General features: G+C 39.7%; 54 protein-coding genes (1 of these 54 running past the window's edge). 39 read left to right on the forward strand and 15 right to left on the reverse strand.

Translation table 11 applies throughout. The features are described from left to right. The 3 genes from AACV33_RS03860 to aceA all read left to right on the forward strand — a co-directional run. The coding region (locus AACV33_RS03860; protein WP_255458537.1) for a LysR substrate-binding domain-containing protein at positions 1-204 on the forward strand (204 nt) is incomplete at its 5' end. 585 nt (positions 205-789) lie between these two features. Continuing rightward, positions 790-2394, forward strand: coding sequence for a malate synthase A (gene aceB / locus AACV33_RS03865; protein WP_182699903.1), 1605 nt, complete (start codon positions 790-792; stop codon positions 2392-2394). A gap of 14 nt (positions 2395-2408) precedes the next feature. Beyond that, complete coding sequence (gene aceA / locus AACV33_RS03870) at positions 2409-3737, forward strand: isocitrate lyase (protein ID WP_017021237.1); 1329 nt, start codon at positions 2409-2411, stop codon at positions 3735-3737. A 96-nt stretch (positions 3738-3833) separates the two neighbouring features. Here the strand turns inward: aceA and AACV33_RS03875 are convergent, their stop codons facing one another. Next, positions 3834-4277: a CBS domain-containing protein gene (locus tag AACV33_RS03875; RefSeq protein WP_182699904.1), complete on the reverse strand. Its 444-nt coding sequence runs from the start codon at positions 4275-4277 to the stop codon at positions 3834-3836. Positions 4278-4519: 242 nt separating this feature from the next. Between AACV33_RS03875 and queA the strand changes: the two genes are divergently transcribed. The 5 genes from queA (at position 4520) to secF (ending at position 10192) form a co-directional block, all read left to right on the forward strand. Further along, on the forward strand, positions 4520-5572 hold the full coding sequence (queA, locus tag AACV33_RS03880) for a tRNA preQ1(34) S-adenosylmethionine ribosyltransferase-isomerase QueA (RefSeq protein WP_012550923.1): 1053 nt from the start codon (positions 4520-4522) through the stop codon (positions 5570-5572). A 192-nt stretch (positions 5573-5764) separates the two neighbouring features. Then, positions 5765-6892 (forward strand): tRNA guanosine(34) transglycosylase Tgt, encoded by a 1128-nt coding sequence (gene tgt, locus AACV33_RS03885; RefSeq protein ID WP_026025367.1) that lies wholly within the window; start codon positions 5765-5767, stop codon positions 6890-6892. 93 nt (positions 6893-6985) lie between these two features. Further along, positions 6986-7318, forward strand: a complete 333-nt coding sequence (gene yajC / locus AACV33_RS03890) for a preprotein translocase subunit YajC (protein ID WP_012550921.1) — start codon at positions 6986-6988, stop codon at positions 7316-7318. A gap of 53 nt (positions 7319-7371) precedes the next feature. Then, on the forward strand, positions 7372-9228 hold the full coding sequence (secD, locus tag AACV33_RS03895) for a protein translocase subunit SecD (protein ID WP_083199013.1): 1857 nt from the start codon (positions 7372-7374) through the stop codon (positions 9226-9228). A gap of 13 nt (positions 9229-9241) precedes the next feature. Beyond that, on the forward strand, positions 9242-10192 hold the full coding sequence (secF, locus tag AACV33_RS03900) for a protein translocase subunit SecF (protein WP_012550919.1): 951 nt from the start codon (positions 9242-9244) through the stop codon (positions 10190-10192). A 73-nt stretch (positions 10193-10265) separates the two neighbouring features. Here secF and AACV33_RS03905 read toward each other — a convergent pair whose 3' ends face one another. The 3 genes from AACV33_RS03905 to map form a co-directional block, all read right to left on the reverse strand. Next, positions 10266-10646, reverse strand: coding sequence for a DUF3461 family protein (locus AACV33_RS03905; RefSeq protein ID WP_012550918.1), 381 nt, complete (start codon positions 10644-10646; stop codon positions 10266-10268). Positions 10647-10769: 123 nt separating this feature from the next. Beyond that, positions 10770-13391 (reverse strand): bifunctional uridylyltransferase/uridylyl-removing protein GlnD, encoded by a 2622-nt coding sequence (glnD, locus tag AACV33_RS03910; RefSeq protein ID WP_026025365.1) that lies wholly within the window; start codon positions 13389-13391, stop codon positions 10770-10772. Between the two features lie 223 nt (positions 13392-13614). Next, complete coding sequence (gene map, locus AACV33_RS03915; RefSeq protein ID WP_182699905.1) at positions 13615-14442, reverse strand: type I methionyl aminopeptidase; 828 nt, start codon at positions 14440-14442, stop codon at positions 13615-13617. 365 nt (positions 14443-14807) lie between these two features. On the opposite strand from map, the gene rpsB reads away from it, so the two are divergent. From rpsB to AACV33_RS04020, 21 genes are all read left to right on the forward strand, one after another. Next, positions 14808-15539 carry a 30S ribosomal protein S2 gene (gene rpsB, locus AACV33_RS03920; protein ID WP_012550915.1) on the forward strand — a complete coding sequence of 244 codons (732 nt, stop codon included), beginning with the start codon at positions 14808-14810 and terminating at the stop codon, positions 15537-15539. Positions 15540-15671: 132 nt separating this feature from the next. Beyond that, positions 15672-16520 (forward strand): translation elongation factor Ts, encoded by an 849-nt coding sequence (gene tsf / locus AACV33_RS03925; protein ID WP_017021230.1) that lies wholly within the window; start codon positions 15672-15674, stop codon positions 16518-16520. Positions 16521-16690: 170 nt separating this feature from the next. Further along, entirely contained in the window at positions 16691-17422 is a 732-nt protein-coding gene (pyrH, locus tag AACV33_RS03930) for a UMP kinase (RefSeq protein ID WP_012550913.1), read from the forward strand. A 34-nt stretch (positions 17423-17456) separates the two neighbouring features. Beyond that, positions 17457-18014, forward strand: coding sequence for a ribosome recycling factor (frr, locus tag AACV33_RS03935; RefSeq protein ID WP_012550912.1), 558 nt, complete (start codon positions 17457-17459; stop codon positions 18012-18014). A gap of 135 nt (positions 18015-18149) precedes the next feature. Beyond that, positions 18150-18911 carry an isoprenyl transferase gene (locus AACV33_RS03940; protein WP_026025364.1) on the forward strand — a complete coding sequence of 254 codons (762 nt, stop codon included), beginning with the start codon at positions 18150-18152 and terminating at the stop codon, positions 18909-18911. A 3-nt stretch (positions 18912-18914) separates the two neighbouring features. Beyond that, complete coding sequence (locus AACV33_RS03945) at positions 18915-19754, forward strand: phosphatidate cytidylyltransferase (protein WP_182699906.1); 840 nt, start codon at positions 18915-18917, stop codon at positions 19752-19754. 108 nt (positions 19755-19862) lie between these two features. Then, a complete protein-coding gene (ispC, locus tag AACV33_RS03950) occupies positions 19863-21065 on the forward strand; it encodes a 1-deoxy-D-xylulose-5-phosphate reductoisomerase (RefSeq protein ID WP_012550909.1) in 1203 nt (400 codons plus the stop codon). 2 nt (positions 21066-21067) lie between these two features. Continuing rightward, positions 21068-22426, forward strand: a complete 1359-nt coding sequence (rseP, locus tag AACV33_RS03955; RefSeq protein WP_182699907.1) for a sigma E protease regulator RseP — start codon at positions 21068-21070, stop codon at positions 22424-22426. A gap of 28 nt (positions 22427-22454) precedes the next feature. Then, a complete protein-coding gene (gene bamA / locus AACV33_RS03960) occupies positions 22455-24875 on the forward strand; it encodes an outer membrane protein assembly factor BamA (RefSeq protein WP_182699908.1) in 2421 nt (806 codons plus the stop codon). A 75-nt stretch (positions 24876-24950) separates the two neighbouring features. After that, a complete protein-coding gene (locus AACV33_RS03965) occupies positions 24951-25466 on the forward strand; it encodes an OmpH family outer membrane protein (protein WP_017021225.1) in 516 nt (171 codons plus the stop codon). 8 nt (positions 25467-25474) lie between these two features. Beyond that, entirely contained in the window at positions 25475-26494 is a 1020-nt protein-coding gene (gene lpxD, locus AACV33_RS03970; protein WP_012550905.1) for a UDP-3-O-(3-hydroxymyristoyl)glucosamine N-acyltransferase, read from the forward strand. 127 nt (positions 26495-26621) lie between these two features. Beyond that, positions 26622-27074 (forward strand): 3-hydroxyacyl-ACP dehydratase FabZ, encoded by a 453-nt coding sequence (fabZ, locus tag AACV33_RS03975; protein ID WP_026025362.1) that lies wholly within the window; start codon positions 26622-26624, stop codon positions 27072-27074. Positions 27075-27076: 2 nt separating this feature from the next. Continuing rightward, positions 27077-27865, forward strand: a complete 789-nt coding sequence (gene lpxA / locus AACV33_RS03980) for an acyl-ACP--UDP-N-acetylglucosamine O-acyltransferase (RefSeq protein ID WP_012550903.1) — start codon at positions 27077-27079, stop codon at positions 27863-27865. Positions 27866-27941: 76 nt separating this feature from the next. Further along, a complete protein-coding gene (gene lpxB / locus AACV33_RS03985) occupies positions 27942-29093 on the forward strand; it encodes a lipid-A-disaccharide synthase (RefSeq protein ID WP_182699909.1) in 1152 nt (383 codons plus the stop codon). Between the two features lie 4 nt (positions 29094-29097). After that, complete coding sequence (rnhB, locus tag AACV33_RS03990; protein WP_012550901.1) at positions 29098-29721, forward strand: ribonuclease HII; 624 nt, start codon at positions 29098-29100, stop codon at positions 29719-29721. Further along, positions 29721-33200 carry a DNA polymerase III subunit alpha gene (gene dnaE, locus AACV33_RS03995; RefSeq protein ID WP_017021222.1) on the forward strand — a complete coding sequence of 1160 codons (3480 nt, stop codon included), beginning with the start codon at positions 29721-29723 and terminating at the stop codon, positions 33198-33200. Before rnhB ends, dnaE begins: the two co-directional genes overlap by 1 nt. 51 nt (positions 33201-33251) lie before the next feature. Next, positions 33252-34211 (forward strand): acetyl-CoA carboxylase carboxyl transferase subunit alpha, encoded by a 960-nt coding sequence (accA, locus tag AACV33_RS04000; RefSeq protein WP_012550899.1) that lies wholly within the window; start codon positions 33252-33254, stop codon positions 34209-34211. Positions 34212-34318: 107 nt separating this feature from the next. Continuing rightward, a complete protein-coding gene (tilS, locus tag AACV33_RS04005; RefSeq protein WP_182699910.1) occupies positions 34319-35650 on the forward strand; it encodes a tRNA lysidine(34) synthetase TilS in 1332 nt (443 codons plus the stop codon). Positions 35651-35702: 52 nt separating this feature from the next. Next, positions 35703-36014, forward strand: a complete 312-nt coding sequence (locus tag AACV33_RS04010; RefSeq protein ID WP_012550897.1) for a c-type cytochrome — start codon at positions 35703-35705, stop codon at positions 36012-36014. A 92-nt stretch (positions 36015-36106) separates the two neighbouring features. Further along, on the forward strand, positions 36107-36445 hold the full coding sequence (gene glnB / locus AACV33_RS04015) for a nitrogen regulatory protein P-II (RefSeq protein WP_012550896.1): 339 nt from the start codon (positions 36107-36109) through the stop codon (positions 36443-36445). 65 nt (positions 36446-36510) lie between these two features. Continuing rightward, positions 36511-37365, forward strand: a complete 855-nt coding sequence (locus AACV33_RS04020; RefSeq protein WP_017021220.1) for an endonuclease/exonuclease/phosphatase family protein — start codon at positions 36511-36513, stop codon at positions 37363-37365. On the opposite strand, the gene AACV33_RS04025 is transcribed toward AACV33_RS04020, so the two are convergent. The 3 genes from AACV33_RS04025 to gloB all read right to left on the reverse strand — a co-directional run bounded on the left by AACV33_RS04025 (position 37346) and on the right by gloB (position 40433). Continuing rightward, a complete protein-coding gene (locus tag AACV33_RS04025) occupies positions 37346-38038 on the reverse strand; it encodes a YIP1 family protein (RefSeq protein ID WP_017021219.1) in 693 nt (230 codons plus the stop codon). The genes AACV33_RS04020 and AACV33_RS04025 overlap by 20 nt on opposite strands. Beyond that, positions 38035-39588, reverse strand: coding sequence for a lytic transglycosylase (locus AACV33_RS04030; protein ID WP_182699911.1), 1554 nt, complete (start codon positions 39586-39588; stop codon positions 38035-38037). The genes AACV33_RS04025 and AACV33_RS04030 overlap by 4 nt, the downstream gene beginning before the upstream one ends. Positions 39589-39674: 86 nt before the next feature. Continuing rightward, a complete protein-coding gene (gloB, locus tag AACV33_RS04035) occupies positions 39675-40433 on the reverse strand; it encodes a hydroxyacylglutathione hydrolase (RefSeq protein WP_065611593.1) in 759 nt (252 codons plus the stop codon). 54 nt (positions 40434-40487) lie between these two features. Between gloB and AACV33_RS04040 the strand changes: the two genes are divergently transcribed. Beyond that, positions 40488-41228, forward strand: coding sequence for a methyltransferase domain-containing protein (locus AACV33_RS04040; RefSeq protein WP_182699920.1), 741 nt, complete (start codon positions 40488-40490; stop codon positions 41226-41228). On the opposite strand, the gene rnhA is transcribed toward AACV33_RS04040, so the two are convergent. Further along, positions 41225-41698 (reverse strand): ribonuclease HI, encoded by a 474-nt coding sequence (rnhA, locus tag AACV33_RS04045; protein WP_017021215.1) that lies wholly within the window; start codon positions 41696-41698, stop codon positions 41225-41227. The genes AACV33_RS04040 and rnhA overlap by 4 nt on opposite strands. A 37-nt stretch (positions 41699-41735) precedes the next feature. On the opposite strand from rnhA, the gene dnaQ reads away from it, so the two are divergent. The 3 genes from dnaQ to AACV33_RS04060 all read left to right on the forward strand — a co-directional run bounded on the left by dnaQ (position 41736) and on the right by AACV33_RS04060 (position 44076). Next, complete coding sequence (gene dnaQ / locus AACV33_RS04050; protein ID WP_017021214.1) at positions 41736-42467, forward strand: DNA polymerase III subunit epsilon; 732 nt, start codon at positions 41736-41738, stop codon at positions 42465-42467. Positions 42468-42477: 10 nt separating this feature from the next. Beyond that, positions 42478-43740: a TIGR03503 family protein gene (locus AACV33_RS04055; RefSeq protein ID WP_017021213.1), complete on the forward strand. Its 1263-nt coding sequence runs from the start codon at positions 42478-42480 to the stop codon at positions 43738-43740. A 171-nt stretch (positions 43741-43911) separates the two neighbouring features. Further along, on the forward strand, positions 43912-44076 hold the full coding sequence (locus AACV33_RS04060; RefSeq protein WP_017021212.1) for a hypothetical protein: 165 nt from the start codon (positions 43912-43914) through the stop codon (positions 44074-44076). Between the two features lie 77 nt (positions 44077-44153). Here the strand turns inward: AACV33_RS04060 and fadE are convergent, their stop codons facing one another. Next, positions 44154-46601, reverse strand: coding sequence for an acyl-CoA dehydrogenase FadE (fadE, locus tag AACV33_RS04065; RefSeq protein ID WP_182699912.1), 2448 nt, complete (start codon positions 46599-46601; stop codon positions 44154-44156). A 355-nt stretch (positions 46602-46956) separates the two neighbouring features. Between fadE and lpcA the strand changes: the two genes are divergently transcribed. Next, positions 46957-47538 (forward strand): D-sedoheptulose 7-phosphate isomerase, encoded by a 582-nt coding sequence (gene lpcA, locus AACV33_RS04070; RefSeq protein ID WP_012550886.1) that lies wholly within the window; start codon positions 46957-46959, stop codon positions 47536-47538. Positions 47539-47572: 34 nt separating this feature from the next. Then, a complete protein-coding gene (locus AACV33_RS04075; RefSeq protein ID WP_012550885.1) occupies positions 47573-48400 on the forward strand; it encodes a class II glutamine amidotransferase in 828 nt (275 codons plus the stop codon). 57 nt (positions 48401-48457) lie between these two features. Here AACV33_RS04075 and purN read toward each other — a convergent pair whose 3' ends face one another. Both purN and purM read right to left on the reverse strand, forming a co-directional pair. Beyond that, positions 48458-49099: a phosphoribosylglycinamide formyltransferase gene (gene purN, locus AACV33_RS04080; RefSeq protein WP_175365434.1), complete on the reverse strand. Its 642-nt coding sequence runs from the start codon at positions 49097-49099 to the stop codon at positions 48458-48460. Between the two features lie 130 nt (positions 49100-49229). After that, positions 49230-50270, reverse strand: a complete 1041-nt coding sequence (gene purM / locus AACV33_RS04085; RefSeq protein WP_017021209.1) for a phosphoribosylformylglycinamidine cyclo-ligase — start codon at positions 50268-50270, stop codon at positions 49230-49232. A 225-nt stretch (positions 50271-50495) separates the two neighbouring features. Here purM and upp point away from each other — a divergent pair, with 225 nt between their 5' ends. After that, positions 50496-51122, forward strand: a complete 627-nt coding sequence (gene upp / locus AACV33_RS04090) for a uracil phosphoribosyltransferase (protein WP_012550882.1) — start codon at positions 50496-50498, stop codon at positions 51120-51122. A gap of 105 nt (positions 51123-51227) precedes the next feature. Here the strand turns inward: upp and AACV33_RS04095 are convergent, their stop codons facing one another. Next, positions 51228-52478, reverse strand: a complete 1251-nt coding sequence (locus tag AACV33_RS04095) for a uracil-xanthine permease family protein (RefSeq protein WP_017021207.1) — start codon at positions 52476-52478, stop codon at positions 51228-51230. 206 nt (positions 52479-52684) lie between these two features. On the opposite strand from AACV33_RS04095, the gene AACV33_RS04100 reads away from it, so the two are divergent. Beyond that, positions 52685-53881 carry a DUF2066 domain-containing protein gene (locus AACV33_RS04100; RefSeq protein ID WP_182699913.1) on the forward strand — a complete coding sequence of 399 codons (1197 nt, stop codon included), beginning with the start codon at positions 52685-52687 and terminating at the stop codon, positions 53879-53881. Between the two features lie 86 nt (positions 53882-53967). On the opposite strand, the gene AACV33_RS04105 is transcribed toward AACV33_RS04100, so the two are convergent. Genes AACV33_RS04105 through AACV33_RS04115 form a run of 3 tightly spaced genes read right to left on the reverse strand, consistent with a single transcriptional unit; the run spans position 53968 to position 56260 of the window. Beyond that, positions 53968-54408, reverse strand: a complete 441-nt coding sequence (locus tag AACV33_RS04105; RefSeq protein WP_182699914.1) for a DUF2069 domain-containing protein — start codon at positions 54406-54408, stop codon at positions 53968-53970. A 20-nt stretch (positions 54409-54428) separates the two neighbouring features. Then, positions 54429-54779, reverse strand: coding sequence for an arsenate reductase (glutaredoxin) (gene arsC, locus AACV33_RS04110; RefSeq protein ID WP_017021205.1), 351 nt, complete (start codon positions 54777-54779; stop codon positions 54429-54431). 26 nt (positions 54780-54805) lie between these two features. Then, the gene (locus AACV33_RS04115; RefSeq protein ID WP_017021204.1) at positions 54806-56260 is read right to left on the reverse strand and encodes a beta-barrel assembly-enhancing protease; all 1455 of its coding nucleotides are present in this window, start codon (positions 56258-56260) and stop codon (positions 54806-54808) included. A 187-nt stretch (positions 56261-56447) separates the two neighbouring features. Here AACV33_RS04115 and AACV33_RS04120 point away from each other — a divergent pair, with 187 nt between their 5' ends. Together AACV33_RS04120 and AACV33_RS04125 are read left to right on the forward strand one after the other, a co-directional pair. Beyond that, on the forward strand, positions 56448-56675 hold the full coding sequence (locus AACV33_RS04120) for a sulfurtransferase TusA family protein (RefSeq protein ID WP_017021203.1): 228 nt from the start codon (positions 56448-56450) through the stop codon (positions 56673-56675). 1 nt (position 56676) lies between these two features. Next, positions 56677-57671, forward strand: the 5' portion of a protein-coding gene (locus AACV33_RS04125; protein WP_012550875.1) for an AI-2E family transporter. It continues 73 nt past the right edge of the window; 995 of the gene's 1068 nt are visible here — the first part of the coding sequence; its start codon is at positions 56677-56679; the stop codon falls past the right edge of the window.

Raw genomic sequence — 57671 nt, forward strand, 5'->3', positions numbered from 1 at the left:
GTGCAAATGGTGGCGAATGGATTAGGGACAACCTTTATTCCTCAAATGGCGATCAAACACGGATTACTTGATAATCAAAACTTGGTTGTTGTTGAACCACCCGGTCAAGAAGCCTCTAGAGACATTGGATTAGTATGGCGTCCAAGCTCTTCTCGCTTACAAACCTTCCATCAACTAGCAGAGGTTGTTAAAGGTATTTTATAATCTTTAATTCAAAACTTTGATATCAAGAGGCGTTTATTTATTCATTTAAATAAGCGCCTTTCTACTTTTGAATACTGTGAGGTTTTAGTGATCGAATTCTCATTTCTGTATATTTAACCGTAAACAGATCCGACCTGTCTATCTTTCCCTTTCTTGTTGTATATCGTCAGATTCTTTTTACCTACCCTTAAATAAGAGTCGCTCTTTTGTTTTTTTATGTCTATCCCTCTGTTTTATTTGTGTAATTAAAAGTGTGAATTTTACATGTTCAATTTTACAGGTTTAATTTGTGTAATTTTATTACGTTTTTACTGGATCTTTAATGTCTTTCAATGTTGATTGATTGTTAAAATTAATTTTTGACAATTGCCTCTATAGAGCATTTACTCATAACTCAACTTACTGAGGTTTAGCGACATATTGCTGATTTTTTAAGTGTTTATTAGCCTTTGGTAGGGGTTGTAATTGAATCTATCTTTAAGGAATGTAATAGGAGTTCGCGGAAAAACAGTTTAATAGGATGAGACATAAAAACTAAAAGGTAGTTTTTTAGTTACAAATGTAATTTTGCCGGAGGCGCAAGCTATGACAGATACCATGACAACCACTGAACAATCACTCTCAATAATTGATCCTGATAGCTTACAAAGAGAAGAAATATTAACGTCTGGCGCAATACGTTTCCTTACTCATGTTGTCGATAAGTTTGCTCACCGCATTCCAGAATTACTTAATACTCGTCAGGATCGTCAGAGACAAATTGATGCAGGCCAATTGCCCGATTTTTTACAAGAAACGCGCTCTATTCGAGAATCTGAATGGACGATTCAAGGGATACCCACTGACCTTCAAGACCGAAGAGTTGAAATTACTGGGCCGACAGATAGAAAAATGGTGATCAATGCATTGAATGCGAATGTAAAAGTATTCATGGCCGATTTTGAAGATTCATTAGCTCCTTCTTGGGAGGCCGTGCTGGATGGACAGATAAACCTGAGAGATGCAATGAACGGCACGATTCAGTACACCAACCCAGAAACGGGGAAGGTGTACCAACTAAAACAAGATCCTGCGGTATTGATTTGTCGCGTTCGTGGTCTACATCTTCCTGAAAAACATGTGCTGTTTAATGGTGTACCTATTCCCGGTGCTTTATTTGATTTTGCTCTCTATTTTTATCACAACTATCAAACGTCATTAAAGAAAGGCAGTGGTCCTTACTTTTATTTGCCTAAATTACAAGCTTACCAAGAAGCTGCGTGGTGGAGTGATGTGTTTAGTTTTGCGGAGCGAGAATTCGGATTAAAACAAGGCACAATAAAAGCAACAGTATTGATTGAAACATTGCCTGCTGTGTTTGAGATGGATGAAATCTTATATAGCCTTAAAGAGCATATTGTTGGATTGAACTGTGGTCGATGGGATTACATTTTTAGCTACATTAAAACACTTAAAAATCATCCCGACCGTGTATTGCCCGATCGCCAAGCGGTGACAATGGAAAAACCGTTTTTAAATGCTTATTCACGATTACTGATCAGAACCTGTCACCGAAGAGCCGCATTTGCGATGGGAGGAATGGCCGCCTTTATTCCATCAAAAGATCCGGTAAAAAATGATTGGGTTTTAAATAAAATTCAAACGGATAAATCATTAGAAGCAAATAATGGACACGACGGAAGTTGGGTTGCTCATCCGGGACTGGCTGATACCGCAAGAGCTGAATTTGACAAGGTATTGGGTGAACGCTCTAACCAATTAGACATTAGCCGAGATACTGATACGCCAATTACGGCAGAAGAACTATTAGCACCGTGTGAAGGCGAAAGAACAGAAGAGGGAATGCGTCATAATATTCGAGTCGCAGTTCAATACATTGAAGCGTGGATAACAGGTAATGGATGCGTCCCTATTTATGGATTAATGGAAGATGCCGCAACGGCAGAAATATCACGAACGTCTATTTGGCAATGGATACAACATGGAAAGACACTAGATAACGGTGACACAGTGACCGCGGATCTGTTTAGAACCATGTTATTAGAAGAAATGAAAATAATAGAAGAGGAGTTGGGAACTGAACGTTTTGATTCAGGACAATTTACTCAAGCAGCAAAACTGATGGAGCAATTAACCACCAGCGATCAACTAACGGACTTTTTAACACTCACTGGCTATGACTATTTATAAAAGAGGGAACTATTATGACTACATTTAAACCGCAAACTCGCCAACAGCAAATTGATGCGTTAAAAAAAGATTGGGCTGAAAATCCTCGTTGGAATGGGGTAACTCGTCCATACACAGCGGAAGAAGTAATTAACCTTCGTGGATCTTTTGCACCAGAGAATACGATTGCTCAAAAAGGAGCAGATAAGCTGTGGGAACTCGTTAATGGGTCGTCTAAAAAAGGGTATGTGAATTGTCTCGGTGCGTTAACTGGTGGACAAGCGGTCCAACAAGCGAAAGCTGGGATTGAAGCGATTTATCTTTCTGGTTGGCAGGTGGCAGCAGATAATAATACGGCATCAACGATGTACCCTGATCAATCGTTGTATCCAGTAGATTCAGTACCTTCGGTAGTTAAGCGTATTAATAATTCTTTTCGTCGAGCGGACCAAATTCAGTGGTCAACAGGCACAACACCAGAAGAAGGCATTGATTATTTCCTTCCCATTGTTGCCGATGCAGAAGCCGGTTTTGGTGGCATTCTAAATGGCTATGAATTGATGCGTAATATGATTGAATCTGGTGCGGCAGGCGTTCACTTTGAAGATCAGTTAGCGTCGGTGAAAAAATGTGGTCATATGGGGGGCAAAGTATTGGTTCCGACTCAAGAGGCGGTTCAAAAATTAGTGGCGGCTCGATTGGCGGCTGATGTTGCAGGTACAACAACGTTAGTTATCGCAAGAACCGATGCCAATGCTGCGGATTTGTTAACCTCAGATTGCGATGCTTATGATCAAGAGTTTATTGAAGGTGAACGTACTGCTGAAGGGTTCTATAAAGTAACGGCAGGGATTGACCAGGCAATTTCTCGTGGTCTTGCTTATTCTCCTTATGCTGATTTAGTGTGGTGTGAAACCGCAACGCCATGCTTAGAAGAAGCGCGTAAATTTGCTGAAGCGATTCATGCCGAATATCCAGACCAATTATTAGCGTATAACTGTTCGCCATCGTTTAACTGGGAGAAAAATCTCGATTCAGAAACGATTGCGAAGTTCCAACAAGAACTGGCTGATATGGGGTACAAATACCAATTTATTACACTAGCTGGCATTCATAGCATGTGGTTTAACATGTTTGAATTAGCGCATTCTTATGCTCAGGGTGAAGGCATGCGTCATTATGTTGAAATGGTTCAGCGTAAAGAATTTGAATCTGCGTCTAAGGGCTATACGTTTGTCGCGCATCAGCAAGAAGTAGGTACAGGGTACTTTGATAAGATGACAAACACGATTCAAGGCGGTAATTCATCAGTGACCGCATTAACGGGCTCAACGGAAGAAGAGCAGTTTAAAACGAATGCCTAAAGCTAGATAGAACCCCATAACATTTTTTGCGGTATACATAATAAGAGATAAGCGTATTACCACGTTTGAGGGAGAATGGAGTCTCCCTTATCTTTTTTATTCATCAATTTCCATCGGATCCACTTCTTCTTGTAATTCCAATAAATTAATCGCAATCGTAACAAAATCAGAATCTGTGATTATGCCCACCAATTTGCCATGTTCAACCACTGGCAGGCAACCTACTTTGTGTTTTTGCATGAATACTGCGGCTGCTTTTAATCCCCCATGTGGAGAAATACTCATGACATTTTTATGCATGATTGAGTTTAATGGGATATCTAATGTTGATATTTCTTCAAATGTTGGTTTTTCTAGGCAAGACTCTTGAGCTGCCAATAAGTCTCGTTGTGTGACTAATCCAATTAATGTGTTATCCGTTTCTATAATCGGTATGTGCCTAATACAATGTTCATCCATTAGTGTTTTAGCATCTTCTAATGAATTTGAACGAAGCAGGGTATGAGGATGTGTTGTCATCATATCGTTAACGGTAAACATAGCGTGCTCCTGTTATTTACGTGCCTATAGTAAATATAGAAGCAGGAGAAATAAAAAAGTGAGAGCTAGCCTAGGATTTGAAGAGTTTTATATTGTGATTAAACTTTCTCTGTTTAAGGTCAACTTCCTTCTCTAAAGTGCATATTTTAGGAAAAAATGAGAGGTATATACCTTCACCTCTTGCTATTGCTCTTCGCGTGAATATACTACTCTGTCTGCCATTTTTGATGAAGAAGTAAACCATGCAAGTATCCGATTTCCATTTTGAATTACCTGATGAACTTATTGCGCGTTATCCTCAACCAGAGCGTACCGCAAGTCGCCTATTACATTTAAACGGTAATAGTGGTGAATTGCATGATGGTCAGTTTACTGATGTGCTTGATTTAGTACAGCATGGTGATCTTGTTGTATTTAATAATACTCGCGTTATTCCTGCTCGTATGTTTGGTGTTAAAGCCTCTGGCGGTAAACTGGAAGTGTTAGTTGAGCGCGTTCTTGATGATCATTCTGTGTTGGCTCATGTTCGTTGTTCAAAATCACCAAAACCAGGAAATCAACTGTGGTTAGGTGAGAACCAAGAATACGAAGCAGAGATGGTTGCACGTCACGATACATTATTTGAAATTCGTTTTACTTCAGAAAAGAAAGTATTGGATATTTTGGATGAAATTGGCCATATGCCATTACCCCCTTATATTGATCGTCCTGATGAAGATGCGGATAAAGAACGTTATCAAACGGTTTACAATGAAAAACCGGGAGCGGTCGCTGCTCCAACGGCTGGTTTACACTTTGATACAGACATTTTAGAAAAGATGAAAGCAAAAGGGGTAGAATTTGCTTACGTCACCCTTCATGTTGGCGCTGGAACCTTTCAACCAGTACGGGTTGATAATATTTTAGACCACCATATGCATTCTGAATATGCCGAAGTATCTCAAGAAGTCGTTGATGCAATTAAAGCCACGAAGGCTCGTGGAGGTCGCGTTATTTCTGTTGGGACGACATCGGTTCGTTCTTTAGAAAGTGCTGCACAACACGCCTTAAAGCAAGGGACGGAGTTAGCGCCATTTTTTGATGATACTGAAATATTTATCTATCCAGGGTATGAATTTCAAGTCGTTGACGCATTGGTGACAAACTTTCACCTGCCAGAATCTACATTAATTATGTTGGTCAGTGCTTTTGCTGGATATGACAATACAATGAAAGCGTACGATCAAGCCGTAAATCATCAATATCGTTTCTTTAGTTACGGTGATGCGATGTTTATTACGAAGAAGACGTCGTAGTAAAAAGTGAGTTAGTGCTCATTCTTAATTCAAACTTCACTCACGGAGCCAGTGAAATAAGGAAAACAGGACGTTTTCAGCTAGACTACTCCTTTCAGTGAAAAGAGTAGCTAGAGGTGCATTTATTAAATGTCTTAATAAATGCAAAATAAACAAGTCGTCAGATTGTTTCTCTGGCTTATTGGAGGTTTCGTGAAATACGAACTGATCAAAAAACAAGGCCGCGCACGTCGTGGCCAACTGCAATTCGACCGTGGTACGGTTGAAACTCCTGCGTTTATGCCTGTTGGTACTTACGGTACTGTTAAAGGTATGACTCCTGAAGAAGTAAAAGACACAGGTGCAGAAATCTTACTAGGTAACACATTCCATTTATGGTTGCGTCCTGGTCAAGAAATCATGAAATTGCATGGTGACTTGCATGATTTCATGAATTGGAAAGGTCCTATTTTAACCGATTCAGGTGGTTTTCAAGTATTTAGCCTTGGTAAAACACGTAAAATCACTGAAGAGGGCGTGCATTTCCGTAGCCCTGTAAACGGTGATAAGATCTTCATGGATGCAGAGAAATCAATGCAAATCCAATATGATCTTGGTTCTGACGTTGTCATGATTTTTGATGAATGTACGCCATACCCAGCAACGCACGATGAAGCTCGTATTTCAATGGAACGTTCAATTCGTTGGGCTGATCGCAGCCGTAATGAGTTTGATCGCCAAGAAAACCCGAATGCATTATTTGGTATCGTTCAAGGTGGTGTATACGAAGATTTACGTGATGTTTCTGTTGAAGCACTAACGAAAATTGGTTTTGATGGTTATGCTGTTGGTGGTCTAGCAGTAGGCGAGCCAAAAGAAGACATGCACCGCATTTTAGAGCATACGTGCCCACAACTACCTGAAGATAAGCCACGATACCTAATGGGTGTTGGTAAACCAGAAGATTTGGTTGAAGGCGTCCGTCGCGGTATTGATATGTTTGACTGTGTTATGCCAACGCGTAATGCTCGTAATGGTCACTTATTTGTGACTGGCGGTATCGTTAAGATTCGTAATGCGAAACATAAAGTAGATACAACACCACTGGATCCTGAATGTGATTGTTATACTTGTCAGAACTACAGTAAATCTTATTTACATCATTTAGATCGCTGTAATGAAATTTTAGGTGCACGTTTAAATACGATTCATAACTTACGTTATTACCAACGTATTATGGCGAGCATCCGTAAGGCCTTGGAAGAAGATCGTTTCGAGCAGTTTGTAGAAGAGTTCTATGCACGCCGTGACCGTGAAGTTCCACCATTAAAAGACCTTTAAAAGCAGAGTAATCACCCATATATCCATAGGGATATGTGTATGGTCACATTTTAGAAACCGGAAATTAGAAACTAGATACGAGGACGTTATTAAATGAATTTTTTCTCTCAAGCTCATGCAGCTGGTGAAGCAGGAGCGCAAGGCGGTGGCATGCAAATGTTTATCATGCTTGGTATGTTTGCTGTTATCTTCTACTTTATGATTTATCGCCCACAAGCGAAACGTCAAAAAGAACACAAAAACCTAATGTCTTCTATGGGCAAAGGTGATGAAGTCCTTACCGCAGGTGGCCTAGTAGGTAAAATTACGAAAGCATCTGACGAAAATGATTACATTGTTATTGAGCTTAACGCAAATAATGAAGTAACCATTAAGAAAGATTTTGTTTCAGCGGTTCTGCCAAAGGGCACTCTGAAATCACTATAAAAACTGTACCCTCTAACTTCGGTTAGAGGGTATTTTTCGTTAAGGACATCGCTGTGTTAAACCGTTTCCCTTTATGGAAGTATTTGATGGTAGTTTCTGTACTACTTATCGCCGCTCTGTATGCGCTTCCAAACCTTTATGGTGAAGATCCAGCCGTTCAAATCACGGGTAGTCGTGGTGCTGAGGTTCAAACCTCTACGCTGGATGTCGTTGCTGAAAATTTAAAAAACAATAACATCGCTTATAAGTCTATTGCATTCGAAAATGGCAGTGTTCTTGTTCGCTTCAAAGACACTGACTCTCAGATCAGTGCCAGAGATATTATTAGCCAGTCATTAGGTAAAGATTACGTAGTGGCGTTAAATCTTGCTGCACTAACGCCTAATTGGTTAACGTCCATTGGTGCTGCACCAATGAAGCTAGGCTTAGACTTACGTGGTGGTGTTCACTTCTTAATGGAAGTGGATATGGATGCCGCAATGAGCAAACTTGTTGGTCAGCAAGAAGAATCTTTCCGAACCGATTTACGCGAAGCTAAGATCCGTTATCGTGCTATTCGCAGTTCAGGTAAAGAAAGTGTTGAAGTTGTTCTTCGTGACGCGGATCAACTAGAAGAAGCCAAAAAAGTATTATCCGATGCGCATCGTGATATGACGTTTGTTGATTCTGAATCAAATGGCCAATTTAAATTAATAGCAAGCTTTACTGATCAGCGTTTACAAGAGATCCGTAATTATGCGGTTGAGCAAAACATCACGATTATCCGTAATCGTGTGAATGAACTTGGTGTTGCTGAACCATTAGTTCAACGTCAAGGTGCAAGCCGAATTGTTGTTGAGTTACCGGGTGTTCAAGACACCGCTCGTGCAAAAGAAATTTTAGGTGCAACGGCGACACTTGAGTTCCGTGAAGTGGATGACAAAGCGGATTTGTCGGCTGCAGCTAATGGCCGAGCACCGGCGGGAAGCGAAATAAAAGAAGATCGAAATGGTCGTCCTGTTGTTCTTAAGAAACGTATTATTCTTGGTGGAGCGAGCATTACAGATGCAAGTTCAAGTGCTGATGAATATGGTCGTCCTCAAGTTAACATCTCACTAGACAGTGAAGGTGGCAGTAAGATGACGGCGTTCTCTCGTAAAAATATCGGTAAGCTAATGGCAACCGTGTTTACAGAGTATAAAGACAGCGGTCGTCGTACGCCTGAAGGTCGCGTTATTCTTGCTAAGACAGAAGAAGTGATTAACCAAGCAACGATTCAATCAGCTCTTGGTCGCAGCTTCCGTATTACGGGTATTGATTCTCAAGCAGAAGCTCATAACTTAGCACTTCTCCTTCGTGCTGGTGCACTAATTGCGCCAATCTCGATTGTTGAAGAGCGCACGATTGGTCCATCAATGGGTCAACAGAATATTGATATGGGTGTTCAAGCGTGTATCTGGGGTATGGTAGCCGTAATGCTATTTACTTTAATTTATTATCGTGGCTTTGGTTTGGTTGCTAACTTAGCGCTTGCCGCTAACTTGGTACTTATCATTGGTGTTATGTCGATGATCCCTGGAGCGACAATGACGCTTCCTGGTATTGCCGGCATTGTATTAACTGTTGGTATGGCCGTGGATGCAAACGTACTTATCTTTGAACGTATTCGTGAAGAGTTAAGGGATGGGCGTAATCCGCAGCAAGCGATTCATCAAGGTTATGCAAACGCATTCAGTACCATTGCTGATGCAAACATCACGACATTAATTACAGCGATTATCTTATTTGCTGTAGGTACTGGTGCGATCAAAGGTTTTGCAGTAACGCTATCAATTGGTATTTTGACTTCAATGTTTACAGCTATCGTCGGTACTCGTTGTATTATTAACTTAGTTTACGGCGGTAAGCGCGTAGACAAACTGTCGATCTAAGGGAATATTTGTCATGTTTCAAATAATGAAAGCAGAGAAAACGATCGATTTTATGCGTTGGTCCAAGCCTGCCTTTTTCTTCTCTATGTTGATGATTGTAGCGTCAATTGCTACGTTATCAACAAAGTGGTTGAATTGGGGACTAGATTTTACGGGCGGAACGTTAATTGAAGTCGGCTTTGAACAACCAGCTCAATTAGAAGATATTCGTGGCGCACTACAAGCAAAAGGCTTTGGTGATGCGACGGTACAAAACTTTGGTACAGCACGTGATGTAATTGTTCGTCTTCAACCTCGAGAAGGCATGAAAGGAGAGCAATTAGGTAATCAAATCATTAGTGCGATTAAAGAAGGTACGGGCGATCAAGTTGAGATGCGTCGTATTGAGTTTGTAGGCCCAAATGTAGGCGGAGAATTAGCAGAGTCGGGTGGTTTAGCTATCCTTGTGTCTTTGTTATGCATCTTGGCTTATGTGTCGATTCGTTTCCAGTGGCGTTTAGCTGCGGGTGCGGTATTAGCATTGGCCCACGATATAATTATCACATTAGGTATTTTTTCGTTCTTACAAATTGAAGTCGATTTAACGATTATCGCAGCATTACTAACGGTAGTGGGGTATTCCTTGAATGATACCATTGTTGTATTTGATCGGATCCGTGAAAACTTCTTAAAAATGCGTAAAGGTGCTCCTGAAGAGATAATGAATGACTCCATTACTCAAACTTTAAGCCGTACGTTGATTACATCAGCAACGACTTTGTTTGTGGTTATCGCATTGTTTGTTCAAGGCGGAGCAATGATCCATGGTTTTGCTCTGGCATTGCTATTAGGTATTACGGTTGGTACGTATTCTTCTATCTACGTAGCTTCTGCATTGGCTCTTAAATTAGGTATTACACGTGAACATCTAATGCCAACACCTATCGATAAAGAAGGTGAGGAAGAATTTGAAGAAATGCCTTAATCGGTAATTTTAATATTCTGCTCATAAAAAATGGACCGTAATTGGTCCATTTTTTTATTTGTATAAATGAGTTTTACAGTTTATCGAGATCTCTTTCTATTTCTTCAATCTTACTCGCAACGACTTTTTCTAAATGACGAAGATCATTAAGGATTTTTTTCTTCACATCCGCCGGTGTTGTTTTTTCTGGACGTGTAATTTTATTTAACTCATCAATAATGAGGATAAGATTACGATTAATTTCAGTCGTTTCTTTATAACGGTGACTACCGCCATCGACTAAGACATTTTTCACTTGGCGAGGGTATTTAAACTTTACGCTTTTTGCGAATAATTCCCCTTTTTGCTTTGAAAAATAAATCTTTAAGACGTCCTTGTGCGCTTCTTGGCGTAAAGAATAGCGTTCAATTTTTTCAGGTTCTGAAATTCCAAGACTAACTAAATGTGGATACATGGTTTACTCCATTATTATTATGTTGTCGCTTCAATCTTTATCTAAGATAGAAGAGATGACAAACAGTGTTCAGTAAACTTGTGGGATAGATCCGTTTAGTTGAAGGTATCCCACAGAAAAATATTAATTAATCAATTCATCTACATTTTTGATTAGCGCTATTTTTAGTTCCGCTTGTTTTTCATCGTCAAGTCGTCCACCCGTTTCAGAGGTGAGAATAAATAAATCTTCTGCTCTTTCGCCAATGGTCGTTATTTTTGCTGCATGGAGGTTAACACCTAAGCGTGCAAAAGTGGCTCCGACAGTGGCGAGTAACCCCGGAGTATCTAAGGCGACAAACTCCATTAACGTTCGTTTCCCTGTTTTTGTTGGAAGGAACTCCATGCGAGTTTTTACGGTAAAATGTTGCAATTGACGTGGTGGACGGCGAGTTCTTATATGCGTATCTTGAGTTTCGAGCTCTACGGCATAAAGTTGATCAATTAATAGCTGTTGTCGCTCTTCATCAATCGGGTCATCATTTTGGTCAAGTACAATAAAAGTATCAAGCGCGTACCCATCTTTACTCGACATGATTTGAGCATCATAAATCGTAATACTTCGTCGATCGAGCTCAGCGGCGACGGTAGCAAAAAGGTGAGCTTGATCTTTACTGTACACGAAAATTTCAGTCCCGCCTCTTGTCGCATTTTTACTAATCAGAATGAGTGATTTTTCTATGTCGTTATGCTGCAAAAGATTACTAGTATGCCAAGCAATTTGTTGTTGAGTATGTCTTAAAAAATAATCGGCTTTAAAGCGACGCCATAGGCGATCTATCTCGCCCTGATTAAATCCATCACTTCGTAATTGTGCTGAGGCAAGGTGTTGATTATGACGTATACGATCTCGAAGGTCGGGTGGGTTCTCTAAACCACGACGTAATGCTCGTTGGGTGGCATTGTATAAATCGGCAATGAGAGATCGTTTCCAGCCATTCCATAAGTCAGGGTTTGTTGCACAAATGTCAGCAACGGTTAAGCAGACTAAATAATCGAGTCGTTCTTCATCACGAACTTGTTGTGCGAACTCAGTAATGACATCAGGATCATAAATATCTCTTCGTTGTGCCGTTACTGACATGAGTAAGTGGCTTTTTACTAACCAAGAGACAAGATTGGCTTCTGGCTTTGATAAACCATGTTCAATACAAAAATCATAAGCATCAACGGCTCCTAATTTAGAGTGATCACCACCGCGGCCTTTCGCTATATCATGGAAAATTGCAGCAATAAGTAATAACTCTTTTTTATTGATCTTAGGGTAAACCTCACAACAAATAGGGTGCTTTTCTCTATTTTCAGGATCTGAAAATTTATTGATGTGTTTTAATAATCGAATGCTGTGTTCGTCAACAGTATAAGCATGAAAAAGGTCAAACTGCATTTGACCTACAATCTGGCTCCATTGCGGCAAGTAAGCAGAAAGTACGCCTAATCGATGCATGACACTAAAGGCATTATGAAGCGCGTTAGGGTGTTGAGTTAGTGTCATAAACTTATTTCTTGCTTCGGGGATTTCACATAAAAAACGATTTAGTCGACGGCGAGCAGTGCGCAATTGACGCATTGTTGGTGGTGAAACCCCTTCAATCGTAGAGTCATTTGCTATGAGCAAAAACATATCTAAGATGGTATCGGGTCTTGCTTGAAATAAGGCGGGTTTTCTTGCTTCGATTAAACGACCACGGCGCTGAAAATCATCATTAATAATAATGGCTTTCTCTTGCTCGCCTTGATTGATAATTGCTTGATCAAAAATCTTCAACAGCATGCTATTGAGTTCAGCGACACGGCGTAGTGTTCGATAAAATTCTTTCATCATTCGTTCTACACCGCGATTTCCCTCACCTAGAAATCCTAAATGCTCAGCAACTTGAGGCTGATGTCCAAATGTGAGGCGATTGTCGTAGCGTTTTAACTCGATATGAAGCGCAAATCGAATTCGCCATAAGAACTCTTGGCATTCAACTAATTCTCTATACTCAGCATCCGTTAGAAAGCCAGCTTGGCTCATTTCTAGTAGTGAGGTGGCTCCAAAATGACGTCGAGCGATCCAACTTAAAGTATGAATATCACGCAGTCCACCAGGGCTTGATTTGATATCGGGTTCTAGGTTGTAGGTTGTATCGTGATAGCGAGAGTGACGTCTTTTTTGTTCATTTATTTTTGCTTGATAAAAAGATTCACTCGGCCAAAAGCTATCAGAATGAATATTTAATTTAAGTTTATGTGCGTATTCTTCATCCCCACAAATATAGCGGGCTTCTTGTAAATTTGTTGCGACAGTTAAATCGTCTTTTCCGATGGCAATGCATTCCGCTAAATTACGAACGCTGTGTCCTACTTCAAGTTTTAAATCCCAAAGTAAGGTGACGAAATTACTGACTTTACGCTGAAACGTCTCATCAATATGAGTGTTTGTTAAAATTAAAATATCAATATCAGAAAGAGGGTGGAGTTCATTACGCCCATAACCGCCAACAGCAATGAGTGATATTTCTGGCTGGGAATCGAATTCAAAAAATAGCCAGAGACGAGTAAGTAATTGATCAAAATATTGAGCTCGTTGGAGTACTAACTCTGATACTGGAGTATGTTGATGAAATTTATGAATTTGATAATCGGAGAAAAAACGTAATTGTTGTTTTAACTCAATGAGGGAGATGTCTTCGTTATTAAATAAAAGAGGAGAGATGTGATTCATAGCAATCCCTGCTGATATTGACAATCGCATTAATTACTGACTTATTTATACTTAGATGTAGAGTCTTAATTATTATGTTGGTTTTTCTATTACGAGAGTCGATGTAAATTAGAAAAAACGCTATCACAATTTCTGACGTACTCTTAAGTATAATAAATAAAATATCATTATTAATGAGTTTGATATGAAAACAGAAGACCGAGGCCTTCTGTTTATTTAATGATTATTTGTTGTTCATATGACGAGGAATCGTTTCTTCCGCACGAAGAGTAAGCACCTCACAACCCGTTTCGGTTACTAATATTGTGTGTTCCCATTGTGCTGTGTTTTTACCGTCACCAGTATACACCGTCCAACCATCGTTATCGTCTTGAAGACAACCAAATTTACCAGCATTAATCATTGGTTCAATCGTAAACGTCATGCCAGCTTTTAGCATAGTACGGTCATTGTTTTTGTAATGAACCACTTGTGGTTCTTCGTGGAATTGAGAACCAATGCCATGGCCGCAATAATCACGAACAATTGAACATTTAGGTGTTGCGCCCTTAATGTATTTTTGAATCGCAGTACCAATCTCACCTAATTTAATACCAGGTTTTACTTTTTTCATTGCGATATACAAGCTTTCTTGTGCGATTAAACATAAACGCTTGTCCATTGGGCTTACATCGCCAACTAGGAACATTTTTGAAGTATCGCCATGGTAGCCATCTTTGATCACGGTAATATCAAGGTTAATAATATCGCCATTTTTTAAAATCGCTGGTTTTACGAAACCGTTATAGATTTCGTCTTTCGTCGCTGGAATACCGTGACAAACAATGTGATTAATTGAAGTACAGATAGACTTAGGAAAACCATGATAGTTTAAAGGTGCCGGTATTGCGCCTTGGACTTCAGTAATGTGCTTATGGCAAATTTGATCAAGTTCTTCTGTTGTAACCCCAACCTTTATAAAGGGTTCAATCATTTCAAGTACTTCGGCGGCTAATCGGCCGGCAACGCGCATTTTTTCAATTTCTTCTGCGTTTTTAATATTTACTGACATGAGCTTTTCTCTATCTAGAATAAATCGTTCTAGTTTAAACGATAATTGTTCTTAGTTTACCTAGGCTGTGTTTATCTTTCAACATGAGTGGGATGAAAAGTAATACCTAATTTTTGTCTGGTTATGAATGAATTTATTGAAAGTAGTAGATTTTAACAACGTTTTTATGATATAAAGCGCGCCGGATTGGTTAACTATTGTTTGATGCAATGGCTTACCAAATCCACATACTTTTATCTTAAATCACACACATATCGTCACGCAGTCTGGGGTGCTCAATTTTTTGATTATTTAATCAATTAGTTAGGGTCGGATTATTAGCGGGATATGTGGAGGCTTAACCCCACTAACAGAGGAATTCTCAAATGGCAACTGTATCAATGCGCGATATGCTTAAAGCTGGTGTTCACTTCGGTCACCAAACTCGTTACTGGAACCCAAAAATGAAGCCATTCATCTTTGGTGCTCGTAATAAAGTTCATATCATCAACTTAGAAAAAACTGTACCAATGTTCAACGAAGCTTTAGCAGAACTTGCTAAAATCGGTAACAAAAAAGGTAAAGTTCTTTTTGTTGGTACTAAGCGCGCTGCATCTGAAGCTGTTAAAGAAGCTGCAATCAACAGTGACCAGTACTACGTGAACAACCGTTGGTTAGGCGGCATGCTTACTAACTTTAAAACTGTTCGCCAATCTATCAAGCGTTTAAAAGAATACGAAGTGCAAGCTCAAGATGGTACTTTCGAGCAAATCACTAAGAAAGAAGCGCTAATGCGTACGCGTAGCATGGAAAAACTAGAGAAATCTCTAGGTGGTATCAAAAACATGAACGGTCTTCCAGACGCGTTATTTGTTATCGATGCTGATCACGAGCACATTGCAGTTAAAGAAGCAAACAACCTAGGTATCCCAGTATTTGCTGTTGTTGATACTAACTCAAACCCAGATGGCGTTGACTACATTATCCCAGGTAACGATGACGCAATCCGCGCTATCCAACTTTACCTGAACGCTGCTGCTGATTCTGTAAAGTCTGGTCGTAACCAAGACGTTGCAGCTGCTGTAGCTGAAAAAGACGGTTTCGTAGAAGCTGAGTAATTTTCGACTCGTCGAATTATTATTTGCTCCTAGTGAGTCTTTTAGTTTCGTAGTAAACTAAAAATAGTTAGCAGGGGCCCAATTTGGCCCCTGATTTTTAACTTTAAATCTATTTATATTGAGGAATTGAGAATGGCAACTGTAACTGCTGCTCTAGTTAAAGAACTTCGTGAACGTACTGCTGCTGGCATGATGGAGTGTAAAAAAGCACTTGTTGAAGCTGAAGGCGACATCGAATTAGCAATTGAAAATATGCGTAAATCTGGCGCAGCAAAAGCGGCTAAAAAAGCAGGCAACATTGCTGCTGAAGGCACAATCATCATTAAAGAAGAAGCTGGCGTAGCCGTTCTTCTTGAAGTTAACTGTCAAACTGATTTCGTAGCTAAAGATTCTGGTTTCCTAGCATTTGCTAACGAAGTTGCAGAAGTTGCTCTAGCAGAACGTCTAAACGACATCGTTGCTCTTCAAGCTAAATTTGAAGATGCTCGTATCGCTCTAGTTACTAAAATTGGCGAAAACATCAGCATCCGTCGCGTTCAACTAGTTGAAGGCGTTGCACTAGCTTCTTACCGTCACGGCGAGAAAATCGGTGTTGTTATTGCTGGTGAAGGCGATGCTGAAACACTTAAGCACATCGCTATGCACGTTGCTGCTTCTAAGCCTGAATACGTTAACCCATCTGACGTACCAGCTGAAGTTGTAGAAAAAGAAAAAGCAGTTCAAGTAGAAATCGCTATGAACGAAGGCAAGCCTCAAGAAATCGCAGAGAAAATGGTTATCGGCCGTATGAAGAAATTCACAGGCGAAGTTTCTCTAACAGGTCAAGCTTTCATCATGGAACCTAAGAAAACTGTTGCTGACATTCTTAAAGAAAAAGGCGCATCAGTATCTAACTTCGTACGTTTAGAAGTTGGTGAAGGTATCGAGAAAGCGGCTGAAATGAGCTTTGCTGACGAAGTAGCAGCAGTACAAAAAGGTTAATCCTTACGTATTGTTGAAAAAAGAGACCGTGGCTTTGCTGCGGTCTTTTTGTGAATGCGACATAAAGATTTAATCAATAGGTAAATGATAGTTGTAACTTTTTGTTGTTTTTTATTTAATATCAAAAGGTTACAGTTATTTCGACAACTCTTAGTGAAAAGGTAAGAACCATGACGACGAACCCGAAACCAGTATATCAGCGTATTCTATTAAAACTTAGTGGTGAAGCACTTCAAGGCGAAGAGGGTTTTGGTATTGACCCTGCAACTCTTGAGCGTATGGCTCAGGAAGTAAAAGAACTGATTGAACTTGGTGTTCAAGTTGGTGTTGTTATTGGTGGCGGTAATCTTTTCCGCGGAGCCGGTCTGGCTGAAGCAGGCATGAATCGTGTTGTTGGTGACCACATGGGTATGCTAGCAACGGTAATGAATGGCCTTGCTATGCGTGATGCGCTTCATCGTGCTTATGTTAATGCTCGTGTTATGTCTGCGATTCCTCTAAAAGGTGTGTGTGACGATTACAACTGGGCTGACGCTATCGCTCAACTTCGTCAAGGCCGTGTAGTGATTTTCTCTGCTGGCACAGGCAACCCATTCTTTACGACAGATTCAGCTGCGTGTTTACGTGGTATTGAAATCGAAGCTGATGTTGTATTAAAAGCAACCAAAGTTGATGGCGTATACACTGCTGACCCAGTATCTAACCCTGATGCAGAATTATATGATAAACTTGATTACAACACAGTTCTTGAAAAAGAATTAAAAGTTATGGACTTAGCAGCGTTTACTCTTGCTCGTGACCACAAAATGCCAATTCGTGTGTTCAATATGAACAAACCTGGTGCATTACGTCGTGTAGTAATGGGTGAGGCAGAAGGTACTTTAATCAGCAGTGCTGAATAATTGTCTGTAATAAAATAACATTTAAGGTGAAGTTGTGATTAACGAAATTAAAAAAGACGCTCAAGAGCGTATGGAAAAAAGCGTAGAAGCACTGAAAAATAACCTGTTAAAAATTCGTACAGGTCGTGCTCACCCAAGCCTTCTATCTGGTCTTAGTGTTGAGTATTATGGTGCAAGAACACCAATCAACCAAGTAGCTAACATCATTGCTGAAGATTCTCGTACTCTTGCAATTACTGTTTTTGACAAAGAGCTTGCTGGTCTTGTTGAAAAAGCGATCATGATGTCTGATCTGGGTTTAAACCCTATGTCTGCGGGTACGGTAATTCGTGTACCACTTCCACCATTAACTGAAGAACGTCGTAAAAGTCTTGTTAAGATTGTACGTGGTGAAGCTGAGAATGGTCGTGTTGCCGTTCGTAATATTCGTCGTGATGCAAACGGTGATATTAAAGCGCTTCTTAAAGATAAAGAAATCTCGGAAGATGATGATCGTAGAACACAAGACGAGATTCAAAAACTAACAGACATCGCAGTTAAAAATATTGATGATGTACTTGCTGTTAAAGAAAAAGAGTTAATGGAAGTATAATTTACTTTTATTACTCATAGTTCAGGCTGATTTTTATCTATTTTTAGTGGTATGATGACGGCGATGAACACTGTAAGAAGCGCTATGTGCAGACATCAGCGCTTTTATTTTTAAGGGAGTTATATGACCAATCACATTCACACAGAAGCCTTATCATTAGATATATTGCCAAAACACATTGCGGTAATTATGGATGGTAATGGGCGCTGGGCAAAAGCTCAGGGTAAACCTCGTGTATTTGGTCATAAGGCTGGGGTTGATGCGGTAAGAAAAACCATATCAGCGGCCAGTAAGTTAGGGATTAATGCCATTACTCTGTTTGCTTTTAGCAGTGAGAATTGGCGTCGTCCAGAAGAAGAAGTAAGTGTTCTCATGGAGTTGTTTATCACGGTACTTTCCCGTGAAGTAAAACGTCTTCATAAAAATAATATTCAGTTGCGTGTTATAGGTAATACCTCTCAATTTAGCTCTCGTCTTCAAAAGAAGATTTTAGAAGCAGAAGCATTAACACTTGAAAATTCAGGTTTAGTGTTAAATATTGCGGCTAATTATGGTGGGAAATGGGATATTACCCAAGCAGTGCAGCGTCTTGCTTATCAAGTTGAGCAAGGTAATTTACAGGCAGATAATATTAACGAAGCATTGATCGCTTCGAAACTGACGATGTCAGATTTGCCTGATGTGGATTTGATGATAAGAACCAGTGGTGAATGCCGGATCAGTAACTTTATGTTATGGCAGATGGCTTATGCTGAGTTTTACTTCACTGACCAATATTGGCCTGATTTTAATGAACAAAGCTTAGCGAATGCAGTTGCTTGGTTTGTTAGTCGAGAAAGACGATTTGGTTGTACCGGTGAGCAAATCCAAGCTCTTATGAACGAAAAGGATCGATAAAGTTTGAAACAGCGTATAATTACAGCCCTTATTTTAGCTCCTCTAGTTATTGCCGGTATTTTCATGCTGCCAATGCAAGGTTTTTTAATCGCGATTACGGTCATTACACTGATTGGTTTTTGGGAGTGGACTCAATTTACTGAGTCAAAATCTCGTTATATAGCTATTATTCCTTCAATTGCTGCATTAGCGGCTTCATTGGTATTTCTCCCTACTTCAACGCTTGAGTTAGCAATCCCATCGGATAGTCATTATATGATGCTCTTAGTTGGTTCGATTTGGTGGTTGATCGCTTCAGGCTTAGTGCTTACCTTTCCTAGCAGCAAAAAAATGTGGCAAAACAATCTACTTTTAAAACATCTTTTTGGTTGGCTAACGATGATCCCATTCTTATGGAGTATTTTATTACTTCGTGCTGATAACTATGCGTTTGATAGTTATTATGGGGCAAAACTCGTGCTGTTAGTTTGCCTGCTTGTATGGGCAGCCGATAGTGGCGCTTATTTTGCTGGAAAAACATTTGGTAAACGAAAAATGTCGCCTGCAGTTAGTCCAAATAAAACGATCGAAGGTTTAATTGGCGGGATCATCACAGCAATTATTATTGGTTGGGGAGCGGCAAGCGCTTTTGAGATCAAATTTGATAGTACCGCTGCGATGTTAGGTATTTTTATTGCTACCATCATTATTTCAGTACTTGGTGATCTCGTTGAAAGTATGTTTAAACGAGCATCTGGTATTAAAGATAGTGGAACTATCATTCCTGGGCACGGTGGTATTTTAGACCGTATTGATAGTTTAACGGCTGCCTTTCCTGTATTCGCATTTTTATATCTCTTTTAGTCATTCTTCAGCTCTTTACGTAGAGCGACATAAAAAATGATAGGTTTAATGCGGCAGATAGTATGATCTGCCGCTTTTCTTTCTTACTTTCATCATGGTCACTTCATTATGCGCAAGTTAACCGTTCTTGGGGCTACAGGCTCTATTGGTAGTAGTACACTTTCAGTCGCAAAACAAAATTCACATCAATTTGAAATCGTTGCTCTCGGGGCGGGTTCAAATGTACAAAAGATGTTTGAACTATGTTGTGAGTGGCAACCTAAATATGCGGCGATGGCCGATCCAATCTCTGCTTTAGCTCTTCAACGCCAACTAAAATCAAACTCGATAAGAACTGACGTTTTTTCTGGAGAAGAAGGTCTATGCCATATTGCTCAACTTGATGAAGTTGATACTGTTATGGCTGCTATTGTCGGTGCTGCTGGCTTACTACCGACCATGTCTGCTGTTAAAGCGGGCAAACGTATTCTATTAGCGAATAAAGAAGCGTTGGTGATGTCGGGTCAATTATTTATTGATGCTGTTGAAAAATATGGGGCCGAATTACTCCCTGTTGATAGTGAACACAATGCTATATTTCAATGTTTACCAGAATCAATTCAAAGGAAATTAGGGCGTTGTGATTTAGATGCTCATGGTGTGAGTTCTATTTTATTAACCGGTTCTGGTGGTCCATTTCGATATACTGATATTTCAGAATTAGTGTCAGTGACGCCAGAAATGGCAATTGCTCATCCTAATTGGTCTATGGGGCCTAAAATATCCGTTGATTCAGCAACGATGATGAATAAAGGATTAGAGTACATTGAAGCTCGTTGGTTATTCAACACAACAAAAGAGCAACTAAAAGTAATTATTCATCCTCAATCTGTTATTCATTCTATGGTCCAATATAAAGACGGTTCTGTATTAGCTCAAATGGGACTGCCAGACATGAGAACACCAATAGCGTGTACAATGTCTTACCCTGAGCGTATTAGTTCAGGTGTTGAACCTCTTGATTTCACTAAAATTGGAGAGCTTTCCTTTTTAGAGCCAGATTACTCTCGTTACCCTTGCTTGAAATTAGCTATTGATGCGTGTTACTCAGGTCAGCATGCGACAACGGGATTAAATGCGGCAAATGAACAGTCGGTTGCTGCATTTTTAAACAATGAAATTGGTTTTACGGATATCACTCGAATTAATGAGCAGGTTTTGAACAAAGTATGTGCAAACTTCCAAAACCTTGAGCTAGATAGCTTGGAAAGCCTGATCGACCTAGATAGAATGGCGCGTAATTATGCCGATGAGGCTCTTAAAAAGGTTTAACTATGTCAGAACTACTTTGGAATTTAGCATCGTTTATCATTGCTCTCGGTATTTTGGTTGCCGTGCATGAGTATGGCCATTTCTGGGTAGCTCGCCGCTGTGGCGTTATTGTTGAAAAATTCTCTATTGGATTTGGTAAATCTATTTGGAGTAGAAAAGGCAAAGACGGTACAGAATACAGCATTTCAATGATCCCTTTAGGTGGATATGTGAAGATGCTGGATGAGCGAGTCGATGACGTCCCTGAAGAATTAAAAAAACACGCATTTAATAATCGTCCGTTATGGCAACGAAGTGCAATTGTTGCTGCGGGTCCTATTGCTAACTTTATTTTTGCCGTTTTTGCTTGTTGGTTAGCTTTCATGATCGGGGTGACTGCATTAAAGCCAGTAGTTGGTTCTGTTGAAAACGACTCTATATTTTCTCAAGCAGGAATTGAATCTGGAGTGGAACTAAAAGCCATTTCAGGAATCAAAACCTCGGATTGGGAATCGGTTAATATGGCGATTGTTTCTCATATTGGTGATGAATCAATGACGGTAACTTATAGTGACAGCGATAATATTGATGTTGATGTAACTAAGCGTTTGGATCTATCGTCATGGAAATTCGATCCTGAAAAAGATTCACCAATGCTAACGTTGGGTTTTAGACCTTACCGACCAGAAGTAACATTAACGATAGCTAATATTAGTGATAATAGTGCCGCGAGTCGTTCTGGAATGTTAATTGGGGATATTCTTTCTTCAGTGAACGGTAAAGAATTATCCAAATGGCAGCAAATGGTGGATGAAATTCAAGGCAATCCTAGTGCGCCAATGTCAATTGTTGTTATTCGTGATGGCATTGATACGACATTGACGTTAACACCAGATAGCCGCGAGGATTCGGAAGGTAAATTAATCGGTTTTGCCGGTGTTTCACCTGAGTTTAAAGGGTGGCCTGAAGGATATCGTTATGAAAAACAATATGGTCCAATTGTTGCGTTAGAAAAAGCAATGATAAAAACTGGCAATATTATAGATTTAACATTAACCATGACTAAGAAGTTATTCACGGGTGATGTCGCTTTAAACAACCTAAGTGGTCCTATTTCTATAGCAAAAGGAGCAGGGGCCACCGCGGATTATGGTATTGTTTCATTTTTAGGATTTTTAGCCTTAATTAGCGTAAATTTAGGTATTATCAATTTATTACCTCTTCCGGTATTGGATGGCGGTCATTTACTGTTTTTTGCTATCGAGGGAATTACACGTAAACCCGTACCAGAAAGAGTTCAAGAAATCGGTTATAAAGTAGGAACAGCACTTATTATGTCTTTAATGGCTGTTGCATTATTTAACGACTTTATGCGCCTTTAAGCAGTAGCAAGGAATAATTAGACGTATTATGGCGATGAAAAAATTGTTGATTGCTACATTGCTTTTTAGCAGTGTAGCAGCACAAAGCGCAGAAACATTTGTAATTGATGATATACGCTTTGAGGGATTGCAGCGTGTAGCATTAGGTGCTGCGCTTTTAAAAACACCAGTCCGTGTTGGCGATAGTATGAGCCAACAAGATGTATCTCAGGTAATTAAAGCTCTATTTGCCTCGGGTAACTTTGAAGATGTAAAAGTATTTCGTGATGGGAGCACGTTACTCATTCGAGTAACTGAGCGTCCGACGATTGCTAATATTTCCTTTTCTGGAAATAAAGCAATTAAAGAAGAGCAATTACAACAAAATTTAGAAGCGTCTTCTGTTCGAGTAGGTGAGGCTTTAGATAGAACAACATTAAGTAACATAGAGAAAGGCTTAGAAGACTTCTACTATAGTGTTGGTAAATACAATGCAACAGTGCACGCCATTGTTACTCCATTACCTCGAAATCGTGCTGATTTAAAATTTGTGTTTACTGAAGGTGTTTCCGCTAAAATTCAACAAATTAATTTTATTGGAAATGAAGTATTTACTGATGAGCAGCTATTAAGCCGTTTTAATCTAAATGTTGATGTTGCTTGGTGGAACTTTTTAGCGGATGAAAAGTATCAGAAGCAGGTTTTAGCGGGTGATATTGAAGCATTACGTTCATATTACCTTGATCGTGGTTACTTAAAATTCCAAGTAGACTCAACACAAGTCTCAATCTCTCCTGATAAAAAAGGTGTGTATATCGCTTTAACCGTAAAAGAAGGTGAAGCTTATACTGTCAATGGCGTTAAATTCCAAGGCGACCTTATTGGTAAAAAAGAAGAGTTTGAAAAACTGGTTACTTTTGAGGATGGTGATGTTTATAACGGCTCAGCAGTTACGCGCTTAGAAGAAAGTGTAAAGCGTATTCTAGGTGAAGCGGGTTATGCATACCCTAAAGTTCGAACTATACCTGAATTTGATGATGAGAATCAGACCGTATCTTTGGCTATAAATGTTGAAGCTGGTAATCGCATATATGTGCGTGATATTAAATTTGTTGGTAACACATCAACAAAAGATGAAGTATTACGACGTGAAATGCGCCAGATGGAAAGCAGTTGGTTAAACTCTAAATCTATTGAAACGGGTAAAGCACGTTTGAACCGTCTAGGTTTCTTTGAAACTGTCGATGTTCAAACCGTACGTGTTCCTGGCTCTGATGATCAAGTTGATTTAATTTATTCAGTTAAAGAAGCGAACTCAGGAAGTGTTAACTTTGGTGTTGGTTATGGTACTGAATCAGGCGTAAGCTTCCAAGTTGGTCTGCAGCAAGATAACTTCATTGGTTCTGGTAACCGTGTTGGTATCAATGCCATGATGAACGATTATCAAAAGAACATCAGTTTAGATTATCGTGACCCTTACTGGAACTTAGATGGTGTCAGTCTTGGTGGTAAGATTTTCTATAATGAATTTGAAGCCTCTGATGCTGGTATCGTCGATTATACCAACCAAAGTTACGGTGGTAATTTAACGTGGGGTTTCCCATTTGATGAATTAAACTACTTTGAAATTGGTGTTGGTTATACGCATAACAAGATCTCTAATCTTGAAATGTATATGCAGATTGAACAATACTTGAATTCGGTTGGTGAAGCTTATGATGAAGCCGATCAAACACTGATTGTTAGTGATTTTGATGTAACGTTATCGTGGACGCGTAATAACTTGAACAAAGGGTATTTCCCTACAGCAGGTAACTACCAACGTGCTTCTTATAAAATAACAACACCAAACTCAGATTCTCAGTTCTTTAAAGCACAATATGAAGCTCGTCAATATTTCCCATTAACTAAGAAGCACGAGTTCGCTTTATTAATGCGTGGTAAAGTTGGCTATGGTAATGGTTATGGACAGACCGACGGTAACGATAACCTGTATCCATTCTATGAGAACTTTTACGCAGGTGGTTTTACAACGTTGCGTGGTTTTGGTTCAAACTCAGCAGGACCAAAAGCGGTTTATAATGAAAACTCAGTAGGGAATAACCCTAATTATAAAGCAACAGATGATTCTGTTGGTGGTAATGCAACCGCATTAGCAAGTATTGAGCTAATTGTACCAACCCCATTTGCAAGTGAAGAAGCTCAAGGTCAAATACGTACCAGTGTTTTCTTTGATATGGCAAGTGTGTGGGATACGGAATTTGATTATAAAGATCCAAAACCGGGTATGGACGGCGCTCAGTATTATTATGATTACTCTGACCCAACGAATTTCCGTTCATCTTATGGTGCAGCACTACAATGGATGTCACCAATGGGGCCGTTAGTATTCTCAGTTGCGAAACCAGTGAAGATTTATGAAGGTGATGATGAAGAATTCTTCAGTTTTACCATCGGGCGAACTTTCTAAGCATTGAATGCTCTAATAGAAAAGTGTTAATGTAAATGTTATCTATAGTAGATACTACAATAATTAAATAAGGGTATGATTTTGAATAAGTTGGTAAAAGCAGCCGCTTTAGGCACCGTTTTGTTAAGTGGTTCTTTTTTCGCTAATGCAGCAGAAGCAGCAACGAAAATTGGTTATGTAAACATGGCTCAAATTGTTCAGCAAATGCCACAACGTGAAGCTATTTCAGAAAAGCTTCGTGCCGAATTTAAAGATCGTATCGATGAGCTTCGTGGCTTAGAGTCAAAAATCAAAGATAAAGTAGAAACGATTAAACGTGATGGTGAGCTACTTGGTAATTCAGGTAAAACAAAACTTGAGCGTGAAATTGCGTCTTTGCAATCAGATTATAAACTGAAGGCTCAAGCATTAGATGAAGATAATCGTCGTCGTCAAGGCGAAGAGCGTCAGAAACTAATCATGCAAGTTCAACAAACTGTTGAAAAAGTAGCAAACAAAGAAGGCTACGATATGGTTGTTGATGCAGCAACTCTACTTTGGGCACAACCTGAAGACAACCTATCAGAAAAAGTAATCAAAGCAATTAAATAAGGTTGAATATGACTCGTATTACGCTTGCTAAATTGGCAGAAAAATTAGGTGCAACCGTTCATGGTAACGGTGATGTTATTGTACATTCGATTGCTTCGATGAATAAAGCAAGAGAAGGAGACATTACGTTTCTTTCGAATGCAAAATATCGTAAGCAGTTAGCTGAGTGCCAAGCATCTGCAGTAATAGTAAAAGAAGCAGATGTTGAATTTTGCCAATCGAATGCATTAATAATGCGAGACCCATATTTAGGCTTTGCTCTAGCTGCACAGGCATTGGATACAACGCCTGCGCCAGCTACGGATATCGCCCCTTCAGCTTATATTGCAGCTGATGCAATTATTGGTAAAGGGGTCGCTATTGGTCACAATGCGGTCATTGAGTCAAAAGCGGTGATTGCAGATGGAGCGATTATTGGTTCTGGTTGTTTTATTGGACAAGAAGCAAAGATAGGTGAAAATACCAAGCTTTGGGCTAATGTTTCAATCTATCATCGAGTTGAAATCGGAAAATCCTGTTTAGTACAAGCTGGCACTGTTATTGGTTCTGATGGTTTTGGTTATGCAAACGATCGTGGCACTTGGGTTAAGATCCCACAATTAGGCACTGTTATTATTGGTGATAATGTGGAAATTGGTGCAAATGCAGCAATTGACCGTGGTGCGATTGATAATACGATTATTGAAAGTAATGTAATTATTGATAATCACATTCAAATCGCTCATAACGTACAAATCGGATCTGGTTCAGCGATGGCTGGTGGTACTATTGTTGCCGGCAGCACGAAAATTGGTAAACATTGCATCATCGGTGGCGGTTCGGTTATTAACGGTCACATTGAAATCACAGATGGCGTAACGATTACTGGCATGGGAATGGTAATGAGAGGCATCTCTGAGAAGGGAATGTACTCATCTGGTATTCCACTTCAGCCGAATAAAGAATGGCGTAAAACCGCGACACGAGTTCATAAAATTGATGATATGAATAAGCGTTTGAAAGCGGTAGAAAAAAAACTGGTTGATTAAGCTCAGTTTTTCAACATTCTAATTAATAAGTATTGGTCTGCATTTTGCAGGCCTTTGTCTATCTATTATTACTCTATTTGAGCTACACTATTACTCAGATATGATATTGTTTTACAGGAATACTATTTTGACTCGTGAAAATAAAACACTAACGATTACAGAGATTCAGGCACTATTGCCTCACCGTTACCCATTTTTATTAATTGACCGCGTAATCGACTTTGAAGAAGAAAAGTACTTGCATGCGATTAAAAACGTGTCAGTTAATGAGCCTCAGTTTACGGGTCACTTCCCTCAAATGCCTATATTTCCCGGTGTTCTTATTCTTGAAGCTATGGCTCAAGCAACGGGTTTGTTAGCGTTTAAATCGTTTGGTGCTCCTGCTGAAAATGAATTGTATTATTTTGCTAGTATTGATAAAGCAAAATTCCGTAAGCCAGTAGTGCCAGGTGATCAGCTTGTTCTTGAAGTTGAATTCATTAAAGATCGTCGTGGTATTGCTCTATTTAATGGTGTCGCAAAAGTTGATGGCGCTGTCGTATGTTCTGCTGAACTTAAATGTGCGAGACGAGAGTTTTAATTATGATTCATGAAACGGCTCAAATTCACCCATCCGCAGTTATTGAAGGTGACGTGACTATTGAAGCTAATGTATCTGTTGGCCCATTTAGTTATATTTCAGGTAATGTAACTATTGGAGAAGGTACAGAAGTAATGTCGCATGTTGTCATCAAAGGTGACACGATAATCGGCAAAGATAACCGTATTTTTTCATTCGCGATTATTGGTGAAGAAAGCCAAGATAAAAAATATGGCGGTGAAGCAACAAAAGTCGTTGTTGGTGACCGTAACTTTATCCGTGAAAGTGTTCAGATCCATCGCGGTACGGTTCAAGATCGCGGTGTAACAACCGTAGGTAATGACAATTTACTTTGTGTGAATGTACATATCGCGCACGATTGTATTGTTGGCAGTAACATTATCATGGGTAACAATGCAACGTTAGCTGGCCATGTCACTATTGAAGATTATGCGATTGTTTCTGCATTATCTCCAGTGCATCAGTTCTGTACGGTTGGAGCTCATAGCTTTATTGGCGGTGCATCGGTTGTTGTTCAAGACGTTCCTCCTTTTGTTATGGCACAAGGAAATCACTGTAAACCTTTTGGTATTAATATCGAAGGGCTAAAGCGCCGTGGTTTTGAAAAGCCTGAAATTCATGCTATTCGCCGTGCTTATAAAGCGCTTTACCGTAACGGTAATACGTTAGAAGAAGCAAAAGAAGAGATAAAGACAGAAATTGAAGCATTCCCAGTTCTTCAAGGTTTCTTAGATTTGTTTGAAAAATCTACGCGCGGTATTATTCGTTAATTATGGCGTTTAGATAATTATATAAGCATATTATAAAGGCCTATTTCGTGTAGGCCTTTTTTATTTTGGAGTAAATATGACCAAACCATTACGAATCGGTATCGTTGCAGGAGAACTCTCTGGTGACACGCTAGGTGAAGGCTTTATTAAGTCGGTTAAAGCACAATATCCTAATGCTGAGTTTGTAGGGATCGGTGGACCTAAAATGATAGCTCAAGGTTGTGAGTCATTATTTGATATGGAAGAGCTGGCGGTAATGGGCTTGGTTGAGGTTCTTGGGCGTTTACCTCGTTTATTAAAAGTTAAAGCTGAACTTGTCCGTTATTTTTCTCAAAATCCACCGGATGTTTTTATTGGTATTGATGCGCCTGATTTTAACTTACGTTTAGAGAAAACGTTGAAAGATTCGGGTATCAAAACCGTTCATTATGTGAGTCCTTCTGTTTGGGCTTGGCGTCCAAAGCGTATTTTTAAAATCGATGCCGCAACCGATTTAGTTCTCGCCTTTTTACCGTTTGAAAAAGCATTTTATGATAAATACAATGTGGCTTGTGAATTTATTGGTCATACATTGGCAGATGCGATCCCAATGCAGAGTGATAAAATAGCGGCTCGTAAATTGTTGGGTCTAGAATTAGATCGCCAATGGTTAGCGGTATTACCTGGGAGCCGTGGTGGTGAAGTGGCATTAATCGCAAAACCGTTTATAGAGACGTGTCAGAGAATACATCAAAAACACCCTAATATGGGGTTTGTTGTGGCGGCCGTGAATGAAAAACGTCGTGAGCAATTTGAAGTAATTTGGAAAGAAACGGCTCCTGAACTTGAATTTATTATCATTCAAGATACCGCTCGTAATGTAATGACTGCCGCAGATTCTGTTTTATTGGCTTCTGGTACAGTAGCACTTGAATGTATGCTAATTAAAAGACCAATGGTTGTTGGTTACCAAGTGAATAAATTAACCGGATGGATTGCGCAAAAACTCTCTATCACCGAATTTGTTTCATTGCCTAATGTGTTAGCAGGAAAGGAATTGGTTCAAGAGTTTATTCAAGAAGAGTGTCATCCTGATTTTCTATACCCTGCGATGGAAAAAGTATTAAGCCAAGATAACAGCGAATTGATCGATACATTTACAGAGATGCACCAGTGGATTAAAAAAGATGCAGATAAACAAGCTGCTAATGCCGTCTTACGTCTAATTAATAAAGAAACAGCAGAATAATCTAATGACAAAGAAAATAGATTCTAAAGAATTACCTCCATTTGAGTACCCACAAGGCTATCAGTTATTTGCGGGCGTTGATGAAGTTGGACGCGGCCCGTTAGTGGGTGCGGTTGTGACTGCTGCTGTTATTTTAGATCCTAATAATCCAATTGAAGGATTAACGGATTCAAAAAAGTTGACAGAAAAAAAACGTGATTTGTTATTTCCTGAAATTCAAGAAAAAGCGTTAGCTTGGTCTTTAGGGCGATGTGAAGCACATGAGATCGATGAGTTGAATATTTTACAAGCCACAATGGTTGCGATGCAAAGAGCTATTGCTGGGTTGAAGGTTACTCCTGATTTCGCTCTAATTGATGGGAATAAAGTGCCTGAATTGCCAATGGCTGGTTTAGCGGTTGTAAAAGGTGATTTACGCGTTCAAGAGATCAGCGCGGCTTCAATTCTTGCTAAGGTTACTCGTGACAGAGAAATGGAAGTATTGGATAAAGAGTTCCCTCAATATGGCTTTGCTAAACACAAAGGCTATCCAACCAAGGCGCATTTTGCTGCGATTGAAGAGCACGGTGTTATTTCAGAGCATCGTCGTAGTTTTAAACCTGTAAAACGTGTTTTAGGGATCGAGTAATGTCTGAAACCAAATTCGTACACCTTAGGGTACACAGTGATTTCTCCTTAATTGATGGGCTTTCAAAGGTTCCACCATTAGTTAAAAAGATGGCTGAGTTAAATATGCCAGCGATGGGGTTGACTGACTTTACCAACTTGTGTGGTTTGGTTAAATACTATTTTGCAGCACATGGTGCAGGTATTAAACCGATTATTGGTGCTGACTTTAAAGTTCAATCAACAGAGTTTGGTAATGAACTGTTTAATCTGACCGTTTTGGCAAAAAATAATGAAGGTTATAAAAACCTGACTTTATTGATATCAAAAGCTTATTTGCGTGGCCATGTTCAACATACCCCTGTTATGGATAAAGAGTGGTTAATCGAACATAAAGAAGGATTAATTATCCTTTCTGGTGCGAAAAATGGGGATGTAGGTAAAGCCTTATTAAAAGGTAATCAAGAATTAGTTAATGAATGTGTCGATTTTTACAAAACGTATTTTCCTGATCATTATTATTTAGAATTGATCCGGACAGGGCGTGTTGACGAAGACAGCTATCTTCATTTTGCTGTTGATCTTGCTGAAAAAGAAGGGTTGCCAGTTGTAGCAACAAATGATGTTTGTTTTATCAAAGCCGATGATTTTGATGCTCATGAGATCCGTGTCGCGATTCATGATGGCTTTACTTTAGAAGATCCTCGTCGACCTAAAAACTACAGTTCACAACAGTATTTGAGAACGGAAGAGGAGATGTGTGAGCTTTTTGCTGACATCCCAGAAGCGTTAGAAAACAGTGTTGAGATAGCCAAGCGTTGTAATGTTACCGTTCGTTTAGGTGAATACTTTCTGCCTAACTTCCCAACGGAAGGAATGAAAATTGAAGATTTCCTCGTTAAGAAATCTCAAGAAGGGTTAGAAAGACGTTTAGCCTTCTTGTTCCCAGATGAAAAAGTACGTTTAGAGCGTCGACCAGAATACGATGAACGTCTGCAAATAGAACTCGATGTAATTAACCAAATGGGATTCCCAGGTTATTTCTTGATCGTAATGGAGTTTATCCAGTGGTCAAAAGATAACTTAATTCCAGTTGGACCTGGGCGAGGGTCAGGTGCTGGTTCACTTGTTGCTTATGCGTTAGATATTACCGATCTCGATCCACTTGAATATGACCTGTTATTCGAACGATTCTTGAACCCTGAGCGTGTCTCGATGCCCGATTTCGATATCGATTTCTGTATGGATAAGCGTGATAAGGTTATTGAGCACGTTGCTGAAATATATGGTCGTGATGCGGTATCCCAAATTATTACCTTTGGTACGATGGCGGCTAAAGCGGTAATTCGAGATGTTGGTCGAGTACTTGGTCATCCTTATGGTTTTGTTGATCGTCTTTCAAAGTTAATACCGACAGATCCAGGTATGACGTTAGCGAAAGCTTTTGAAGCAGAACCACAACTGCCTGAACTGTATAATGCAGATGAAGAAGTTCGTGCTCTTATCGATATGTGTAGAATCTTAGAAGGTTGTACACGAAATGCTGGTAAGCATGCGGGTGGTGTTGTTATTTCACCAACGACGATTACGGATTTCTCACCGTTGTATTGTGATGCGGATGGCAATTTCCCTGTTACACAGTTTGATAAGAATGATGTTGAAACCGCAGGTTTAGTTAAATTCGATTTCTTAGGCCTACGAACCTTAACGATCATTGATTGGGCGTTGGGTTTAATTAACCCTCGACGAGAAAAAGAAGGAAAAGAAGCGGTTCGAATCGAATCGATCCCTCTTGACGATCAAGCGTCCTTTAAGTTGTTACAAAATTCAGAAACGACCGCGGTATTCCAGTTAGAATCTCGTGGAATGAAAGATCTGATCAAGCGATTACAGCCCGATAGCTTTGAAGATATCATCGCCTTGGTGGCGCTTTTCCGTCCTGGTCCTTTGCAATCAGGGATGGTAGATAACTTTATTGACCGTAAACATGGTCGTGAAGAGGTGTCTTATCCTGATGTAAATTGGCAGCATGAGTCATTAAAAGAAACGCTAGAACCAACGTACGGCATTATTTTATATCAAGAACAAGTAATGCAAATTGCACAGATCTTAGCGGGTTATACGCTAGGTGGCGCCGATATGCTTCGTCGTGCAATGGGTAAGAAAAAACCCGAAGAAATGGCAAAACAGCGTGGTACGTTTAAAGACGGCGCGATTGCGAATGGCGTAGATGGCGAGTTGTCGATGAAAATCTTCGACTTGGTAGAAAAGTTTGCTGGTTATGGTTTTAACAAATCGCACTCAGCGGCCTATGCTCTGGTTTCTTATCAAACATTATGGTTAAAAACGCACTATCCAGCCGAATTCATGGCGGCGGTAATGACGGCCGATATGGATAATACGGACAAAATCATTGGTCTTGTTGATGAATGTTTCCGTATGAAACTGAAAGTATTACCGCCAGATGTGAATGCGGGCCTTTATCGTTTTAATGTTGATGAAGATGGCGCCATTGTTTACGGTATTGGTGCGATCAAAGGGGTTGGTGAAGGCCCCATTGAAAATATTATTGAAGCACGAAATAAAGGTGGTTATTTCCGTGATTTATTCGATTTTTGTTCTCGAATTGACACGAAAAAAACCAATAAACGTATTGTAGAAAAATTAATTCGTTCTGGTGCTTTGGATCGCCTTGGTCCTCATAGAGCCGCATTAATGGCATCGTTAGAAGATGCAATGAAGGCGGCAGGTCAACACCATCAAGCAGAATCGTTTGGGCAATCAGACATGTTTGGGGTATTAACTCAAGCACCAGAAGAAGTCGAACAAGCTTATACGCATGTTCCGCGATGGCCAGAGAAAGTATGGCTTGAAGGGGAGCGGGAAACCTTAGGTCTTTATCTAACGGGGCATCCCGTTAATGCGTACATTAAAGAATTGTCTCGATATACGACGTGGCGTTTGAATGATGCTCACGTTACGAGACGCGATCAAACTGTAACGGTTGCAGGTTTAGTTATTGCTGCTAGAGTAATGACCACTAAACGAGGCAGCCGTATTGGTTTAATGACATTAGATGACCGATCTGGCCGAATGGAAGTGATGTTGTTCTCTGATGCCCTTGATCGATACGCTGATTTGCTAGAAACTGACAAAATAGTGCTTGTTTCTGGACAGGTCAGCTTTGATGATTTCAATGGGGGGCTTAAAATGTCTGCCCGTGAAGTGATGTCATTGGGAGATGCACGAGAAAAATACGCTCGTGGATTGTCCGTTTCTGTTACCGATGCGCAAATTAACAACCAATTTTTTGAACGCTTTAGTCAAATACTAGAGCCTAATCGGGCAGGGACTGTCCCGGTAAACGTATATTATCAGCGAGCCGACGCTCGTGTTAAGTTGGTCCTAGGGACGGAGTGGCGAGTTACGCCAACAGACCAACTAATAGATGATTTGAAGTCGTTGCTTGGCGAACAGCAAGTCGAGCTTGAATTTAACTAGAATAAGTAAGGCTGCTAATTTGAGCGGCCTTGAACTAACAAGGATTCTTTAATGAGCCTAAATTTTCTTGAATTTGAAAAACCAATTGCAGAACTAGAAGCTAAAATTGAAGCGCTGCGTGATATTTCTCGTCGTGGTGGTGATAATGCACTTGATCTAGATAAAGAAATTAAGCAATTAGAAGATAAATGTTTAGATCTTAAAAAGAAAACATTTAGTGATTTAGGTGCGTGGGAAGTTGCTCAACTTGCTCGTCACCCAGAACGTCCATATGTATTAGATTACATTGAACTTATGTTTACTGAGTTTGATGAATTAGCCGGTGATCGTGCTTTTGCTGATGATAAAGCATTAGTGGGTGGTATGGCTCGTTTAGATGGTCGTCCTGTGATGATAATTGGTCATCAAAAAGGACGTGGTACGAAAGAAAAAGTACGTCGCAATTTTGGTATGCCAAAACCTGAAGGTTACCGTAAAGCAAAACGTTTAATGCAAATGGCTGAGCGTTTTAAAATGCCAATCATTACTTTTATTGATACTGCTGGTGCTTATCCAGGTGTTGGTGCAGAAGAACGTGGTCAATCTGAAGCCATTGCTACGAACCTTAAAATCATGTCAGAGCTAAGTGTTCCTGTGATTTGTAATGTCGTTGGTGAAGGCGGTTCTGGTGGTGCTCTTGCTATCGGTGTAGGTGATTATGTCAACATGCTTCAATACTCTACGTATTCAGTGATTTCTCCTGAAGGTTGTGCTTCAATTTTATGGCGTGATTCAGATAAAGCACCTCAAGCGGCTGAAGCAATGGGACTTGTTGCTCCTCGTTTAAAAGAGCTAGAGTTGATTGATACGATCATTGATGAACCATTAGGTGGTGCGCATCGTAATCATAAAGCAACGGCTGAGAATATTAAGCAACGTTTAATTGAACAATTGAACGAGCTTGAAGGTTTTGATGAAGAAGCGTTGCTTGAACGTCGTTACCAACGTTTAATGAATTACGGTTACTGCTAATAATTATGAGTAAAATTCAGAACTAGATTCGCGAATTTTAATAATATAGAGTAAAGTGAAAACGAGCCTTAGTGCTCGTTTTTTTCATTTTTAGGTTTTAATTTTATATGCTTTCTTCTCATTTCTCTCAGACATTATCTCTTTATATTTCGCCTAAATCAGAACTCGTGGTTGCATTCAGCGGCGGTGTTGATTCTGTTGTATTACTTCATCTAGCGGCTTATTACTCTAAGTTACATCAATTACCTTGTGTTGCTGTTTATGTAAATCATGGATTAAGTGAACACGCTGTTGAGTGGGAAGTTTTTTGTCAATCCTATTGCGATAGCCTTGGTATCTCGTTGTTTATTGAACGAGTTAATTTAGATATTGGTCCACAACAGAGCTTAGAAGAAGTTGCGCGAGAAGCGCGTTACGATGTGCTTGCAAAACACATTAATAACCATTCTTTGTTATTAACAGGGCAGCACCAAGATGATCAAGTAGAAACCTTTTTCTTAGCATTGAAAAGAGGAAGTGGTCCTGCTGGTTTATCGTCAATGCCCGTAATAGCCCCTTTTGTTACGGGACGAAAATGTCGACCATTATTGTCTACTTCTCGGTGTGATATTGAAGCGTATGCAAACGTGAATCAATTGAAATGGGTAGAAGATGAAAGCAATAAAGATACTCGCTTTGACCGAAATTTTTTACGCCACAAAGTAACCCCATTGTTGCGTCAACGTTGGCCTAGTTTTGCTTCAGCGGTGAATCGCAGTGCACAATTATGTGCAGAACAAGAGCAGTTATTGACTGAACTACTTCAACCAAAAGTGAAGGCTTATCAAAATACGATTCAAGGTATTTCGATTGAATCGCTTGCACTTGAATCTGAAGCGGCTTGCAAGGTTATATTAAGGTTATGGTTAAAACAGTTTTCTATTCTTTTGCCGACCCAAGCTCAATTAGGCGTGCTATGGAACGAAGTGGCTAATGCACAGCAAGATGCAAATCCTTGTTTAGAAATTAATTCCATCCAATTACGACGTTTTCAAGGTTACCTGTATTGCCTTCCACAATATGGCGATGTCTCACAGTGGAACTCGGAATTAAAAGAAATATTAACCTTACCTGATGGGTTAGGAGATATCGAATTGAAGCAAACACTAGGTGCCAATGATTCTGATTTGATGCCTTTATTTCTGCGATCGCCTTTGAGCGGTGAGAGAGTGACGGTGCGTTTTGATAGTACGGGATTAATTGCTCATCCAGAGACAAGACAACATAGTCGTAAAATGAAAAAATTGTATCAAGAGTATGGGATCCCTAGTTGGCAAAGAACACGATTACCACTCATTTTTTATAATGACCAATTAGCGGCTGTTACTGGGTTATTTGTATGTAAAGCATTTTCAGGAAAAGAGTGTGAGCTGATCTGGCATAAATCAGGCTCAATATAGACATCCGGAATTTACTTGGCAAAATGACTAAAAAAATAAAGGAGCAGTGTAAATGAAAAAAGTAATTGGACTGGCAGTTATCGGCTTATTGGTATCAACGTCTACATTTGCAGCGGGTGATGCCGCAGCAGGGAAAGCAAAATCTGCAATTTGTGCTTCATGTCATGGGGCGAATGGTATTGCGGTGATTCCGGGCTACCCGAACTTGAAAGGGCAGAATGCACAATATATCGAATCTTCATTAAAAGCTTATAAGAGTAAGCAGCGTAATGGCGGTAATGCGGCAATTATGCAACCAATGGCGGCAATGCTGAATGATACTGATATCTCAAATTTAGCGGCTTACTATTCTACGATGAAATAGAGCGGAAATAAGTAATGCGATTCCTTGGTTGAATGTTGATGGCCCCTCGACGATAATGGTCTGATATTTAATATTGATGTTAAGGGACTAATATGAAGAAGATCGAAGCAATCATCAAACCGTTTAAATTAGATGATGTGCGAGAAAGCCTTGCTGATGTAGGTATCACAGGTATGACTGTCTCTGAAGTAAAAGGCTTTGGACGTCAAAAAGGTCATACTGAATTATACCGTGGCGCTGAATACATGGTCGATTTCTTACCGAAAGTAAAATTAGAAATTGTTGTGAATGATGATGTTGTCGATCAATGCATTGACGCTATCATTGAAACGGCGCAGACTGGAAAAATTGGTGATGGTAAAATTTTCGTCACTGACGTAAGCCGTGTTATTCGTATCCGAACGGGCGAAGAAGACGAAGACGCAATTTAATTATTACTGTTCTGTTTGAATGGTATAACGTAAGGAAGGAGTGATGATTCACTCCTTTTTTGTTTATGAAAAAGAAAACAATATTAATATCAACCGTTGCACTGCTTATTGGTGCAATGATTATGGCTAAATCGTTTATTTTTACGATCCCTTTAAAACCAGAGTTAATAGAACTTACGCCTGATTCTATGGATTATAAGACGGGTTGTGCTGAGTTCGATGAATCAAAACCTATCGACCGTGATGGTACTATCAACGTACTTGTTTGGAATATTTATAAACAACAAAAACAAGACTGGGAACCTGCGTTAGGAAAGTTAACTCAAAAAGCGGATTTGGTTTTATTGCAAGAAGCGAGTTTAACGCCTGAATTAAAAACGTTTATTATTGATAAAAGCTATTCTGCTGAATTGGTCAGAGCGTTTGATGTGTTTGATACCAGTGCGGGAGTGTTAAGTCTTGCAAAAGTACAAGCGGAGCGCGCCTGTGCCCATACCGCGATAGAACCTTGGTTACGTTTACCTAAATCAGCGTTATTATCTGAATACGCGTTATCTAATGGTGAATCGTTAATGGTGGTTAATGTTCATGCCATCAATTTCACATTAGGAACCGAAGATTATCAACGTCAAATGAGTGATTTAGAAAAGGAAGTTAAAAATCATGTTGGGCCACTGATTCTGGCGGGTGATTTTAATTCTTGGAGTAGTGCTAGATTAGAGACATTAGATCAAGAAGTGGCTCGCCTTAGATTAAAAGAAGTTCGGTTTACGCCTGATGAGCGAATGACATTTATGACAGGGTTACCTTTGGATCATGTTTTTTATCGAGGTTTAAATGTAAAAGAAGCGCACTCAATAAAGAGTAACGCTTCTGATCATAATCCATTAGAAGTTAGTTTTAGCCTGAAAAGGCCGTAATTAATCCCCATAATGTAAAGCAAGCAACCCATGGAAGGGCGGAGATTATAAGTGCTCTTGCTCTGTCTAAATCCGTCCATGCGCCAAGAGCTGCATAGCCTAAAACAATGTACCAAGGCATTAATAACGGGAATGAACTCGCGTAAGCAGACCAATGATCTGTCATTGGTAGCTTGATTAAGCCATTCAAGCTATTTAAATCAGCCGCGTAAGGCATCGTATTCGCGTGATTTAGTAAAAGACTTATATAGCTAGCAATATCGCCAATAAGTGCTGGAAACATCACTATTGTGCTTGCAGCGACCCATTTAAAGTAACCATGTTGGTACTTGCTTTGCTTTGTCGCTAATTTGAACCACAAAGCTAATAGCAATACAGAAGCAATTCTTCCCATCACGTCGTTAATCACTTCCCCTGCTAACAGAATTTCTTTTGTTAGCCACTCTGCTTTTACTTGCCCGCCAATGCTGTCAATTTGTTGAGTTAAACTTGTTACGACCCAATCAAAATTAACAAGGTCAAAGTACGTACCCCAAAAGATAAAAGGCGAAAAAATCAAGAGCAAGAAAGGAAGCCAAGCCCATTTTCCATGTTCATATAACGCGGCGAAACAATCTGTTGGCGATCGAAAAATATCGACTAATAAAATTAACGGATTTGAAGAAGGGGTCATACATTTGCCTTAGTAACATCAACGTAAAGTTTTAATTTTTGTCCCAGCTTAATATAAGAGCCACGTTCGATGCTATTCCATTTCATGATGTCTGTCACAGAGACACTGAATTTTTGTGCAATAGAGCTAAGGTTATCGCCTTGACGGATCTGGTAATGAACCGTACGGATTATTCCACCATCAGAATTGCTTTTCCAAATGACTAATTTTTGCCCAACACGCAATGAATCTTTTGGTGCCATACCGTTCCATTTTGCTAAATCACGATAAGAGATGCTGTTATCACGAGCGATGCTCCATAACGATTCTCCATCTTTAACGGTATGGTCAGATTTGTATTTTCCTTTTGCTTTGGCTTGAGTTTTCTTTAAGCGCTGTGGTGCACTTAATGCATAGGTTTTATTGCCTTGAGAAGCGGTTGGAATTAATAAATACTGACCAACTCGAATGCTCGTACCATTTAAGTCATTGGTTTGTTCAATGATGTTAGAGGTCGTATTATGCTTCACCGCTAATTGACTAATCGTATCGCCAGATTGAACTTTGTAGCGCACAACTTTCATTGTTTTATTGCCATTCTTTTTCAGGTTGGCATTAAAACGATCGACTTTATCAATCGGTAATAATAGATGATAAGGGCCATCTGGTGACGTTGCCCATTGATTGTATCCAGGGTTATAGCCTTGCAATTCAGAGATTGAAATACCCGCAAATTCTGCCGCAATCGCCAAATCTAATTGTTTATTTGGGTCTACCATTTCGAGCACAGGTTTGTTGGCAATAGGTGGAAGTTCTACCCCGTATTTTTCATGGTTTTTAATGATGTCAGCTAATGCTAATAATTTAGGGACATAACCGCTGGTTTCTTCTGGTAAATCTAATGAAAAGAAATCGGTAGGTTTACCTAAGTTTTTATTTTTTCGGATTGCTCTAGATACTCGTCCACCACCACTGTTGTAAGATGCAATCGCTTGTTGCCAATTGCCATCAAAGCGACGGTCAAAATATTCCATATAATCTAATGCTGCATTCGTTGCCGCAGGTACGTCACGACGACCGTCATACCACCAATTACGTTCTAATTTAAAGCGATCAGCTGTTCCAGGGACAAATTGCCATAGACCAGCGGCACTGCCGTGGGAGTAAGCAAAAGGGTCAAACGCACTTTCAACGATAGGAAGAAGCACTAACTCCATAGGAAGTCCGCGTTTTTCAATTTCAACAGTGATCATATACAGAAACGGTTGAGCTCGTTTGGCAACAGTACGCAGGTGACTTGGGTGTTTAATGTACCAATTACGATAATAATCGACCGATTTATGATCTGGAATTGGCATATTTAATTGCATTGCAATACGTTGCCATACGTCTTCTTGTTCTTGAGGGGTAAGCTCCGGTTTTTCGATTGGTTTAATTTCTGCTGGTTTGGTATCTTGCTTTGAAGGCGTAGAGATAGCAGAAGTCGTATCAGGCTGTGTTTTTTCTGATGGTGGAGCACTTTGACAGCCTGCCAATAACGCTAATCCAATCCAATGGAGCTTAAGTTTCATTAATTATTGCCTTCAAGTTGTGTTTGATTATTTTTTATTTGGGTGCAGATAATACTTGTCAACAATCGTCCAGACAAGTTTCATCATTAAAACTCGTCTTTCCATCTCCTTAATGCGGCAAAGGTTGCAACTTCGGAATCATTTTCTACTTTGGATGAAACGGCTTGTTTTACACTTGTTTCACTGGTTCTTAAAAAAGGATTAATGAGCTTTTCTCGTTGCATCGTTGTTGGGATCGTTGCTTTTCCATTTGCTCGAAGTCGTAAAACCTTTTCACGATATTGTTGTAAATAATCGTTATCAGGTTCAACCGCCAACGCAAAAGCAAGATTGGACGCAGTGTATTCATGGGCGCAATACACTTCTGTTTCATCGGGTAACGCGGCCAATTTTTGCAGTGAATGAAACATTTGTTCTGCGGTGCCTTCAAATAAGCGACCACAACCGGCAGAGAAAAGGGTATCACCACAAAATAGTTTTTCATCACCAATGTAAGCGATATGACCTTTTGTGTGTCCTTCAACGCCTAGTACCATAAATTTTTCATTGAATAATTCAACAAAATCACCATCACCAACGGGATGGGTGAGGGTTGGAATAGGTTCATTTTCAGGGCCTACAACATTGATGTTTGGAAATTGACGAACAAGCTCAGGAACCCCACCAATATGATCATGGTGGTGGTGCGTAATTAAAATTGCATCTAAAATAAGACCATGCTCTTTAATGCAGGCAAGCACTGGGGCTGCTTCTCCTGGATCAACCACAACACAATGATTATCATTGTTGTGAATTAACCAAATGTAATTATCATTAAATGCAGGTATGCTTTTTATTAATAGCATTCACCTTTCTCCAAATTTTTATAAAGTATTAATATTTTGTAGGTAACTGTATTGATTAAGCCAGCACTGCTTGATAAAAAAATTGAAAAACCGCATTCATGGTCATCAATTCCTCATGGGAACTGGATCCGTGAGTTGATCCAATCACGCCTTGATGAATGGTGTCCTAAGCTATTTGGTTATCATATGCTAAAAGTGGGTGGTTTGAGTGCTGAGCTAGATAGTCACTTTTGTAACATTAAACACCAAGTTAGCTTAGATAACAAAAATTCCCTAAAAAATATTTGCGCTGATTTACCTCAACTCCCTTTTCTTGAGAAAAGTATAGATGCGTGTGTGTTAGCGCACCAACTTGATTACTCATCGGACCCTCATCAATTATTGCGAGAAGTTGATCGTGTTTTAATTCATGATGGTTACGTGATCCTTACTGGATTTAACCCAATGAGTGCCATTGGTATCGCAAGTTTATTCCCTTGGCGTAAAAACAACTTACCTTGGAGTGGGCGAATGTTTACTCCTCATCGAATTAAAGATTGGTTAGCGGTGTTAAATTTTGAAGTGGTATATAGCGATTGTTTCGCTTTAGCGCCGTTAACTCGCTATCAAACGATTTGGACATGGTTTGAGAATTTAGGGGGGGAGTCGGTAAAACCGGTAAGTGGTATTTATTTTATTGTAGCAAGAAAGCGGACCTACCCATTAAAACCGATAAAATCGGCCTGGAAAAAGAAGCCTAAATTGGCTCCTATTTCGGTAGCACAGACTCGTCAGGGAAAAGTGAACTCAGATTAGCCTGGGTAACCTGTATCGTCCTGAGTTGGATTCTCTGCGGCGGTACGTGCTAAATCGTCACACATTTCATTCTCACGATGACCAGCATGGCCTTTAACCCAGCGCCAATCGACGGTGTGACGTTCTGCCTCTGCATCTAATTGTTTCCAAAGGTCGGCATTTACGACTGGTTTTTTATCCGCTTTTTTCCACCCTCGTTTTTTCCAACCATGTATCCATTGAGTGATACCTTGACGAACGTATTGGCTATCCGTCGTTAACACCACAGTGCAAGGTTCTTTAAGGTTACGTAAGGCGACGACAGCAGCAAGCATTTCCATACGGTTGTTTGTGGTTTGGTTAAACCCACCTGAAAATGTTTTTTCTGTGCCTTTATAGCGCATAACAATACCATAGCCACCAGGACCGGGATTGCCTAAGCAAGAGCCATCTGTGAAAATTTCAACCTGTTTCATTATCTCTGTTATCATTAGAGGAATTTAGAAATAGTCTGACACAAATGAGCCTATGAATACTAGCGACAATTCCCCGAATAGAATTATTGTTCTCGATACAGAAACCACCGGTATGAATTTATCTGGCGGCCCTATTTATGAGGGTCACCGTATAATTGAAATTGGTGCGGTAGAAATAATCAACCGAAAATTAACTGGAAATCATTTTCATGTATACATTAAGCCTGATCGACTGATTGATCTTGAAGCTATTGATGTTCATGGTATTACCGATGAATTTTTGTATGATAAGCCAGAATATAAAGACATCCATGATGAATTTTTAGCGTTTATTAAAGGGGCTGAGCTTGTCGCCCACAATGCCCCCTTTGATGTTGGGTTTATGGATTATGAATTCAGTAAACTTAACAAACTTATTGGTACCACGGATCAGTATTGTAAGATCACCGATACCTTGGCCATGGCGAAGAAAATTTTCCCTGGTAAGCGAAATAATCTAGATGTGTTATGTGGTCGTTACGGCATAGATAACTCGCATCGAACGCTTCACGGCGCTTTACTCGATGCCGAAATACTGGCAGATGTTTATCTGTTAATGACAGGCGGACAAACCAGCTTAAGTTTCTCAGCAGGAGGAAATGAGTCTGATTCTTCTGAAGAAAGTATTAATAGATTGAATTTAGGACGAAAAGGATTAAAGGTTTTACGTGCAACGGCCGATGAATTAGAAGCGCATGAAAAGCGCTTGGATATCGTTGGTGATGCCTGTTTGTGGCGTAATTAGGAGTTTTAGTATGTGGCGGTTATTGATAATTGCACTTTTTGTACCGATAGTGAGTTGGGCAAAGAGCACCGAAATGTCGTGGTTGGACAACCGCTTTAGAGTTGATCCTACGATTAAGCAAGTGTCATTTTTAGTCCATAGAGAGAAAGCCTCTCAAGCCGTTACTCTTGTGCGTCCTGATGGAACAAAATATTACGCATGGAAACACCCAGATAATGTGGCGTGGTATGAAGAAAATGGTATGGATATTATCTCTATTGAGAATCCTATGCCTGGACCATGGCAAGCGATAGGTAAAGTAACACCGGATAATAAGATAAAAATTCTATCTAATTTAACGCTGAACGTAGATTCGTTACCAAAAAAATTATATCAATCTGAAAGTTTAAAATTTACGGCTCGTTTACTTGAAGATGGAAAACCATTGGTATTACGAGAGTTTTTAAACCGCATCAAATTGAACGTGACGTTTACGCCTTATCTTGCGAATGAAAAAGATCTAGTTAAAGAAGCTCGCCCATTGGCTGAAGTGTTAGGTACGTTTGAAGATAATGGTGAAGATCTCGATGAAGTGGCTGCTGACGGTATTTTTACTGTTAACTTACCAATAAAGATAAAGCCGGGTAAATATTGGGTTCGTATTCAATCGCGTAATGGTGTTTTCTTGAGAACGGTAGAGCAAGATGTCTTGGTTTATCCTGCTCCCATTCGAGCAACGTTTACTCAAGCTCGTGATGACAGTACAAAGCATTCAATGAACATTGATACTGAAGCTGGAGTGATTAAAGCGGGATCGTTAGCGGCTCATATTGAACAATTTAATCCAAAAGATCGCAAAACCGTAACTGAAGCACAATCTGAAAAAGACGAATCAAAGCTTTATTTTTCGTTGCCTAATGATTATATGTCCGGAAAAAACAGTTGGACAGGTTGGGTATACGCAACAGATAAGGCAACGAGTCGACCATTGCAATTTTACCTTGGCTTGCACAATTATGGGGTGACAGAGCCGATTGATTTAAAAGCGGCTTATGAAGCAAGAGTAAAAGAAGCGGCAATACAACGTAAAATAGAAGAAGAAAAAAGACTTGAAGAAGAAAGAGCGACTGCTCGTCAACATTTTTGGGTTTACGTTATTGTTGGAAATATAGCCATTATATTGTTAATTTTTGGCGGTATTTTTGGGTGGAAGAAATGTAAATTGCTGAAAGAGAAAAAAGCATTTGCCCCTAAATCTGAAAAATTAACAATGCCGCCACCGCCTAAAGTATAAAATACTTGAGTAATAAGAAAAAACCGCAGTTATGGCGGTTTTTTATTTATCAAGGCCTTTTTTGTAGCTTTTTGTTACATTTATCCAGAAGTTAACGATTGCTTTTTTATAAAGTTTGAATTATCGACTTTGGTTAAATATACTGCTCCATTCATTGAAATGGAGAATGTTGTGAATAAATATAAATCTAAGTTAGAGGCAGCATTTAAACAAGCACTCAAAGTGAATGATGATACAAAAATCAATCACGAGTTGTTAGGCCTAAACAATGAGAGTATTAGCTACTTATCGCTTGAAGAAATAATTTATCTAAAGTTAGTAGTCAGCCTTAAATAAATAAGATGTATATAGAAAATAAAAAGGCCAGAACAGTATATGTTCTGGCCTTTTTTATGTTTTGATAAGAGAATTAACTAAGCAATTTTACTGTGTTCAAAATGATTAACTTCTGGCTTTACGATAAGCTCTCTTGGGTCAAAATCTTCAACGCTAATCGTCGCTAGTCGACTTTTCTCTGCTTTACGAAGTAGTAGGGCTTCTTTATCTGAAATAATATTTAACTCTAAACCGATTTTTGCAACACGATCTAATTGCATGAAGGGTAGACGTTGTTTTGATTCTTTACATACACGATCATAAATTGGTTCTGCGGTTAAGATATCAATCAATGCTTCTTCCATTTTACCTACCGGATTAAAGCGACTCGCCTCTAAGAACAGACCTCGACCAATTCGACTACGGACTCCTGATGGTTCTTGAAGAATTCGAGCTAATTTATGATCCAGTTTATCACTTGGGCGTTGACGACGAAGCCCAGTTGGAAGCAAGATTAAACGCATTGCCTTGGCGATAAATTGATTTGGGAAATTACTTAATAACCCATCAATCGCTTGCTCTGCTTGATGTAACGAATCTTGCACGCTCCAATGAACTAAAGGTAAATCTTCCTTCTGACGACCTTCATCATCAAAACGCTTAAGTACTGACGTTGTTAGATACAGTTGACTTAAAATGTCACCTAGACGTGCTGACATGCGTTCACGGCGCTTCAAACTGCCGCCAAGAACAGCCATTGATACATCAGATAGTAATGCTAAGTTCGTACTGTAACGATTTACTTGTTGGTAATAACGTTTGGTTTCATCGTTAAAGGCGGTTTTTGAACCACGACCATCGGTTAGGCCAAACCATAAACTGCGTACAAAATTACTGATCCCAAAGCCAATATGACCAAAGACAGCAGCATCGAATTTATCAAGAGACGCTTGCTTATCTTCTAAGTAGGCCGCGTCCATTTCTTCAAGAACATAAGGGTGGCAGCGAATAGCACCTTGACCGTAGATAATCATTGAACGGGTCAGTATGTTTGCGCCTTCAACAGTAATGGCGATTGGCGATCCTTGATAACTGCGGGCTAAGAAGTTTGAGCTGCCTAGACAGATCCCTTTACCACCAGCGATGTCCATACCATCAATGGCAATACGTTGTGCACGGTGGGTACAGTGATATTTTACAATGGCAGAGATAACCGATGGTTTCTCTCCTTGTACAATACCGGCAACCGTTAGTGCACTTGCTGCGTCCATCATATAAGCATTACCTGCCATACGCGCTAATGGCTCTTCGATCCCTTCCATTTTACCAATGGGTAATTTGAATTGGCGACGAATTCGAGCATAAGCACCCGTAGCAAGCGCTGCGGTTTTTGCACCCCCCGTTGCGTTAGATGGCAAGGTGATACCTCGACCCACTGACAGACACTCAACCAACATACGCCAACCGTGACCGGCCATTTTTTCACCACCGATGATGTAATCAAGTGGAACAAATAAATCGTCACCTTGTGTTGGACCATTTTGAAATGGCACATTCATAGGGAAGTGGCGGCGTCCAATTTTAACGCCTTCTAAGTTTGTTGGAATAAGAGCACAAGTAATACCGAGGTTTTTCTTATCGCCTAATAAACCATCAGGATCTTGTAGTTTAAACGCCAAGCCTAAAACGGTAGCGACAGGGGCTAGGGTAATGTAACGCTTATTCCAAGTAAGGCGCATACCTAGTACTTCTTTTCCTTCCCACATGCCTTTTGTCACGATACCAAAATCAGGAATTGACCCTGCATCGGAGCCCGCTTCTGGGCTAGTTAGTGCAAAACATGGGATTTCCTTGCCTTCGGCTAAGCGAGGTAAGTAATGATTTTTTTGATCTTCAGTACCGTAATGTTGAAGAAGTTCGCCTGGACCTAATGAATTCGGAACCCCAACCGTAATAGATAAAACACCAGAAACACTGGTCAATTTTTGTAGAACAGAAGATTGTGCATAAGCTGAGAATTCTAAACCACCGTATTTTTTCTTAATGATCATGGCAAAGAATTTGTTATCTTTCAGGTATTGCCATACTTCTGGTGGTAAATCAGCAAGCTCATGAGTGACTTCATAATCATTGATCATGCGGCACACTTCGTTTACTGGACCATCCATGAATGCTTGTTCTTCATCGGATAGTGTATTTTTAGGAATATTATGAAGGAATTTCCAATCAGGATTACCTTTAAACAGCTCTGCTTCCCACCAAACCGTACCCGCTTCAATGGCATCTTTTTCTGTTTTTGACATTTCAGGCATAACACCTTTAAACATCGATAAGGCTTTATTACTAAAAAGAGATTGTCTAATTGAAGGGATGTTTAGAGGTACCGCGATTGCTAAGAAAATAGCCCAAGTGATAACGCCGGCATAACCTAATCCGGTACTCACCGCCAAAATTGCTGCCGTTACTAGTGTAGCGGTTCGTAATGATTGTCGATGATAACTTAATGCAGCAAGTGCAATTAATGTTGTTAGTAGTGTGAGGGCCATGTGATTCTCCTTTTCCGGCGCTGTTTCTGTTTGTAGGAACAGAATTGATTACGATACTCGGTCGTAATGTTATTGTTTGTTTAAAGCTCTTTCTGATAAGAGGTCTAACCAGTTAAGTTTAGTGTAGAACAAATGTTAATAAAAAGTAAATCTACATAATGGTTAAAAAGTGATCTAGCTTGGGTAATTAATAAACAAATTGCTAATTAGAGTGAGTGAACTCTACTTTTATTTCCTACGGTTTTAGGAATTTGTGGTGTGTAGAAGAAATATGAAGTGAATTGCTTTAAATGGTTTACTGGGATAGGTACACTGAGATGAACCCCATTAGGGAATATAATAAAGAGAGAATCCTATGTCTTATCAAGATCTGATCCGTTCTGAGCTAACAGAAGCAGCTCAAGTACTGAATGACTTTTTAGCTGATGATAAAAACCTTGCTCAAATTGAGCTAGCTGCCAAAACGATTGCTGATTCATTTAAACAAGGCGGCAAAGTATTGTCGTGTGGTAACGGTGGCTCTCACTGTGATGCAATGCATTTTGCGGAAGAATTAACGGGTCGTTACCGTGAAAATCGCCCAGGTTATCCTGGTATCGCGATTTCAGATCCAAGCCACTTATCTTGTGTTAGTAACGATTTTGGTTATGACCATGTATTTTCTCGTTACACTCAAGCGGTTGGTTCAAAAGGTGATGTGTTATTTGGTTTGTCGACTTCGGGTAACTCGGCCAATATTTTAAAGGCGATTGAAGCGGCTAAAGAAAAAGGCATGAAGACCATTGCACTGACTGGTAAAGATGGCGGAAAGATGGCAGGTCTTGCTGATGTGGAAATTCGTGTTCCACATTTTGGGTACGCCGATCGTATTCAAGAGATCCACATCAAAATTATTCATATAGTGATTCAACTGATTGAAAAAGAAATGGAAAAATAATCCATTGAATTGCGAATAAAGGAGTAACGCAAGAATGTGTGAATTGCTCGGAATGAGTGCAAATATACCAACGGATATTTGTTTTAGTTTTAAAGGTTTAGTTCAACGTGGCGGCAATACCGGTCCGCATCGTGATGGTTGGGGGATTACTTTTTATGAAGGGAAAGGATTTCGTACATTTAAAGACCCTAAACCAAGTTGTCATTCTAAAATTGCAGAATTGGTTCAAGACTACCCTATAAAAAGTAATGCAGTAGTGAGTCATATTCGACAAGCTAACCGAGGGGAGGTGAATTTAGAAAATACACATCCTTTTACGCGTGAATTATGGGGGCGATACTGGACTTTTGCACATAATGGACAGCTTACAGGGTTCGATGAATTATCGACTGGGCGCTTTCGTCCTGTCGGTGAAACAGACAGTGAACGTGCTTTTTGTTGGTTATTAAACCAGCTTGAAGAAAAGTATCCAGAACCACCCCAAGATATGATGCTGATGTTTGAATATATTTCAGAATGCAGTGATCAACTAAGAGCGCTTGGTGTTTTTAATATGCTATTGAGTGATGGTGAATACGTAATGACGTATTGCTCGAATAATTTGCATTGGATCACTCGACGAGCTCCTTTTGGACAAGCTTCTTTGATTGATGAAGACGTGACCATCGACTTTCATAAAGAAACAACACCAAACGATGTCGTGTCAGTGATTGCAACTCAACCTCTGACTGATAATGAAGAATGGCATAAAATGAAAGTGGGTGAATATGCTCTGTTTCATTTTGGCGAACTAAGTGCCGGAAACCACGATACGGTGCTTGATATGGCGCCGCCACCTTCTGAGTGTCCAGTAAATACATAATAAAATATAAACGTCATCTTATGGTTTAAGATGACGTTTTTACTAAGTGATATTATCTTACTCTTCTGTTTCTAATCCAAATGTTCCTAGCACATCTCCATCAAGAACTGCTTTTCCATCTGTCATTATTAAACGCTCTTCTATAATCCAATTAGCAACCATAGGGTAAATGACGTGTTCTTGAGCTTGAACACGTAAAGCGACATCTTCAGCAGTATCTTCATCAAAAATAGGCACTTTTGCTTGAAGAATAACAGGACCTCCATCGAGCTCTGGCGTGACAAAATGAACACTTGTACCATGTTCTTCATCTCCGGCGTCAATCGCACGTTGGTGAGTATGTAATCCTGTATATTTAGGTAGGAGAGAGGGGTGGATGTTCAGCATCTTACCTTGATAACGTAAGACAAAATCTGCACTTAAAATACGCATAAAACCGGCCAGAATAATTAAATCAGGCTGATAAAGATCGATAAGAGTAGATAGTGCGATATCGTACTGCTCACGATCTTCATAGCCCGCAGCACTTAAGCTGTGTACGTCAATACCGGCATTAATTGCACGTTGTAGTCCATAAGCATCGCTTTTATTTGAAATAACCGCAGAGATGCGTGCATTTGGAATTTTGTTACCACAAGCATCGATAAACTCTTGTAGGTTACTGCCGTTTCCTGAAACTAATACAACAATATTCTTCATCATAATCTTTTTTAGTTATTGTTTAATGAGAACCATTCGAACACAAATTACAGATATAAAAAAGGTGACCGAATAATTGATCACCTTTTATTTATTCTTTATGAACTAGTTCAAAGTTTGTAAGTCCCGATTAACGGATCTCAACTTGTTCTTCGCCTTGCTCTGCTGCTGCTACTTCGCCAATAACCCAAGCGTTTTCGCCTTCCGCATTCAATAATGCGACAGCTTGTTCTGCTTGTTCTTTAGGAAGGGCAACAATAAGACCAACACCACAGTTAAAGGTACGGTACATTTCGTAGGTATCTACGTTGCCTTTTTCTTGTAGCCAGTTAAAGATAGCAGGCCACTCCCAACTCTTACCATCAACAACTGCTTTAGTTCCTTCAGGAAGTACTCGTGGAATATTTTCCCAGAAACCGCCACCCGTAATATGAGAGATAGCATGAATATCATGCTCTGCAATCATTTTAAGTGCTGATTTAATGTAGATTTTTGTTGGTTCGATTAAATGGTCTGCAATCGTTCTGCCATTTAATTCTTCTGTAAGATCCGCATTTGATACTTCAAGGATTTTACGAATTAATGAATAACCATTTGAGTGAGGGCCACTTGAACCTACAGCGATTAATGCATCACCTGCAGCGACTTTAGTGCCATCAATGATGTCTTCTTTCTCGACAACACCGACACAGAATCCAGCAACATCATAATCTTCGCCTTCATACATGCCTGGCATTTCAGCCGTTTCACCACCGATCAATGCACAACCAGCTTGAATACAACCTTCACCAATGCCCGTTACTACTTGAGCTGCGACATCAATATCGAGTTTGCCTGTTGCATAATAATCAAGGAAGAACAGAGGTTCACCGCCTTGAACAATTAGGTCATTTACACACATAGCCACTAAGTCGATACCGATCGTATCGTGCTTGTTTAGGTCTAAAGCTAAACGAAGTTTAGTTCCTACGCCATCAGTACCAGAAACTAAAACAGGTTGTTTATATTTCGTTGGAAGTTCACATAACGCACCAAAACCACCAATGCCACCCATAACTTCTGGGCGACGAGTACGTTTCACTACGCCTTTAATTCGATCAACAAGTGCATTACCAGCATCAATGTCTACGCCAGCATCTTTGTAGCTAAGAGAAGTTTTGTTGTCGCTCACGGTGGTGTCCTCGCCATAGGTTGGATTTCAAAAATCCGCGCCATTCTAACAGCACAATGTAAAAAGGGAAACGTTTGCGTAAGGAAATTTGGAGAAATTTTGTAATTAAAAATGAGTAAGTTAGTTATTTGAGAATGACGGCATAAATTATTTTAATGTGTAGTCATTTTTTATATGAAAAGTATGTATAATTGAAAGGTTTGATTAATGTATCTGGAGTCAGAAATGAAAGTTGTTGAAGTAAAACATCCGCTAATAAAACATAAAATTGGTTTAATGCGCGAAGGCGATATCAGCACTAAGCGTTTTCGTGAATTAGCAACTGAAGTAGGTAGCTTACTTACTTATGAAGCAACATCAGACTTTGAGACAGAAAAAGTAACTATCAATGGCTGGAACGGCCCTGTTGAAGTTGACCAAATTAAAGGTAAAAAAGTAACGGTAGTGCCAATCTTACGTGCAGGTCTTGGCATGATGGATGGCGTTCTTGAGCACATCCCAAGTGCGCGTATCAGTGTTGTTGGTATTTACCGTGACGAAGAAACGTTAGAGCCTGTACCTTACTTTAACAAGTTAGCGTCTAACATCGATGAGCGTATTGCCTTAGTTGTTGATCCAATGCTAGCGACTGGCGGTTCTATGATCGCAACGCTTGATCTTTTAAAAGAGAAAGGCTGTAAGAACTTTAAAATTCTTGTTCTTGTTGCTGCTCCTGAAGGCATTGCTGCATTAGAAAAAGCGCATCCAGATGTTGAGCTTTATACTGCGGCTATCGATGAGAAGTTGAATGATAAAGGTTACATCATTCCAGGTCTTGGTGATGCTGGTGATAAGATCTTCGGTACTAAGTAATCTGCACCATTAAGTAATTATATTTACTGGATGCTTTAAGTATTAAAAAAGGATTGATGGGTAACCATCAATCCTTTTTATTTACCCTAGGTCTAGACCTTAGATTTATTTATCATCTTCCATTTGTGTATTATCAACAACATGGTTTTCACCTAAGTCATCAGGAAGAATTAAATTAAGAGCAATAGCTACAATCCCACAAAGACTTACGCCCTGTAAGTTAAAATCGCCAATACCCACAGCCATACCACCAATACCAAATACCAAGGTAACGCCAACAATGGTTAAGTTACGTGCTTTATGTAAATCAACTTGGTTTTTAATCAGAGTATTTAGACCAATCGTCGCGATTGAACCAAACAGTAAGATCATAATGCCACCCATTACAGGGACTGGAATAGTTTGTAATATTGCGCCTAATTTACCCACAAGAGCCAAAACAATCGCACAGACGGCAGCCCATGTCATGATCACTGGATTAAACGCTTTAGTCAGCATTACCGCACCAGTCACTTCACTGTAAGTTGTATTTGGTGGCGCGCCAATAAGAGAGGCTGCCATGGTTGCAATGCCATCACCAGTAATGGTGCGGTGCAAGCCTGGTTTTTTAAGGTAGTCTTTTCCGGTTACATTTGAAATTGCCAACATATCACCCACGTGCTCAACCGCAGGGGCGATGGCGACGGGTATCATAAATAGAATGGCATTAATGTTAAATTCAGGATAAGTGAAGTTGGGTACTGCAAACCATGCGGCTTGTTGTACTGGCGTAAAATCAACGATGCCGAAAAGTAAACTTAATGAGTAGCCAACAATGATGCCTGAGAGAATAGGTAATAATCTAAAGAACCCTTTTGAAAAAACACTTACCCCAATTGTGGTAAATAATGATGCAGCGGCAATCCAGAAAGCCAATTGGCCATCAACTAATTGAAATCCACCATCGCCTGTTTTTCCTAACGCCATATTAACCGCTGTTGGCGCTAAGCCTAGGCCGATCACCATAATTACAGGGCCAACAACAACAGGAGGCAGTAATTTATGAATGAAAGCGACCCCTTTCACTTTAATAACGGCACCTAACGCAACATAAACTAAACCGGCAACCATTAGGCCACCCATTGTTGCTGGGATCCCCCATGTTTGGGTTCCATAAATAATAGGAGCAATAAAAGCAAAAGAAGACGCGAGGAAGATAGGCACTGAACGACGAGTAACAAGTTGAAAAAGAAGAGTACCAACACCGGCACCAAAAAGAGCGACGTTAGGATCGAGTCCAGTAAGAAGAGGAACAAGAACAAGGGCACCAAATGCAACAAAAAGCATCTGAAAACCTTGGAATAAATTGTATAGCATTACTATTTCCAGTAGTGAATTTGAGGGATTCTATCACTTTTATAATAATAAATATCTTGATTTTAATCGTGAAAAAATAAAACTTTTACACAAAGTATCACTCTAATAACTTGAAAGTTAGATCTGAGTCAATTCGAATCCTTGCTGAATAAGGGGATAGCCCTTATTATCAGCGGTAAATTATAAAAGTATTTATAGGTTGTTTGATGTTACGTATTTTTTGTTTATTAATCTTTATGGTTGCGGGGCCTGTGTGGGCGCAGCAACAAGCAGATATCTATCATACTGAAGTTCAGTTAACTGCCTCTGATAATGCTGAAAGTGTGGCAAAGACAGAAGGCTTGGTTAATGTACTAATTAAAGTATCAGGTCAAAGAGACATCGCTAATAACGGTGTAATAAAAAAAGCACTGACACAAAGCGATCGTTATGTAACTCAAATGAGTTTTGTTGACCATAAAGATGCCCCTCGCGGTATGAAATTAGGGTATAACCCAAAAATGGTGACGCATTTACTGACTCAATCTGAGCAAAGTATTTGGGAAGCACCACGTAAGCCAGTATTGGTTTGGATCGTAAATGAATATAACTACCAACGTAGTATTATTTGGGAACAATCGGATAGCAATTTAATCACTAGAATCAAACAAGCGGCTTATGATCGAGGCTTACCTGTTTTATTCCCTGTCGGTGATTTTGATGATGTGACCTCTATTGAGATCCCTGATCTGTGGGGTAGTTTTAAAAAACCGATTGCAGATGCGAGTGAGCGCTATAACCCTCAAGCCATTTTAGTCGTAAAAATTCGTGGTAATAGTTTATCGTGGGATCTTTTTGATACTACGCCTCAATACTTGGTCAAAACCTCGAAAAAAGCAATTGAAGGTACGGCTTCTGGTGCTGTACAGCTTTCTGATATGATTAATGATGTTAGTGATTATTTTGCTGATACGTATTCTAAGAAGCTAGGCACGACAGTGAGTCAATCGGAAATGATTTCAATTGCAGGCATTCACTCTACTGAAGGGTTCTTCACGTTAGAAAAACAACTGAAGCAATTGAATTCAGTTGCTAGCGTTCAGGTGGATAGTATTCAAGGTGATAAAGTTATTTACACATTGAATTTACTTGGTGATTGGGCGCAATTTAATGCGGAATTGCTTAGCCGAAATACAAGAATTAGTGTGGTTCCTGAAGAGGTGATTACCTCTAACAATAATACGATAGACGCTAATGTGGATGCCGGTGTAACAGAACAGAACAATGTTACAGATACGACGTCAGTAAATAAATCTACGATTGTTGATGCATCAAAACCGGATGCCGTGATAGCAAGTGATAAAGACCCCGTTAATCAAAAAACAGACACACCAGTGATACACGCTTATCAACTGAAGAAGTAAATAATATTGACTCAATAAAAAAGGTGGCTTATGGCCGCCTTTTTTATTCAATTATCAGACGATAAATACAATAGAAAACATACAGATTAATCTTGTTTTTTTTCTGCGTAACTGGCTTTTTCTATTTTTTCAACTTCTGATAAAAGTTTAAGTTTTAAACCTAACTCTTTTCCTCGTAGACGAGCGTAATAAATGTTTCCAATAAACGCTCCAGAGGTAAGAATGAGTTCTATTACCGCCAAATAACGCTCTCCTTCATCGACCCATAATAAGGTGAATCCATGAAGGAAATAAAACATTAATATAAAATTAGCCCATGCGTGAGTATAAGGCTTCCCTTCTAAAATGCCTTTTAATGGCAATAGCAGCGGTATCATCCAAGCAATCATCAACCCATAAGGATTGATTTGAGGATGCGGGGAAATAACACTGTGCCATAGCATGACAAAAATCAATAACGATAAGTTACAGAAAAGAGCCAGCAAACGGTAACGTTTTGTTTGCGATCCTAACTCAACGACGTCCATGTTCACTTCCTTACTAGTAGCTATAAAATATCCAGAACTTGTTCCGGTGGGCGACCTATTTTAGCGTGGTTATTATGAACAACAATAGGGCGTTCAATTAGTTTTGGATTCGCGTTCATCGCTTCAAATAATTGTTCATTACTTAATGCGTCTTCACCTAAGTTTAGTTCTTTGTAAATATCTTCTTTAGTTCGCATCATCTCTCGAACAGAACTGAACCCTAGTTGAGAGAACAGTGTTTTTAACTCATCAATACTTGGTGTTTGTTCAAGGTATTTTATGACCTCTGGTACGATTCCTTTTTCTTCTAATAAAGCCAAGGTTTGACGACTTTTAGAGCATTTTTGGTTGTGATAAATAACAACAGACATAAGTTTTCCTTTTTATTTTTCTTTCGTTATAACGTGCTGAATCTTTCTCTAGAGAGGCGTAATTGATCTATTCTTGCATCATATCGAGCTTGATCTAAGCTGCCCAACTCGGCGAGTTGGCTTGCTTGTGTGTAATTACTTAACGCTTTATTCCACATGCCTTTAAGCGCATAAACTTCAGCTCTTGCTGCTAATTCTCCATCAGAGCTGCCGTCATCATGGTAGGCTTTAGAGAGTAATTGCCATCCAGTCGGATCTTTCGGGTGGTCATGAGTGTAGCGTTGAAGAATTCGAACCGCTTGAGGCGTTTTCCCCGATTCAGATAAAGCATGGGCATAATTAATCATTAATACTGGGTTGTTGGGCAGATGAATTAATCCATTTTCTAAGCGTTTTATCGCCTGTTCATTTTTCTTTGTATACAGATCTAAATCGGTAGCTGCATCAATATAAAACGTATTCAGAGGATCATTTTTGAGTAACGTTGACATTATTGGTGTGGCTTTATCATATTGGTTTGAATCAATATAAACTAAGGCTTTACCGTATTCGATGGCTGTCTTTTGATCGACTTTAGCCGACTTTGATTTACGAGAAAACCAATCAAGCGCGGCATTACTATCAATACCAGCAAAGCGAGCGACGATACGAGAGCGAGCAAGTTGGTATCGCAGTGATGTGTTTACACGGCGCATTGGGTATTGTTGTGCTCTAGCTCGGCTGTCTGTTATTCGGTCTGCGGGTAAGGGGTGAGTTAGAAGCATTGGTGGTGGTGTACTTGCGTATCGATATTGGTCGGCTAATCGTGAGAAAAATCGTGGCATTGCCGTTACATCAAATCCTGATTTTGCGAGTGTATCAATCCCAAACCTGTCGGCTTCTTTTTCATTGCTTCTTGTATAGTTAATTGAGCTTTGCATTGCTCCAGCGGTTGTTGCATGAATCGCGGCAATGCCTGCTTCTGGTGCTGCAATCGCCAATAATAAAGAGCCAACAAGTGCTGCAATCGTTGCTGGTGAGCGTCGAGCTTGATCTTCCATACTTCGAGCAAGGTGACGCTGTGTAATATGCGCAATTTCGTGAGCAACCACCGAGGCTAATTCGCTTTCCGATTGTGCGTATAGAAATAATCCTGAATGCAACGCAACATAACCACCAAAAAAAGCAAAGGCGTTAATTTCTCTATTATTGATTAAGAAGAAGTGGAAAGGGGTTTTGACATCACTGGCATTAGCAACTAAGCGGTGGCCTAGATTTTGAACATATTCAGTTAATACTGGATCATTAATGACTGGTTGGCTAGCACGGAGCATCCGCATGTACGCATCACCATAAACCAGTTCTTGATCTATGGTCAGAGTACCCGCTGCTGTGGTTCCTATTTCAGGCAAATCTAAATCGTTATTTGCACTAGCAGGTAGTGAGCTTGTTAGCAATGAGGCAATGAGTAAACTACTGGCCAGCTTTTTTAATTTGAACATGTATTATTCACAAATCCTTTTAATAACATTCCACTATGAAAGAGATGGATATCTGTAATGAGAGTGGAGGTTGCTTATCTTAATATTATAAGAGTAGCAAATCTGTTATTGGTTTCTTTTCTGTCATAATTATGTGACTTATACTCTCTATACATGGAATCTATCATATCTATAGTCGAGTCGTCGAATGGAAACCCAGTACTTAGATTTATCAAAACACCGTTGTCCTATGTCTTTATTATTGGCTAAGCGTGCAAGTCACCGCTTAATAGACAGCGAAAAATTAATCATTAAAGTCGTCGACAAAGTGTCTTTACAGGATATGATGACATACTTTCAGCAATCCTCTTTCCATACTCATCTAGAGCAAGCTGAACCGTGTTCTTTTTTAACCGTAACGAGAAGCAGAACTTAATATGTTAGACATGGTTACTCAATGGTATAAACGTCGTTTTTCCGATCCTCATGCCGTTAGCCTAGTGGCAATATTAGTCGTCGGGTTTATTACTATTTATTTCTTTGGACATTTAATTGCGCCTTTATTGGTTGCGATTGTATTGGCTTATTTACTTGAATGGCCAGTCGCAAAGCTGAGTAAGTTTGGTTTACCAAGAACGCTTGCCGTTATGTTTGTTGTTTTGCTTTTTATTAGCCTGATGCTATTGGCGGTGTTTGGCCTTGTTCCTACTATTTGGAATCAAGTTGGTAATCTAATTAATGACATACCATCCATGTTTAATGGGTTACACAGTTTATTATCAAGCTTGCCTGATCGTTATCCTGAATTCATCCAACCTCAATCCATTGATACGTTATTAGACACCGTACGTGGCAAAGTATTAGGCATGGGAGAAACGATGGTTAAAGGGTCATTATCTTCTTTAATAAGTTTAGCCGCATTAGGGGTATATCTTATCTTGGTTCCATTACTCGTTTTCTTCTTACTAAAAGATAAAGATGAAATGGTCAGAACGATGAGCAATATCTTACCTAAAAATCGCCGTCTAGCGACGAAGGTTTGGGTTGAAATGAATGAACAAATTAGTAACTATATTCGTGGCAAAGTCGTTGAGATTCTTATTGTAGGAACAGTGAGCTACGCTACCTTCTTTATTATGGATCTGCGTTACGCATTATTACTTGCCGTTATGGTTGGGTTTTCTGTGTTAATTCCTTATATTGGTGCCGCTGCTGTAACGGTTCCAATTGCAATTGTTGCGTTATTTCAATGGGGGCTTACCCCCGATTTTTATTGGCTAATTCTTGCTTACGCTATTATTCAAGCATTAGATGGTAATGTGTTGGTGCCTGTTCTTTTCTCTGAAGCGGTAAACCTTCACCCTGTGGCGATCATTGTGTCAGTTCTAGTGTTTGGTGGGTTGTGGGGGTTCTGGGGGGTATTCTTTGCGAT

The organism is Aliivibrio sp. SR45-2 (genome assembly GCF_963890165.1).
In the GTDB taxonomy this organism is placed as follows: Bacteria; Pseudomonadota; Gammaproteobacteria; order Enterobacterales; family Vibrionaceae; genus Aliivibrio; species Aliivibrio salmonicida.

Coding starts and splice junctions, on each gene's coding strand:
- aceB (WP_182699903.1), top strand. CDS start 790: ATGACAGATACCATGACAACCACTGAACAATCACTCTCAATAATTGAT.
- aceA (WP_017021237.1), top strand. CDS start 2,409: ATGACTACATTTAAACCGCAAACTCGCCAACAGCAAATTGATGCGTTA.
- AACV33_RS03875 (WP_182699904.1), bottom strand. CDS start 4,277: ATGTTTACCGTTAACGATATGATGACAACACATCCTCATACCCTGCTT.
- queA (WP_012550923.1), top strand. CDS start 4,520: ATGCAAGTATCCGATTTCCATTTTGAATTACCTGATGAACTTATTGCG.
- yajC (WP_012550921.1), top strand. CDS start 6,986: ATGAATTTTTTCTCTCAAGCTCATGCAGCTGGTGAAGCAGGAGCGCAA.
- secF (WP_012550919.1), top strand. CDS start 9,242: ATGTTTCAAATAATGAAAGCAGAGAAAACGATCGATTTTATGCGTTGG.
- AACV33_RS03905 (WP_012550918.1), bottom strand. CDS start 10,646: ATGTATCCACATTTAGTTAGTCTTGGAATTTCAGAACCTGAAAAAATT.
- glnD (WP_026025365.1), bottom strand. CDS start 13,391: ATGAATCACATCTCTCCTCTTTTATTTAATAACGAAGACATCTCCCTC.
- map (WP_182699905.1), bottom strand. CDS start 14,442: ATGTCAGTAAATATTAAAAACGCAGAAGAAATTGAAAAAATGCGCGTT.
- rpsB (WP_012550915.1), top strand. CDS start 14,808: ATGGCAACTGTATCAATGCGCGATATGCTTAAAGCTGGTGTTCACTTC.
- tsf (WP_017021230.1), top strand. CDS start 15,672: ATGGCAACTGTAACTGCTGCTCTAGTTAAAGAACTTCGTGAACGTACT.
- pyrH (WP_012550913.1), top strand. CDS start 16,691: ATGACGACGAACCCGAAACCAGTATATCAGCGTATTCTATTAAAACTT.
- ispC (WP_012550909.1), top strand. CDS start 19,863: ATGCGCAAGTTAACCGTTCTTGGGGCTACAGGCTCTATTGGTAGTAGT.
- rseP (WP_182699907.1), top strand. CDS start 21,068: ATGTCAGAACTACTTTGGAATTTAGCATCGTTTATCATTGCTCTCGGT.
- bamA (WP_182699908.1), top strand. CDS start 22,455: ATGGCGATGAAAAAATTGTTGATTGCTACATTGCTTTTTAGCAGTGTA.
- AACV33_RS03965 (WP_017021225.1), top strand. CDS start 24,951: ATGATTTTGAATAAGTTGGTAAAAGCAGCCGCTTTAGGCACCGTTTTG.
- lpxD (WP_012550905.1), top strand. CDS start 25,475: ATGACTCGTATTACGCTTGCTAAATTGGCAGAAAAATTAGGTGCAACC.
- lpxA (WP_012550903.1), top strand. CDS start 27,077: ATGATTCATGAAACGGCTCAAATTCACCCATCCGCAGTTATTGAAGGT.
- lpxB (WP_182699909.1), top strand. CDS start 27,942: ATGACCAAACCATTACGAATCGGTATCGTTGCAGGAGAACTCTCTGGT.
- rnhB (WP_012550901.1), top strand. CDS start 29,098: ATGACAAAGAAAATAGATTCTAAAGAATTACCTCCATTTGAGTACCCA.
- dnaE (WP_017021222.1), top strand. CDS start 29,721: ATGTCTGAAACCAAATTCGTACACCTTAGGGTACACAGTGATTTCTCC.
- accA (WP_012550899.1), top strand. CDS start 33,252: ATGAGCCTAAATTTTCTTGAATTTGAAAAACCAATTGCAGAACTAGAA.
- tilS (WP_182699910.1), top strand. CDS start 34,319: ATGCTTTCTTCTCATTTCTCTCAGACATTATCTCTTTATATTTCGCCT.
- AACV33_RS04010 (WP_012550897.1), top strand. CDS start 35,703: ATGAAAAAAGTAATTGGACTGGCAGTTATCGGCTTATTGGTATCAACG.
- glnB (WP_012550896.1), top strand. CDS start 36,107: ATGAAGAAGATCGAAGCAATCATCAAACCGTTTAAATTAGATGATGTG.
- AACV33_RS04020 (WP_017021220.1), top strand. CDS start 36,511: ATGAAAAAGAAAACAATATTAATATCAACCGTTGCACTGCTTATTGGT.
- AACV33_RS04025 (WP_017021219.1), bottom strand. CDS start 38,038: ATGACCCCTTCTTCAAATCCGTTAATTTTATTAGTCGATATTTTTCGA.
- AACV33_RS04030 (WP_182699911.1), bottom strand. CDS start 39,588: ATGAAACTTAAGCTCCATTGGATTGGATTAGCGTTATTGGCAGGCTGT.
- gloB (WP_065611593.1), bottom strand. CDS start 40,433: ATGCTATTAATAAAAAGCATACCTGCATTTAATGATAATTACATTTGG.
- rnhA (WP_017021215.1), bottom strand. CDS start 41,698: ATGATAACAGAGATAATGAAACAGGTTGAAATTTTCACAGATGGCTCT.
- dnaQ (WP_017021214.1), top strand. CDS start 41,736: ATGAATACTAGCGACAATTCCCCGAATAGAATTATTGTTCTCGATACA.
- AACV33_RS04055 (WP_017021213.1), top strand. CDS start 42,478: ATGTGGCGGTTATTGATAATTGCACTTTTTGTACCGATAGTGAGTTGG.
- fadE (WP_182699912.1), bottom strand. CDS start 46,601: ATGGCCCTCACACTACTAACAACATTAATTGCACTTGCTGCATTAAGT.
- lpcA (WP_012550886.1), top strand. CDS start 46,957: ATGTCTTATCAAGATCTGATCCGTTCTGAGCTAACAGAAGCAGCTCAA.
- AACV33_RS04075 (WP_012550885.1), top strand. CDS start 47,573: ATGTGTGAATTGCTCGGAATGAGTGCAAATATACCAACGGATATTTGT.
- purN (WP_175365434.1), bottom strand. CDS start 49,099: ATGAAGAATATTGTTGTATTAGTTTCAGGAAACGGCAGTAACCTACAA.
- upp (WP_012550882.1), top strand. CDS start 50,496: ATGAAAGTTGTTGAAGTAAAACATCCGCTAATAAAACATAAAATTGGT.
- AACV33_RS04095 (WP_017021207.1), bottom strand. CDS start 52,478: ATGCTATACAATTTATTCCAAGGTTTTCAGATGCTTTTTGTTGCATTT.
- AACV33_RS04100 (WP_182699913.1), top strand. CDS start 52,685: ATGTTACGTATTTTTTGTTTATTAATCTTTATGGTTGCGGGGCCTGTG.
- AACV33_RS04105 (WP_182699914.1), bottom strand. CDS start 54,408: ATGGACGTCGTTGAGTTAGGATCGCAAACAAAACGTTACCGTTTGCTG.
- arsC (WP_017021205.1), bottom strand. CDS start 54,779: ATGTCTGTTGTTATTTATCACAACCAAAAATGCTCTAAAAGTCGTCAA.
- AACV33_RS04115 (WP_017021204.1), bottom strand. CDS start 56,260: ATGTTCAAATTAAAAAAGCTGGCCAGTAGTTTACTCATTGCCTCATTG.
- AACV33_RS04120 (WP_017021203.1), top strand. CDS start 56,448: ATGGAAACCCAGTACTTAGATTTATCAAAACACCGTTGTCCTATGTCT.